The following is a 56,556-nucleotide window of genomic DNA, read 5'->3' as shown; positions in this document are numbered from 1 at the left end:
CGGCTCCGGCACTGCACGCCTGCAATGTTATAAACACCGTAATAGTCTCCCCTGCTGGCACGGCGTAGCCTGCATCGCATCGCAAAGGAGCTGTTGCCATGGGCCACGACCACGATCACCTGCCATCCCAGATCCGGCACGAGAAACCCTTGTGGTGGGCACTCGGCCTGACCACTACCTTCCTCGTCGTCGAGGTGGTGGGTGCGTTCTGGACCAACAGCCTGGCGCTGTTGTCCGACGCGGCGCACATGGCCACCGACGCGCTGGCGCTGATGATCGCGCTGGTGGCGGTGCGGCTGAGCCGGCGCCCGCCGGACGCGCGCCGCACGTACGGCTATGCACGCCTGGAAGCGCTGGGCGCGATGATCAACGGCGCAATGCTGTTCGTGGTGGCGGCCTACATCCTGTGGGAGGCAATCGGCCGCTTCCGCCATCCGCAGGAGATCGCTTCCACGGGCATGCTGGTGATTGCCGCGGCAGGCCTGGTCATCAACCTGATCGCGATGCGCCTGCTGCAGGCGGGAAGTGGCGAGAGCCTCAATGTGAAGGGCGCCTACCTGGAAGTGTGGGCCGACATGCTCGGCTCGGTGGCGGTGATCGTGGGCGCGTTGCTGATCCAATGGACCGGCTGGAAGCCGATCGACCCGATCCTGGCCGTGCTGATCGGCCTGTGGGTACTGCCGCGCACCTACGTGCTGATGCGCGAAGCGATCAACGTGCTGCTCGAGGGCGTGCCCAAGGGCATGGACGTGGCCAGGGTGCGCGACAGCCTTTCCGGCCATGCTGCAGTGCTGGACGTGCATGACCTGCACGTGTGGGCGCTGGCCTCCAGCACCCCGGCGCTGACTGCGCACATCGTGATGCGCGACGGGACCGATGCCGATGCGCTGCGCCGTGAACTGGGCGGGCGCCTGCACGATGCCTTCGGCATCGAGCACGTGACGCTGCAGATCGAAGCGGACCATTGCGGCGAAGCCTGCGGCCAGCCGGCCAAGGGGCACGAACACGATGACCATGTCGGGCACGACCACGGAGAGGACGCCCAGGGCCATCGCGGCCACGTGCATCGCTGATCGGAAACATCAGCCGCGCCGGGTGAGGCGCGCGGCGGTTATTGGTCCCGCCGCGAGGCCAGCCGGTCGGCCAGCCGGGTCGGCTCCGGCAGCCGGTAACCGCGCAGCGTGCGCTGCACCCAGCCCAGCGCGGTATCGGCACTGACCCGATGGCCGCCGGCCACGAACAGCGGCTTGCAGCGCACCTTGCTCCGCAGCACCCAGCCGAGCTGCTCGTCGCCGTCCAGCAGTGGCGTGTGCGCGCCGGCCTCGGCACCCGGTTCGACGAACCGGCCGACCAGTTTCGACTTGGCCACACCGACGCTCGGCAGGTCGGTAACCACACCGAGATGCGCGGCCACGCCCAAGCGCCGTGGGTGGCTGATTCCGTGGCCATCGACGAACACCAGGTCCGGCGTGCGTGGCAGCAGCGCCAGCGCGGCCAGCAACGCCGGCAGCTCGCGGAAGCTGAGCAGGCCGGGGATGTAGGGCATCACCGTCGGGATGCGCGCGACGTCCTGCGCCACGGGCTGCAGCGTGCGCGCATCCAGCAGCACCGCCGCGGCGCGGGTGGTGGCGCCGTTGTCCTCGAAGCCGACATCCAGCCCGGCCAGCCAGCGCACGCTGCGTGGCAGGCGGTCCTGGCGCTCCACGCGGGCGGCCAGTTGCAGCTGCTGCGCGCGGGCGGCGGCGACGCTGCCTTCCCAGCGTCCGGGGTCGATCACCGTATTCATCGCACACAGCATCGCATGCACGGCGCCACGGCACGGTGAGTACAATGGCGGCCTGCCTTTCCTCGCGTTGGAGACCCTGCAGTGACCCGTAAACTCGTACTGTTGCGCCATGGCCAGAGCCAGTGGAACCTGGACAACCGCTTCACCGGCTGGGTCGATGTCGACCTGACCGAGCAGGGGCGCCGGGAAGCGGCCGCCGCCGGCCGCCTGATGCGCGAGGAAGGCCTGCAGTTCGACGTCGCCCATACTTCCGTGCTCAAGCGCGCCATCCACACCCTGCAGGGTGCACTGGCCGAGCTGGAGCAGGACTGGCTGCCGGTGAACAAGTCCTGGCGCCTCAACGAGCGCCACTATGGTGGCCTGCAGGGCCTGGACAAGGCCGAAACCGCTGCCAAGCACGGCGAAGAGCAGGTCAAGGTGTGGCGTCGTTCGTACGACATCCCGCCGCCGCCGATGGACCTGGAAGATCCGGGCCACCCGATCCATGACCGTCGCTACGCCGGGCTGGACCGCAACGCGCTGCCGGGTACCGAATCGCTGGCGACCACGCTGGATCGCGTGCTGCCGTACTGGCACGATGCCATCGCGCCGCAGCTGAAGGACGGCAAGACCGTGCTGGTCACCGCCCACGGCAACTCGCTGCGTGCGCTGTACAAGTACCTCAACAATGTTTCGCGCGAGGAAATCCTCGAGCTGAACATCCCGACCGGCATCCCGCTGCTGTTCGAACTGAACGACGACCTGACCGTGCAGTCGTTCCGCTACCTGGGCGACCCGGAAGCGGCACGCAAGGCCGCCGAAGCCGTGGCCAACCAGGGCAAGGCGAAATAGAGCAGAAGGCCGGCGCAAGCCGGCCTTCCTTTTGTAGGGCCGAGCCGATGCTCGGCTGGCGCTGTCGCGACCCAGCAGAGCCACCCCATGGGTGGCTGCATCTGCAGCTACGAAGGAGCCATCAGGCGCACCTTCGGCGGCTGCAATGCAGCAACGTCGATGACGTGTTCCTGGCATATCACCTGATAGTGCGTGAATGGCCCCGGGTAACGGGAATCAGCGAAGGTGGCACGTTCCAGATAATCAAGGAACTTCGAACGGCGGTAACGGCGGAACAGGTTGCCGCTCCAGGCTTCGGCGTCGTCCCAGCTCTGGTAGGACTCGTTGTGAACGGCGTAGCTGATGTAGTGGTCCCAGACCAGTTCAAACCGCTGCGAGTGGGGCACCACCTCTATCGCACGCACACCATCGATTGACCGTCCATGACCGAGCTCCACACGGGAGAGCTTTCCGACCCCCTGGCCTTCTTCGACGACCAGGCGCAGACGATTCGCTTCCGGCTCGCCAATGCCAGTCAGGAACAGAAACTCACAGGCGTCGATGGCCAGCAGCAGTGCAGGTTCGTCCATGGTCACGAGGTCCAGCGATCGCGGAGGCCAGAGCATACCGGTACGCGGCGGGAGCGGCCCCGTGGCTCGTGACCTTTGGCCGGTCCCTACGCCGAGTTTCCCCGGCTACCCTGTGAAATTACCCGCAGGAGAGCCTCATGAACGTCCGCAACCTGGTCCCGCTGGGCCTGACCATCGCCATCGCCGCCTCGCTGGCGGCCTGTGGCAAGCATGAAACCGCACCGGCGGCCAGCGCCGACGCCAAGCCGGCCTTCGACCTGTCGCAGATCAAGACGCCGCTGATCTCGCTCAACAGCGCCGACCTGGACCCGTCCATCTCCGCCTGTACCGACCTCAATGGCTTCGTCAACAGCAAGTGGCTGAAGGCCAACCCGGTGCCGGGCGACCAGACGACCTGGGGCAGCTTCGAAATCCTGCGCGAGCGCTCGCTGGAAGTGCAGCACGCGCTGGTGCAGCAGGCTGCGGCCAGCCAGGCCAAGGCCGGTTCGGTGGAAGCCAAGATCGGCGACATCTGGAAGACGGGCAACGACGAAGCGAAGATTGAAGCCGCCGGCCTGGCGCCGCTGCAGCCACAGCTTGACAAGATCACCGCGCTGAACGACACCGCCGCCATCACCCAGTACCTGCGCGACAGCCAGGCTGAGGGCAAGGGGGTGCTGTTCTCGCTGTTCGCCAATGCCGACTACAAGGATTCAGCCAACGTCATCGCCTACGTCGGCCAGGGCGGCCTGGGCCTGCCGGAGAAGGGCTACTACTTCGACGACGCGCAGGCCAGCATCCGCGACGCGTACGTGGCCTACATCGCGCAGGTGCTGACCCTGTCCGGCGTGGACGCAGCGCAGGCAGCCGAGCAGGCCAAGGCCGTGATGGCCTTTGAAACCCGCCTGGCCAAGGCCTCGATGTCGCGCATCGAAATGCGTGACCCGGCCAAGCGCTACAACCCGCTCAGCGCCACCGAGGCCGACAGGCTGACCCCGAACTTCAGCTGGACCGCGCTGTTCGACACCCTGAAGGTGCCGGCCGCGCAGAAGTTCTCGCTGTCCCAGCCGGGTTTCTTCACTGAAATGGACAAGATGCTGGCCGACGTGCCGGCCAGCACCTGGCAGGCCTACCTGCGCTTCCACACCATCGACGATGCTTCGCCGTACCTGAGCAGCCAGTTCGAGAAGGCCAACTTCGACTTCTACGGCACCACCCTGCGTGGCCAGAAGGAAATGCAGCCGCGCTGGAAGCGCGTGCTGGAGTCGGTCAACGGTGGCATGGGCGAAGCCCTGGGCCAGCTGTACGTCGACGCCGTGTTCCCGGCCGAGTCGAAGGTGGCCATGCAGCACCTGGTGGAGAACCTGTCGCAGGCATTGAAGGCGCGCCTGGAGCAGCTGCCGTGGATGGGCGAGGAAACGAAGAAGAAGGCACTGGAAAAGTGGGCCAGCTTCACCCCGAAGATCGGCTACCCGGACAAGTGGCGTGACTGGTCGGGCCTGCAGACCAACGGCGACAGCTACCTGGGCAACATGCAGGCAGCACGCGCGTTCAACTACCGCTACATGCTGGACAAGATCGGCAAGCCGGTGGACAAGACCGAGTGGGGCATGACCCCGCAGACCGTCAATGCCTACTACAACGCCACCAAGAACGAGATCGTGTTCCCGGCGGCGATCCTGCAGGCGCCGTTCTTCGACGCAAAGGCCGATCCGGCGCTGAACTACGGCGGCATCGGCGCGGTCATCGGCCACGAGATGATGCATGGCTACGACGACTCCGGCAGCCAGTTCGCCGCCAACGGCAACTTCGACAACTGGTGGACCGACGCCGACCGCAAGGCCTTCACCGAGCGCACTGACCAGCTGGTCGCGCAGTTCGATGGCTATGAAGCGGTGCCGGGCGTGAACGTGAAGGGCAAGTTGACCCTGGGCGAGAACATCGGCGACCTGGGGGGGCTGACCGTGGCCTATGACGCGCTGCAGATGGCGCTGAAGGAAGACCCGAAGGCGAATGTCGACGTCGATGGCCACAGCCAGGACCAGCGCTTCTTCATGAACTGGGCCACCGTGTGGCGCCGCAACTTCACCGATGGTGAGCTGCGCGTGCGCCTGAACACCGACCCGCATGCGCCGGCCAACTTCCGTGCCAACGGTGCGCCGTCGAACATGCCGTCGTTCGCCGCCGCCTTCCAGTGCAAGGCCGGTGACGCGATGGTGCGTGCCGACGACAAGCGCGTGGTGATCTGGTAATCGATCGCACGTGATGCGTGATGCGAAAGGCCCGGTGGACGCCGGGCCTTTCGTTTGCGCGGCCGGTAGCGCCAGGCCATGCCCGGCCGATCTCAGGCCAGTTCCGGTTCCCGCTCCAGCATGCGATGGAAGCGCTGCAGCACGTACGGATCCACCAGCCCACCGGCCTGCTCGTCGATGATCCGCAGTGCGGCCTCATGCTCCATCGCGTCGCGATACGGGCGCGCGCTGGTCATCGCATCGTAGGCATCGGCGATGGTGACGATGCGCGCGCCCAGCGGGATGGATTCGCCGCGCAGCCCGTCGGGATAGCCGCTGCCATCGAAGGCTTCGTGATGGGCGCGGATCAGCCGTGCCACGGGTACGGCGTCGCTGCGGCCGGTGGCCAGGAAGATGTGTTCGCCGCGCACTGGATGCTCGCGCATGATCGCGCGCTCTTCATCGGTATGCCGGCGCGGGGCCAGCAGCACGTCGTCGGGAATGCCGATCTTGCCGATGTCGTGGAAGCGCGCGGCCAGGCCGACCTGCGCACAGGCCTCCTGGCCGAGATCGCAGCGTGCGGCCAGCCGTTGCGCGAGCAGGCCGACGCGGTCGCAGTGGTGGCGGGTGTAGGCGTCGCGCATCTGCAGCGACATCGAGAGGGCATCGATCAGGCAGGCCTGCGCGTGCAGCAGGTCGGGGGTGGGTACGGCGTCAGGAAACATGGTCATCCGCCCGCACCGGGTGGGGACCGGTGCGGGGTGTTCGAGGGGCGATCAACCCGGGGCGAGGGTGGTCAGAAGGGCGCGGGCCGCGTTGAAGCGGTCTTCCGGCAACGGCAGCGGGTGCTTGATGCGCAGCTTGTCGGGCCCTTCCATGGCATACAGGTTCGGTTGCTTCTGGATCAGCTGGATCACCGCCATCGGGTCGATGTCCGGCTTCGATTCGAACACGATGCGGCCGCCGTTCTCGCCCAGGTCGAGCTTGCGGATGCCCAGCGCGTTGGCCTTCAGCTTCAGCTCGGCGATGGCGAACAGGTACTTGGCTGCATCCGGCAGCAGGCCGAAGCGGTCGATCATCTCCACCTGCAGCTCGCGCAGCGCATCGTTGTCACGCGCGCTGGAAATGCGCTTGTACAGGGTCAGGCGGGTGTGCACGTCCGGCAGGTAGTCTTCCGGAATCAGCGCCGGCACGTGCAACTCGACCTCGGCACCACGCACTTCCTCGCCGGCATCCAGGTCGGGCAGCTTGCCCTGCTTGATGCTGCGGACCGCGCGCTCCAGCAGTTCGGTGTACAGGCTGAAGCCGACCTCGGCCATCTGCCCGCTCTGGTCCTCGCCGAGCAGTTCACCGGCACCGCGGATTTCCAGATCGTGCGTGGCCAGGGTGAAGCCGGCGCCCAGCTCGTCCATCGAGGCGATCGCTTCCAGGCGCTTCTCGGCGTCGGGGGTGATCGCGCGGCGGTCGGGGGTGATCAGGTAGGCGTAGGCACGGTGGTGCGAACGGCCCACGCGGCCACGCAGCTGGTGCAGCTGGGCCAGGCCGAAACGGTCGGCACGGTTGATGATGATGGTGTTGGCGTTGGGAATGTCGATGCCCGACTCGATGATCGTGGTCGACAGCAGCACGTTGAAGCGCTGCTTCTGGAAATCCAGCATCACCTTTTCCAGCTCGCGCTCGGGCATCTGCCCGTGGGCGATGCCGATGCGCGCCTCCGGCACCAGCTCGGACAGCTCGCGCTGCATGCGGCCGATGCTCTCCACGTCGTTGTGCAGGAAGTACAGCTGGCCACCGCGGGCGAGCTCGCGCTGGAACGCTTCGCGCAGCAGCGCGTTGTCCCACTGGGTGATGAAGGTCTGCACCGCCAGCCGGTTCGGCGGCGGGGTGGCGATGATCGACAGGTCACGCAGGCCGGCCATGGCCATGTTGAGCGTGCGCGGGATCGGCGTGGCGGTCAGGGTCAGCAGGTGCACGTTGGCGCGCAGCGCCTTCAGCGCTTCCTTCTGGCGTACGCCGAAACGCTGTTCCTCGTCGACGATGACCATGCCCAGGTCCTTGAACTTCACGTCCGGCTGCAGCAGGCGGTGGGTACCGACGATCACGTCGATGGTGCCGGCGGCGACCTTCTCCAGTTCGGCCTTGATCTCTTTCGTGGTCTTGAAGCGCGACAGCACTTCGACCTTCAGCGGGTAATCGGCAAAGCGGTCACGGAAGTTGCGGTAATGCTGTTCGGCCAGCAGTGTCGTCGGTACCAGCACGGCCACCTGCTTGCCGGCACTGGCCGCGGCGAAGGCGGCACGCACGGCGACCTCGGTCTTGCCGAACCCGACGTCGCCGCAGACCACGCGGTCCATCGGCTGGCTGCTGGCCAGGTCGCGCAGGGTCGCATCGATCGCGGCCAGCTGGTCCGGGGTCTCTTCGAACGGGAAACCCGCGGCGAACGGCTCGTACATCGCGCGGTCCACCTGCAGGGCCAGGCCGGCACGCGCCTGGCGACGGGCCTGGATTTCCAGCAGCTCGGCGGCGACGTCGCGCACCTTTTCCGCAGCCTTGCGCTTGGCCTTGCTCCACTGTTCGCCACCGAGCGAATGCAGCGGCGCGGTTTCCGCCGAAGCACCCGAGTAGCGGCTGATCAGGTGCAATTGGGCAACCGGCACATACAGGCGGTCGCCCTTGGCATATTCGATTTCGAGGAACTCGCCGGGCATGCCGCCGACGTCCATCGCGATCAGGCCACGATAGCGGCCGACGCCATGATCCTCGTGCACGATCGGCGCGCCCTCGGTCAGTTCACCGAGGTCGCGGATGATCGCTTCCGGCTCGCGGCCGGCACGGCGCGTGCGGCGGGTGCTGCCGGCGCGCTCGGGGAACAGCTGGCGCTCGGTCAGCACCGCGATGCGCGGATCGTCCAGCGCGAAACCATCCTCCAGCGGCGCCACCGCGATCGCGAAGCGCGCATCGCTGGCGAGGAAGCTGGGCAGGTCCGCCACCACCGGCGGCTTCAGTTCGGCGGCCTGCAGCACTTCCAGCAGCGCCTCGCGGCGGCCGGGCGAATCGGCGGCGATCAGCACCCGGCCCGGATAATGGCCGAGGAAGGATTTCAGCGCGTCCCCGGCCGGCGCTTCGCGTGCGGCCACCGGCAGTGGCGGCAGCGGCTGGTCGCCCAGTGCGTGCGCGTCGGAGATGCGCGCATGGTCGGCCGCCCATACTTCGATGCGCGGTGCATCGTTCAGGCGCTCGCGCAGCAGTTCCGGTGACAGGTACAGCGCCGACGGCGGCAGCAGCGGGCGCTCCACGTCGTGGCGGCGCTGCTCATAGCGGTCACCGGCCTGCGCCCAGAACGCTTCGGCGGCTTCGCCGGCGCCGGCGCAGACCACCGGCAGGCTGCCGCCGGGCAGGTAGTCGAACAGCGTCGCGGTGCGCTCGAAGAACAGCGGCAGGTAGTATTCGACGCCAGCCGGGGCCAATCCGGACTTCAGGTCCTGGTACAGCGCGCTGCGCCGGGTGTCGACGTCGAAGCGCTCGCGCAGCGCGGCCAGCACGCGGGCAATGCTGGCGTCGTCCATTGGAACTTCACGGCCCGGCAGCATGTGCACGGCCTCGACCCTGTCCAGCGAGCGCTGGCTTTCCGGATCGAAGGCGCGGATCGAGTCGATGTCCTCGTCCAGCAGCTCTACCCGCAGCGGCTCGTCGGCGCCCATCGGGAACACGTCGAGCAGGCCGCCGCGCACGGCGAAGTCACCCGGGTCCATCACCTGCGGCACGTTGCGGTAGCCCGCGCTTTCCAGACGACGCTTCTCGGCTTCCAGGTCCAGCCGCTGGCCGACCTTCAGGTCGAAGCTGCCACCGATCACATAGCTGCGCGGAGCCAGCTGCTGCAGCAGGGTCTGCACCGGCACGATGACCAGGCCGCGCTTCAGCGCGGGCAGGCGGTGCAGGGCGGCCAGGCGCTGCGAGATGATGTCCGGATGCGGGCTGAAGCGGTCGTAGGGCAGGGTTTCCCAGTCGGGGAAGGCGACCACCGGCAGCGCCGGGTCGCCGCCGAGCAGGGTCTGCAGGTCGGCTTCAAGCTGGTTGGCACCGTGGTTGTCACGCGCGATCACCAGCAGGGGCGCATCGTGCGTGCGCGCGGCCTGGGCCAGGTACCAGGCCAGGGCGGTCGGCGATGCGGGGGCGCGCCACCAGGCGCGGAGCTGGCCGGCGCGCGGCAGCGGCGGGGCGGGATATGAGGTACGCGACATGGACTGCGGATTTTAGCAGAAGCCCGCTCTACGCCCGTCAGGTAGTGCCGGCCGCTGGCCGGCAGCCTCATGCACCGTTGGGGTATCGGAATGCCGGCCAGCGGCCGGCACTACTGGAATGCGTCGCCGGGCAAGGCCCGGCACGACCGTCAGTTGTCCAGCTCCAGCACCATCCGCACCAGGCCTTCGGTCCCGGCAGGGTGGGGGACCGGCTTGAAGCCGAGCGAGGCGGCCAGCTGTTTCATCGGCTCGTTCTCGGCGGCAACGTCGCCATACAGGCGATCCAGGTACTTGCCGCGGCCCCACTTCACCAGCTTGCGCATCAGCTGCCGGCCCAGGCCCTGGCCGATCAGGAAGCGGCTGATCAGGATCGCGTACTCCGCTTCGCGGGTACCGGGGATGATCGAGGCCCGGGCGACCGCGCCGACCACCGCTTCGCCGGCAGGCAGTGATTCGGCTGCGACCAGGGTGATCTCGGTCTTGGGATTGGGGTGGGTCAGGCGTTGGGTGGTTTCCGTCGAGAGCTCGGTCACCGCCTGCAGGAAACGATCACGGATTTCTTCCGGCCCGAACAGGCTGAACGCCGCTTGCAGTGGCGCGCCATCTTCCGGGCGGATGGGGCGGATCAGCAGCTCGTGGCCGCTGGGAGCCTTGAAGATCTCATGCCAGGGCGGCATGCGGTTGCGAGTGGCCATACCGGGTGATTCCTTGGTGGTCCATCGATTGTGGCATCACCGGGGCTGCGTTCCGTGAACGAAAGGCTCACGGCCGTACAGCCTCGTGAAGGCCGTCATTCGGGAGCCTTGAGCCAATCCAGGCGGGTGCTGGCACCGGGCTCGCCCAGGTGCTGGCGCAGGGCCGGCAGGGCCGGGCCGACCACCCGGTCGAACTGCCAGGGCGGGTTGAGCAGCAGCATGCCGCTGCCGTTGAGGCGCAGCGGTGAGTCGTCCGGGCGCACCAGGAACTCGATCGTCATCGCCGACTTCACCGGCAAGGCGGTGGCCTTGCGCAGGAAGTGCAGGATGGTGCGGCGCTGCTTGATCGGGAACCAGACCGCGCAGGTCGCCTGCGGCCACCGCGCCAGGGTTTCGGCCAGCGCGGCCAGGATGCGCTGGTACTCGGCATCCTGGGCCTCGTACGGCGGGTCGATCAGCACCAGGCCGCGGCCGATCTTGCTGCCGTTGAACTTCGGTGGCAGCAGCGAGCGCAGCAGCGCGTAGCCGTCGCCCGGATGCACGCCGACGCGGCCATCATGCGCGAACAGCGCCTTCAGGGCAGCCGCCTCGCCTTCCTGCAGTTCGCACACCGCCATGCGGTCCTGCGCGCGCATCGCCTGCGCGCTCAGCAGCGGCGAGCCCGGGTAGTTGGTCAGTGCGCCGACCGGGTTATCGGCCTGCACTGCCTTCAGGTAACGCTCGACCACCTCCGGCAGCCTGGGCTGGGCCATCAGCCGCATGATTCCGGATTCGGCCTCCAGTGTCTTGCGGCTCTCTTCGCTGGCCAGCAGGTAGCGGCCGGCACCCCCGTGGGTGTCGAGCACGAAGAACGGGCTGTCCTTGCGCTTGAAGCTGTCGATCAGGGCCAGCTGCACGATGTGCTTGAGCACATCGGCGTGGTTGCCGGCATGGAAGGCGTGGCGATAGTTCATGGGCGGCAGTGTACGGGGCGGCGGCCGCAGCGGCTATGCTGCGCGCCATGACTGCTACCGTTGCCCATGTCCTGGTGGTCGAGGACGAAGCTGCCATCGCCGAAACCGTGCTCTATGCACTGCGCAGGGAAGGCTATGCCGCCAGCCACTGCCTGCTTGGCGGCGAGGCCCTGCTGCGGCTGCAGGCCGGGGATATCGACGTGGTGATCCTGGACGTGGGCCTGCCCGACCTGGGCGGATTCGAGGTCTGCCGCCGCCTCCGCGCGCAACCCGGGCCGGCAGCCCAGTTGCCGGTGATCTTCCTGACTGCTCGCAACGAGGAAGTGGACCGGGTGCTCGGGCTGGAACTGGGGGCCGATGACTACGTGACCAAGCCGTTCTCTCCCCGCGAGCTGGTGGCCCGGGTGCGGGCGCGCCTGCGCCGTGCGGCGCCGGTCGTGGCAGCGGCCGGCCCGGACGCCGGTTGGCAGCACCACGGCGCCTTCGCCATCGACCGCGATGGTCGTCGCATCCGCTTCCGTGGCCAGGCGCTGGACCTGACCCGCTACGAGTACGCGCTGCTGGAGGCCCTGCTGCAGCGGCCGGGGGCCATCCTCAGTCGTGCGCAGCTGATGGACCGGGGCTGGGACAGCAGTGCCGACAGTGCCGACCGCACCGTCGATACCCATGTAAAGACCCTGCGCGCCAAGCTGCGTGCGGCCGGGGCCAGCGACGACCCGATCCGTACCCACCGTGGCCTTGGCTACGCGCTGGAGGTCTAGCCGATGCGCCTGGTACTGAAGCTGTTCCTCGGCTTCTTCCTGATCACCGGCATCGCCGCGTTCTTCGTGATGCGCGTGTTCGTCAACGAGGTGAAGCCCGGTGTGCGCCAGGCGATGGAATCGACGCTGGTCGATGCCGCCAACGTGCTGGCCGAGATGGCGGCTGCTGACGTCAAGGACGGCACCATCGGCAGCGGCAGCTTCACCCGCAATCTGGCCAAGGCGCGGCAGCGCGACCTGAAGGCGATGGTCTGGCGTTTTCCCAAGCGCTCGCTCGACTACCGGGTGACCATCACCGATGCCAAGGGCATCGTCATCTACGACTCGCTGGGCCGCGACCTGGGGCGTGACAATTCGCGCTGGAACGATGTCTACCGCACGCTGCGCGGCGAGTATGGCGCCCGCTCCAGCCCGGAAGTGCCGGGTGAAGAAGGCGATACGGTGATGCATGTGGCAGCCCCGGTCTACGACCCGGCCGATGGCCGCACCCTGATCGGCGTGCTCAGCCTGGCCCAGCCCAACCGCAGCATCGATCCATTCATTGCCGCCAGCCAGCGCGCCATCATCGAGCGCGGCGCCTGGCTGATCGGACTGTCGGCGCTGGTCGGCGTGCTGGTGACGATGTGGCTGACCACCGGCCTCGGCCAGCTCAGCCGCTATGCACGCGCGGTGACTGCCGGCGAACCGGTGCCACCGCCCCGGCGGCGCCGCGATGAGATCGGCGACCTGGGCCAGGCACTGGAGACCATGCGCCGCAAGCTGGAAGGCAAGGCCTACGTCGAGCAGTACGTGCAGTCACTGACGCATGAGATGAAAAGCCCGCTGGCGGCGATCCGCGGTGCCGCCGAGCTGCTGCAGGAACCGCTCCCCGACGCCGATCGCATGCATTTCGCACGCAGCATCGTCGACCAGCAGGAGCGGCTGACCGAGACCATCGACAAGTTGCTGGCGCTGGCCGAAGTGGAACAGCACGGCTGGCTGCAGACCCGCGATCCGATCGCGCTGCCGGCGCTGCTGGCGGATGCGGCGGCGGCCGCGCAGGTGCGCGCGCAGGCGGCCGGCGTGCGGGTGCGGATGGGGGACGTGCCCGACCTGCGGGTGCAGGGGGATGCCTACCTGCTGCGGCAGGCGTTGCACAACCTGATCGACAACGCGATTGCGTTCTCGCCGGCCGGTGCGGACATCGCGCTGCAGGCCGAAGTGGACGGGCAGGGCGTGCGCCTGCAGGTGGCCGACCGGGGTGCCGGTGTTCCTGATTATGCGCGTGAACGGGTGTTCGAGCGTTTCTATTCGCTGGCCCGCCCCGGCAGTGGACGGCGCAGTTCAGGCCTGGGCCTGCCGTTCGTGCGGGAGGTCGCCCGGCTGCACGACGGCCGTGCCAGCGTTGACGCCCGCGACGGTGGCGGCACCGTCGCCAGCCTGTGGCTGCCCCTGGCGATGCCGGGCCAGCGCTCGCGTCGTTGACTTCACGCCCGCTTCAAATACAGCACAAACCCTGCTCACCACAGCGGTCCATCCTGCAGGCCTCTCCAATGAGGATGGACCATGAAATCCCTGAAGATGTTGTTGCGGTTCGCCATTGTTGGCGGGCTGATCCTGTTGCTGCTGGTGCCGCTGATGATGATCCGCGGAGTCATCACCGAGCGCAGCCAGTACCGCGACGAGGCCTTTGCCCGGGTGGCCGACAGCCGCGCCGGCACGCAGCAGCTGGTGGGCCCGGTACGGGTGGTACCGTGGGTGGAGCGCAAGCAGGTTGAACTGGTCGACCCGCAGGGCGTCAAGAAGACCGAGGTCCAGGTCACCGAGGGGCACTGGCTGCAGATGCCGGCATCGCTGGCGGTAAGCGGCGAGATGCTGCCGAGCCAGCGCGAGGTCGGCCTGTTCAAGGTGCCGGTGTACAGCTGGAACGGCCAGGTGAAGGCGACGTTCGCTGCCGACGACTATCCGGTGAAGGTGGGGCGGACGTACGGACAGCCGTACGTGGCGCTCGGGGTTTCCGATGTGCGTGGCCTGGTGGGAACGCCGAACCTGCGCGTGGACGGCAGGCAGCTGCGGCTGTTGCCGGGCGTCGGTGCGGCCAGCGAAATCGGACGTGGACTGCATGCGCCGGTAAGCGGTTTCGCCGCGGATCAGGGCGGCACTCTGCCTGCCAGCACCGTTGAACTGGAGTTGCGCCTGGATGGCAGCCGCATGCTGTCGGTGGTGCCGGTCGGCGACGACAACCACATCGCGTTGCGTTCGAGCTGGCCGCATCCCTCCTTCAGCGGTGCGTTCCTGCCCAACGAGCGGCGCGTCGATGCACAGGGCTTCGATGCACGCTGGGCAGTGTCCTCGCTGGCATCCGATGCACAGCGGCAGCTGCGCAACGACGGTGAGGTCGATTCGCAGGCGGTGACAGTGTCGCTGGTGGATCCGGTCGACACGTACACCCAGGCTGACCGTGCCTCCAAGTACGGGGTGCTGTTCGTGCTGCTGACCTTCGTCGGCTTCATCCTGTTCGAGCTGATCAAGTCGCTGCGCATCCATCCGCTGCAGTACCTGATGGTGGGCCTGGCACTGGCGATCTTCTTCCTACTGCTCATCAGCCTTTCCGAGCACATCGCATTCTGGAAGGCGTACCTGGTCTCGGCCGTGGCCTGCATCGGCCTGCAGGCAGTGTACCTGGCCAACGTGCTGGGCCACTGGAAGCGCGGCCTGGGCTTTGCGGCGCTGCTGACCGTGCTGTACGGCGCGCTGTATGGGCTGCTGGTGTCGGAGAACAATGCGTTGCTGATGGGGTCGCTGCTGCTGTTCGTGATCCTGGCGCTGGCGATGTGGGTAACCCGCCGGGTCGACTGGTACGCGCTCGGCGCGGAACTGAAGTAAGGAGCACGCCATGGGCTGGCGCCAGGGATTGCGGCAACGGGCACGGCAGGGGATTCCGGCCTTGCTGGAAGTGGACGCGCTGCTGCAGGCGCATGGGGTGCTGGCGGCCCTGCCGGGGGCACGGATCGCCCCCGGCCTGGTCCGCTTCCAGCTGGCGGCAGTGACCTGCAGAGGATTGCAGGGCAGGGGCCTGGCCTGGCTGCAGGACGCGCGGCAGGGACGCGGCGCAGTGGCCGGGCGGGTGCCGCGTTACCGGCCATGGAAGGCCGGGGCGGAAGCGCTGAGCGAGATCGGCATCGGTGGCCTGCCTGATGACTGGCCCGCGCATGCAGCGGTGTACGGCTGCAGCAGCATCGACCGGCGGCACTGGTTGCTGTTGCTGCCGGAGCGGGCGCAGCTATGGCTGGGGTGGAACGGATGATGGTCACCGCGCCGCCCATGACCGATGGGACGGTATCGGCGCACCCCTTGCTGGCTAGACTCGATGGGTTGATGAGCTGGCCGGAAGGCAGGGGTGCGATGTGCTGAAGTGGGGCGTGCTGGCCGTAGCGCTGGCGATGGGGGGCAATGCAGCGGCGCAGCAGCGCGAGGCGGTGGACCTGGACATGGTCAGCCGCATCCGCCAGGAGGCGTTCCACCGTTCGCAGGTGATGGACACCTTCACTTATCTCACCGAACGCATTGGCCCGCGCCTGACCAACTCGCCGGCCATGGGACGCGCCAACGCGTGGACCCGCGGCAAGTTCAACGAATGGAAGCTGGACAACGTCCACGATGAAGCGTTCGATGACTTCGGCCGTGGCTGGGAGTTCACTTCCGCCAGCGTGGAGATGCTGGGGGACCGTATCCAGCCGCTGCATGCACTGCCCAAGGCCTGGACCCCCGGCACGAAGGGGCCGGTCGAGGGCGAGCTGGTGCAGGTCGAGATCAAGAAGCCCGAAGACATCGACAAGTACCGCGGCAAGCTGCGCGGCAAGATCCTGCTGCTGGGCGAGGCCCGCGAATACAAGCGCGGCACCGAGCCCGATTCGCACCGGCATGACGCGACGTCACTGGAAGGCCTGCAGGAGTTCACCCTGCCGAAGGACCAGGATGCCACCGCTGAACGCGCCAAGCGGGTCAAGGAATACCAGGAGCGCCAGGCGCTGGCCGCGAAGGTCAACGCCTTCTTCGTGGAAGAAGGCGCACTGGCCGCGATCAGCATCAGCAGCTGGGACAACGGCATCATCCGGGTCGCCGGTGGTGGCTCGCGCAAGGCCGGTGAGTCGGTGGGCATCCCGGAACTGGCGATGATCAGCGAGCACTTCAATCCGCTGGTACGCGCACTGCAGGCCAAGCAGACCGTGCGCCTGCGCGTGGATGTGGCCGCGCGTTTCACCGACGAGGCCGACCAGCCCGGTTACAACACGCTGGCCGAGATCCGTGGCAGCAGCAAGCCGGATGAAGTGGTGATGATCGGCGCGCACCTGGATTCCTGGCACAGTGGCACCGGCGCGGCCGACAATGCCGCCGGCGTGGCCGTGATGATGGAGGCGATGCGCATCCTCAAGGCCACTGGCGCCAAGCCCAGGCGCACCATCCGCGTGGCACTGTGGAGCGGCGAGGAGCAGGGGCTGATCGGCTCGCAGGCCTATGTGGCCAGGCACTTCGGCAAGTTCCCGGAACCCACCGATCCGGCCCAGAAGGCGCTGCCGGCCTCGCTGCGCGAACCGACCGGGGCGCTGCAGAAGACCCGCGACTACGGCAAGTTCCAGGTGTACTTCAACATGGACAACGGCTCGGGCCGCTTCCGTGGCATCTACGCGCAGGAAAACCTGGCAGCGATGCCGATCTTCGAAGCCTGGCTGGCCCCGTTCCATGATGTGGGCGCGACCACCGTGGCCACCCGCAACACCGGCAGCACCGACCACATCAGCTTCGATCGCATTGGCCTGCCGGGCTTCCAGTTCATCCAGGACCGGCTGGACTACTTCACCAATGTCCACCACAGCCATCTGGACACCTGGGACCACGCCGAGCCGGAAGACCTGAAGCAGGCGGCGGCCATCGTCGCCGCGTTCGCCTACAACGCGGCAATGCGCGAGCAGCCCTTCCCGCGCAAGCAGGAACCGTAAAAGGGGACGGAGGGGATTAAGTCGTTTCTCCCCTCCGTTTCCCGGTCGCAACCCCACGGGCGCGGCAATCGCGACTTAATCCCCTCCGTCCCCTTTTTCCGTCGTGGGCGGTGGGCTGGTAAAATCGAGGGATTCCCGTTCCTCGAGCCCTCCATGACCTGCCGCACCCGCTTCGCCCCCAGTCCCACCGGCTATCTGCATATCGGTGGCGCCCGCACTGCGTTGTACTGCTGGCTGGAGGCCCGCCACCGTGGCGGCGAGTTCGTGCTGCGCATTGAAGATACCGACCGTGAACGCAGCACCCAGGCAGCGATCGACGCCATTCTGGAAGCAATGGACTGGCTGGGCCTGGACTATGACGAAGGCCCGATCTACCAGACCGACCGCGTCGCCCGTTACCGGGAGGTGGCCGAGCAGCTGATCGCCCAGGGCAAGGCCTACTACGCCTACGAGACCCGCGAAGAGCTGGACGCGATGCGCGAGGCCGCGATGGCCAGGCAGGAAAAGCCGCGCTACAACGGCGCTGCACGCGACCTGGGCCTGCCGTACCGGGACGACCCGAACCGTGTCATCCGCTTCAAGAATCCGCTGGAAGGCACGGTGGTGTTCGACGACCTGATCAAGGGCCGCATCGAGATCGCCAACAGCGAGCTGGATGACATGGTCATCTTCCGCCCGGATGGCTATCCCACCTACAACTTTGCCGTGGTGGTGGACGACTGGGACATGGGCATCACCGAGGTCATCCGCGGCGACGACCACATCAACAATACCCCGCGCCAGATCAACCTGTACGAAGGCATCGGTGCGCCCGTACCGAAGTTCGGCCACATGCCGATGATCCTGGACGAGCAGGGCGCCAAGCTGTCCAAGCGCACCGGCGCCGCCGACGTCATGCAGTACAAGGACGCTGGCTACCTGCCCGACGCGCTGCTGAGCTACCTGGCCCGGCTGGGCTGGTCGCATGGCGACCAGGAACTGTTCAGCCGCCAGGAACTGATCGACCTGTTCGACGTGAAGGACTGCAATTCCAAGGCCTCGCGCCTGGACATGGCCAAGCTGGGCTGGGTCAACCAGCACTTCCTGAAGAGCGAGGATCCGGCCGCCGTCGCTCCGCACCTGGTCTACCAGCTGCAGAAGCTGGGCCTGGACGTGGCTGCGGGCCCGGCACCGGAGGACGTGGTAATCGCCCTGCGTGAGCGCGTGCAGACCCTGAAGGAAATGGCCGAGAAGGCCGTGGTCTGGTACCAGCCGCTGACCGAGTACGACGACGCGGCGGTGGCCAAGCACTTCAAGGCTGGTGCCGAGGTGGCGCTGGGCAAGGCACGCGAGCTGCTGGCGGCGTTGCCGGAATGGACCGCCGAATCGGTGGGCGTGGCCCTGCACGACGCGGCCGCAGCGCTGGAGATCGGCATGGGCAAGGTCGCGCAGCCACTGCGCGTGGCCATCACCGGCACCCAGGTCAGTCCTGACATTTCGCATACCGTGTACCTGGCTGGCCGCGAGCAGGCCTTGAAACGCATTGATGTGGCCATCACCAAGGTAGCCACGGCCTGAGGCATCCTTGCCAGGCCCGAACCGGAGAACGCGCATGTCCGCAAAGACCGCCACTGCCTGTACCGCCCCGCACCACCACGTCCACGACGCATCGGATTTCGTGGCGGTGGTCGAGCGTGTCTCGCGCGAACGCGGGCTGCGCCTGACCCCGATCCGCGCCAATGTGCTGAAGCTGATTGCCGAGGCCGGCAAGCCGGTCAAGGCCTACGAGCTGCTGGAGTGGGTGCGCAACGGCAAGGGCGTGGGCGCCGATGCGCCGCCCACCGTATATCGGGCGCTGGACTTCCTGATGGCCAATGGCTTCGTGCACAAGCTGGAATCGGTGAATGCCTTCGTGGCCTGCCACCATCCCAGCAGCGCCGCGCATTCGGTGCCGTTCCTGATCTGCAACAGCTGCCACAGCGCGGTGGAACTGGAAGATCGCGAGATCGTGGGCCAGCTCGAGAAGCGCGCCAAGGAACTGGGCTTCCAACCGCAGGCACAGACCCTGGAAGTGCACGGCCTCTGCGCGCGCTGCGCGGGCTGAGGAAAGGTGGGATTGGGGTCAGATCCCTTTGCCTTGGGCAAAGGGATCTGACCTCATCGACCCTACCGGGCCAGCGCCGGCTTCGCCGCCGTATCCACCCGCACGATCACCGACATGCCGGGCCGCAGCTGCGCTGCGAGCTTCTGATCCGCGTCGATTGAAATCCGCACCGGCAGCCGCTGCACCACCTTGGTGAAGTTGCCGCTGGCATTGTCCGGGCGCAGCACGCTGAACTCCGACCCGGTGGCGGGCGCGATCTCTTCCACGCGGCCCCTCAGCACCTGGCCCTGGAATGCGTCCACCGAGAACGTTGCCGGCTGGCCGATCGCCATCCCCCAGGTCTGGCCTTCCTTGTAGTTGGCCACCACCCACAGCGTGTCGGGCACCAGGAACAGCAGTTGCGAACCGGCGGCGACGTACTGGCCCACGCGCACGCTGGCCTCGCTGATCTGGCCGTCGCGCGGCGCGTGGATCACCGTATTGGCCAGGTCGATGCGCGCCAGCTCCAGCTGCGCCTGCGCGCTCTCTACCTGCGCCTCCAGGCTCCTGCGCGCCACCTGGGTCGAGACCAGGGTTTCCTCGGCAATGCGGATCTGTGCCTGTGACTGCTGCACGCTGGCCTGCGCCGAGGCCTGGCTGGTGCGGAACTTGTCACGGTCGTTGATCGACACCAGCCGTTGCGCGGCCAGCTCCTCGTAGCGCTTCAGCTCGTTGCGCGAGCGCTGCAGTTCGGCCTGGCCGGCCGACAGCGTAGCCCGGGCAGAGGCGATCTGCGCGCGGTTCTGCGCCTGCGACTGGTCCGAGTTGGCCAACGCCGCGCGCGCGCTGTCCAGCGTCGCCTGCGCCTGGGCGACGCGCTGCGCATAGATGCGGTCATCGATGCGCAGCAGCGGCTCGCCCTTCTTCACGTGTTGGAAGTCCTTGACCAGCACCTTGGTCACGTAGCCGTTCACCTGCGGCGCCATCACCGTGATCTGCCCGCGCACGTAGGCGTTGTCGGTCACCATCACACTGCTGGTGAACGGCCAGAGGTGCCAGGCACGCAGGATCAGCGCGATGCCCAGCAGCGCCACCACCACCATCACCGCCACGCTGCGTGCGCTGGGCTTGAGGTATTTCGGCGCGGCGGCCGGTGCCGCCGGCGTGGGCGCGGGCGCCGCATCGGTCGGCGGCGGCGGGGTGACGTTGTCGGCGTCGTCGGGGCGGGGCGGGACGGGAGTCATGGCGTTGGACTCAGCGGGGCGCGGCCGGCGTGGCCGCAGCGACGGGCGTGGGGTGGCGCTTGCGCCATTGCTTGAGCACGGCGGTACGCAACGAAAGCAGCAGCAACCAGCACAGGAAGCCGATCGCCAACCAGCCACTCAGGGTGAAGACATCATTGAAGCCCCGCACGTTGGCTTCGCGGCGCGTGGTCTGCGCCAGTTGTGCGCTGCCCTGTGCGCTACGCAGCACAGGATCGGTGATCTGCGCGCCGTACAGCTGTTGCTGGAGGCGCAGGCGTTGCGCCACGACCGGATCGGCCGGGTCCAGCTGGCTGGTCAATGCGCTGGAATACAGTTGCTCACGATGCAGCTGGAAGGTGCCCAGCAGCGCCGAGCCGGCCAGGCCACCCAGCGTCTGCGTGATCGACAGCGTGACCAGGAAGGTGACGATGTGGTCCACCCCCTGCTTCAACGCCGCCGAAATGCCGAGCATGATCAGCGGGCCCATGAACATGCCGGCGCCGACCGAGGCAAGGAACTGGCTGAGGTAGAAGTCGTGCGGCCGGTCCATGCTGGTGCGGTGCTGGTCGAAGAAGGCCGCCGCGCCGAGCAGCAGGATCGCCATCAGCAGCTGCGGGATCAGCCGCTTCGGGCCGAACGTCAGCGCGGTACCGATGATGCCGGTGACCACGCCCGCCAGGATCACTCCGAACAGCGGCCGCAGCTGGTCCGGGCCCATGCCCAGCGTGCGCATCAGGTTGACCACGCCATAGGATTGCTCGGTGGTCAGGAAACGGATCAGGAACGCGCCGACAATGAAATGCAGCACCGGCAGGCTGGCCAGCCAGCGGGTTTGCAGCAGTGGGTTGCGCCGGTAGTGCTCGATGATGAAAGCGGTGGTGGACAGCGCGATCGAGGCGACCAGCGCCCAGCCAAGCCAGGGCGTGTTGAACCACCAGCGGGTGTAGCCCTGCGCCAGCACCACCACCAGCAGGGCGACGGCCGGCGCGAGCAGGGCGAAAGTAAGGAAGTCCAGTGGCTCGAACGCCTTGATCTGGATGCCGGGTGGCAGCTTCAGCACCACCACTGCGGCGAAGGCGCACAGGGCGAGCCCGGCTTCGAACGAATACAACTGATGCCACTGGCCGGTATCGACCAGGCCCGGCGAGACAATCCAGGCGATCGGCACCGCCAGTTGTGAAAGGCCCACGCCGACCACCAGCAGGTTGCCGGTGAAGCGCCGCGGCAATGCCTGCAGCATGTACAGCGTGCCCAGCGTGGAGCAGGCCGCCCCAGCAAAGCCGCTGGCGGCACGGGTCAGCATCGTGGTCTCGAAACTGCCGACGAACAGGTGCAGCACCGCCAGCGCCGCGTACAGGCCCAGCCCGATCTCGGCGAACAGGCGGATGCCGTATTGCTGGCGGAACTTGAAAGCCAGCAGGTTGGCAGTGACATTGACCATTGCGTAGGCCGCCACCAGCCAGCTGCCCTGGGTCGGGGTCAATCCCAGTTGGCCCTGCAGGAACGGCAGGTTGGCGGTGACCAGCGCATTGCCGAGGCCGCCGGTGATCGCCACCAGCAGCGATACCAAGGCGTAGGCCACGCGCCGGTACGGCGGATGCCAGGGCATCGATGCCGAGCCGGGCATGGTTGGCTTCTCATGCTCCTCCCAATCCGGAACCGGCTTCAGATACGGCTGGACCATCAACGGGCCTCGCTGGCAGCTCCCTGGAGACCCCCACGCAGCAGCTGCAGGGCGCGCCCGGCCAACTGGGCGCGCTCGTCGCGGGTCTTGCCGCGCAGGGCGGCCCCCAGCATGCCCGAGATCAGTGAAATATCCGTCTTTTCCAGGTCGGCGCGGCACAGGCCGGCGGCCTTCGCCCGGGCGATCGGCGCTTCCAGCAGGTCGCGCACGGTTTCGCGCGCGGCGCGCATGGACGGAACGTCCGAATCGACCGCGCGCCAGTAATCGGCCAGTGCCGGCGAGTCGATGATGCGCTGGGCCATGCCCTCGATCACCTCGAACAGGGCGTCGTCGCGGTCGCCGAGCTGTTCGACCTGGCGCCGGATGCGGTCGACCGTGCGCTGCAGCAGCGCCTGGATCAGCGCGGTGCGGTCGGGAAAGTTGCGGTACAGGGTGGCCCGGCCCACCTGGGCGCGTTCGACCACCAGATCCAGCGGGGCAGTGACCCCATGCTGGCCGAACACATGGTCGGCGGCGTCGAGGATGAGGGCACGGCGGGCAGCGGCATCGGCACGTTGGGCGGTCATGGTGTCATTTTCGGACAAAAGTGTCCGATTGGCGAGACATTGAGTGACGGGATTGTCCGGTTGTTGTCGTACGCACATCTTTGTGATGAATGTGTGAGCGAGGGTGCCGCGACCCGCCTCGCGCACAAGAGAAAGGGGGCCATATGGCCCCCCGGGAGAGAAAACGGTGTTGGTGCGGCCCCGCCATGCCTGGAGGGGCGAGGGATCAGAGCCCTTTCCTGCGGAAAGGTATCCGACCCCGCTACCCCCGATCAGAAGAACGCGCGGATGCCGAACGCGACGCCGCGGCCCGGCAGCGGCGAGTAGTCGCGCAGCAGCGAGGTGTGCGGACGCACTTCGCGGTTGGTCAGGTTGCTGCCATCCAGGAACAGCTCGTAGCTGTTGCTCGCGTTGCGGTCCCAGCGGTAGGCAAGGTGCGCATCGACCAGGGTGTAACCCTCGCTCGGTGCTTCGTTCTGGGCGACATCCTTCTGGCGGCTGTAGCGGACCGCACCGACCGAGGCACGCCAGCCATCCTTCGACCAGCGCAGGTCGGCGCCGACGCGTGCCGGGGCGATGCGCGGCAGGTAGCCGGTATTGGCCAGCTCCACCGTGTAGTTGTGGTTGTGGTCACCGTGCGGTACGGCGATATCGAGGTTGCGGCTGCCGCTGCCATCCAGCTTGGCCTTCACGTAGTCACCGAACAGGCGCAGGTCCCAGTCACCGGCGCCGCCTTCGAACAGGTGCACCAGCGCTTCGGCCTCGGCGCCGCGGAACACCGCGTCCTGCTGGGTCCACGCACGAACTGGCAGGCCCTCGGTAACGCCGGTGTCGGCCAGGTAGATGAAGTCCTTGAACTTGGTCTGGTAGACCGAGGCGGAGAAGTCCAGGCGGTCGCTGTGGGTATGGATGCCCAGTTCCAGGCGCTGGCCGCGCTCGGTCTTCAGGTCGGCATCGCCGATTTCCAGCGAGCGGGTGGCGATGTGCGCGCCGGCGGCGTACAGCTCTTCATTGGTCGGGGCACGCTCGGAGCTGTCCACGCCGATGCGCAGGTCGACCGCGTCGTTGAGCTTCCAGATGCCAGCGGCAGAGAGATTGGTGGCGCCGAAGGTGCGGCGACGGTAGTCACCGGTCGGGTCCAGCTTGACCTGGTCATGGCGGCCGCCGAGTTCCAGCTTGAACGGGCCGAACTGCTTTTCCTGCAGCACGAACAGGCCGATGTTCTTCGTCCCGGTGTCTGGAACGAACGCCTCTTCGCCCTTGGCACCGAAATCACTGTTGCCGAACTGCACGCCGAAGGCGCCATCCCAGCCGCCGATCTGCTGCTGCACCGCTTCCAAGCGTGCCTCCAGGCCCCGGTTGGTGAAGCGGGTGGACGGCGTGCCGGCTTCCAGTTCCACGTGTTCGTAGTCGGTGTAGGCTACACGCGCATTGACGTTCTTCAGGAACGACACCGGGTTGTAGATACCGGCCTTGGTCTCGAAGCGGTTCTGCACCATGTCGATGCGTACGTCATGCTCGTCGCCGCCTTCGTCTTCGTCGCCATGATCGTGATCATGGTCATGGTCATGGCCATGGTCGTCGCCGTCGGCATGCACGTGCGCGCCATTGGGGATGCCGTAGTTGGTGCGGTAGGTGCTGGCAGACACGCCGAAGTAGCCAGCGTCGCCCAGCCAGGTCGCGCCAACGCCACCGGCACGCGTGCGGATCGAACTGTTGTCCAGGCGGCCGCGACGCGGTTCCTCGCCTTCCTCGCCCGCAGGGTCATGGTCGTCGTGGTGGTCTTCCAGGCTGTCGATCACCGCATAGCCAGGGATGCGGTAATCGTCGCCATTGCGTACCAGGCCATCCACATGCAGCACCACGTTGCCGCTGACGCCATCCAGGCGGAACATGCCGCTGCGTTCATCGTTGACCGAATTTCCGCGCAGCTCGGCGCGGCCGCTGAGCGGGCGTTCCGGCAGATCGCGCGCGATGCGGCCGTCGACCACGTTGACTGCGCCACCAATGGCGCCGCTGCCGAACAGCAGCGTGGCCGGGCCCTTCAGTACCTCGATCTGGTCGGCCAGGAAGGGCTCGATGCTGGTGGCGTGGTCGGCGCTGACGGTGGACGCATCCATGTTGCCCATCCCGTTGGACAGCACCGCCACACGGGGGCCTTCCTGGCCGCGGATGATCGGGCGGCCGACACCGGGGCCGAAGAAGGTGCTCTGCACGCCGGGCAGCTTGGCCACGGTATCGCCGAGCGTGCCGGCCTTCTGCTCGTCGAGGCGCTCGCCCGCCAGGACATCGACCGGGCGGGCCAGCGATTCGGCATCACCCTGCAGCGGCGAAGCGGTGACCTGCACCGACGACAGTTCAGTCAGGTGGCGGTCCCGCTGGGCCGCATCGTCGCCGGCGGCATGCGCCAGCGAGGGCAGCAGGGCGGCAAGAGCCAGGGCCAGGGAATGCGGCTTGAGCCGCGGCGTGCAGGCAGGCATGGGTAGGTCCTTTGTTACATTGTATCAATGGTGGGGCGCACGCATCGCGTCAACGGGACAGGAGAGGCAAATCGTGCGGGTCGGTGATGGATGTTATATTATTCCATAACGATTCGCCGACCCTGCTGGAAGTCATGTCCCTGTCCTCACGCCTGCGCCACCTGCTCGACCGTTTCGGCGCCACCGGTTCGATGCTGTGCGCGGTGCATTGCGCGGTGATTCCCGTGTTGCTGGCGGCAGCACCGTCGCTGGGCCTGTCGTTCTGGCTGAGTGACGGTGTTGAGCAGGCCTTGGTCGTGTTCGTGACGCTGTTGGGGCTGTTCAGCCTGGTCTGGGGCTACCGGCGGCATGGAGCACTGCGCGCGCTGGCCTTCCTGATTCCCGGCCTGGTCGCGCTATGGGCCGGCGTGCTGTACGACCCGCTGCACCACAATGCAGTGCCGCACGCGGTGGTGATGACGATCGGCGGCCTGCTGGTCGGTGTTGCGCATCTGGTCAACCTGCGTCTCAACCACGGCCACGTGCACGACGCCAGCTGCGCGCACTAGGCGCTCCGTGATAGGATTTTTGATCGTGCGCGGGGGCGCCCAGCAAGGCGGCCCCGCCGAACCCGTGTCAGTACGGGGTAACCAGATTTCACACTTGAGGAGTTGAAGACATGGGTAAGGGTGACCGCAAGACCGCCAAGGGCAAGCGCTACAACGCCAGCTACGGCAATGCCCGTTCGCACACCGCGAGCAAGGCCGCCGTAGGCGCCGCCGCCCCGGTTGCCAAGAAGACCGTCGCCAAGGCTCCGGCGAAGAAGGCTGTGGCGAAGAAGACCGTCGCCAAGGCCTGATCCGGCCAATCGACCGGTTCACAGAAAACGCGGCGCCTGGCGCCGCGTTTTTTTATGCACGTTCTTGTAGCGCCGAGCCCATGCTCGGCTGGCCGGAAATGCAGCCGAGCGTGGGCTCGGCTCTACAACCGCATCAGCGCAGCGCCTTCTTCAACGTTTCCGGGTTGCCGTCGTTCGGTGCCGCCGGTACCTGCAGCAGATGTGCCAGCAGCGGGTAGACATCGACGTTGTCGAAGCCTTCGATCAGCAGGCCCTGGCGGAACGAGGGGCCGCTGGCCACGAATACCGCGCGCATCGAGGGCAGGGCGTTGTCGTAGCCATGCGAGCCGCGATCCTGGTGGTCGCGCTTGGCGATCTTCTGCGGGTGCAGTGCATCCCAACCTTCATCCATGGCGCAGACGATGGCAGGAATGCGTGGGTGCGTACCGTAGTGCCAGCGTGCCGGCAGGTTTTCCTTCTTCCAGCACTGGTAATGGGCGTGGCGGCCCAGCAGGGCGCGCTCGGCGTCCGCTTCCCGCCCCGCGACGGGTGCAAAACCCACCGATTGTCCCTGGCTGACGTTGCGCGCGATGGCCGGGTCGACCATGGATTCGGTGGAGATTACCTGGCCAGCCGGGACGCTGGCCATGCCGTGGTCAGACACGACGATCACATTGGTGGTCGCGGCCAGGCCGCGCTGCTGCAGGCCGTCGATCACCTGGCCGACGATGAGGTCGGCGCGTGCGATGGCGTCGGCGTACTGTTTCGATTCGGGCCCGTAGTTGTGGCCGGCCTTGTCCACGTGTTCCATGTACAGCGTGGTCAGCCGCGGTGCGTCGGCATCGGTCTGGGACAGCCAGTCGAGCACCACGCCGGCGCGTTGCTCCAGCGGCTCCTTGCCGTCGTAGATCCGCCACTGGCTGGGGCGGACGCCGCGGATTTCCGACTCACTCCCCGGCCATGCCGTAGTGGCGGTACGCACGCCGACGTTCTCTGCGCCGACCCAGATCGGTTCACCGCCCCACCAGTCACTCGTGGCGACCGCCTCGCGGTTGCTCAGCTCGAACCGGCCCAAGGCTTCATCGTCCATGCTGTTGTTGACGATGCCGTGGTGGTCCGGACGCAGGCCGGTGACGAGGGTGTAGTGGTTGGGGAAGGTCAGCGATGGATAGGACGGTGTCATCCAGCGTGCACGCACGCCGTTGTCGATCAGTCGTTGCAGGTTCGGGGTGAGCCCACGGTCCAGCGCATCGGCGCGCAGGCCGTCGATGGAGATCAGCAGCAACTTTGGCGGCGCCGCAGCAGCGAGGTGGGTGGGAACGGAGGCGGACGGGGCGGGCGCGGTGGTGCAGGCGGCCAAGGGCAGCAGCAACGCCAGTGCGCAGGTCAGGCGTACGGAAGTCATCCACCCATGATAAGCCGCTGCAATGACGTGCCAAAGACACGGCGCGCTATCGCGAGCCGTGTCCGCGCATTTTTCCTTATCCACGCGCCTGTCGGCGCGCCCCCTTCAACAAGAAGGGGGCCCTTCTCCAGACATGTCCCTGATGCCCCATCCACGCATGGCGTGGATCTACCGTGTCGACCCAGGTCGACACCTACCAGCAGCAGCGCAGTACGCCGTCACGGCAGGTCGCAGGAATCAGTCGAAGGTGGGGTGGGGCCGGTTGCAGGGGCGTGAGCGCCATGGATGGCGCGACCGAGCTTACAGGGATGTACTTGCAGCGTCCCCTGCAACCGGCCCCACCCCGCCTCCCCGCAAGCAGCACGCTGTTGCAGTTGCTGTTGCTCTAGCCTCTGCGGGTGCCGGGCGCAGCCCGGCCAGCCCTCTCAGGCGAACAGCGGGGCCTGTTGTTGTTCCAGGCGCAGCAGCGCGGCCTTGGTTTCCAGGCCGCCGCCGAAGCCGGTCAGCGCGCCATTGCTGCCGATCACGCGATGGCAGGGCAGGATGATGGGCAGCGGATTGCGGCCGTTGGCCGCGCCCACCGCGCGGGTCGCGCTCGGCTGGCCCAGGTGCCGTGCCAGTTGCAGGTAACTCCAGGTCTGGCCGAACGGGATCAGCGCCAATGCCTGCCACACGCGCAGCTGGAACGGCGTGCCGCGGGGCGCCAATGCCAGGTCGAAACGGGTGCGTTCGCCGTGCAGGTACTGCAGCAGCTGCGAGCGCGCTTCCGGCAGCGCATCCGGCGCGTACTGCCAGTCGTCGCGGCCGCGTGCAGGATGGCGGTTTTCCGGGAACAGCACATGGGACAGGCCGCGCTCGTCACCGGCGATGGTCAGCACGCCGATCGGGCTGTCGAAACGATCGAACAACAGGGTCATGTCGGTTCTCCAACGAAGGTGCCGGACAGGTGCCACAGGTGCAGGACGGCGTAGGCGCGCCACGGCCGCCAGGGTTGCGAGCGCGCTTCGGTGGCACGCTCGCTCAGGCGCTGGCCCTGCGCGTGGCCGAGTACCTGCTGCAGCACCAGGTCACCGGCGGGAAAGGCATCGGGCTGGCCAAGTCCTCGCAGCGCGATGTACTGCGCGGTCCAGGGGCCGATGCCCGGCAGTGCCACGCAGCGCGCAACGAATTCTTCCAGCGCCTGTCCCGGCGCGAAGTCGAGCTGGCCGCTGGCGCAGGCGGCGGCCAGCGCACGCACGGTGGCCGCACGGCTGCGCGGCAGGCCGATCGATTCCAGCGGTGCCTCGGCCAGCACGTCCGGTGCCGGGAACTGGCGATCGAAGTCCGAGGGCATGCCCGGCAGGTGCGCGCCATAGGCATCGACCAGGCGCCGCGCGAAGGTGGTCGCTGCGGCCACGCTGACCTGCTGCCCGAGCACGGCGCGCACACCTACCTCGAAGCCATCCCAGCCACCGGGCACGCGCAACCCGGGACGCTCGGCGATGCCACGCGCCAGCAGGGGTTCCTCGCCGAGCGCGGCGTGGACCTGCTGCAGGTCGGCGTCCAGATCGAACACGCGACGCACGCGGCGCACGATGTCCGGTATCAGGCGCGGATCGACCGCGCCCAACTGCAGGCGCAGCTCCGGGCGTTTTGGATCGGCGGTGACGCGCAGCAGGGTGGGGCGCTCCGGCGTGCCCAGCACGCGCTGGTAGCTGTCCTCGCCGATCAGTTCGATGCCGGGCAGGCTGCGCTTGCGCAGGAACGCCAGCATGCGCGGGAAGTCCAGCGGTGGACGGTAGCCCAGGCGCAGCACCAGGCCACCATCACCGGCAGCCAACGGTTGATGCTGGCGGCGCAGGGCGGTCGGTGCCATCCCGCAGCCCTGCAGGAACGCTGTATTGAAGCGGCGCAGGCTGTTGTAGCCGGCAGCCAGCGCGACGTCGGTCACCGGCAGTGTCGTCTCAGTGAGCAGCTGCTTGGCCAGCAACAGGCGGTGGGTGGCGTGGATCTGCCCGGGCGTCGCCCCCAGATGTTCAACGAACAGGCGCTGCAGCTGGCGCGCGCTGAGGCCGAGCCTGGTTGCAAGATCGGCCACTGGCTGCTCCTGCAGGAAGCCGTTCTGGATCAACGCCAGCGCACGCTGCACGGTCTGCCCGGCCAGTGCCTGCTGCGCCTGCGGTGCAAGCTCCGGCCGGCAGCGCAGGCACGGCCGGTAGCCGGCGGCGGCCGCGGCGGCGGCGGTCGGGTAGTAGGTGATGTTGCGCGGTTTCGGCGGCGGTGCCGGGCACACCGGGCGGCAATAGATACCGGTGCTGCGCACGGCGGTGAAGAACACGCCGTCGAAGCGTGCGTCGCGGGCCAGGCGGGCGCGGTCGCAGGCGGCGGTGTCGAGGGCGAGGGCGGTGTCCATGGCGCCAGTCTAGGCTCGTGCGGGGGGCGATACTCGCCGGATTCGGACATGGATGCTGAAGGGAGTCAGGCCGGGTCGCGCTACATCCCGCCAAGTCCACGCGGCTGTGGGTAGGTGTCGACCTTGGTCGACACGCTTTTCCCAGGGGGTCAGAAGGGGTTCATCACCACGCGCTGAATGCGCGCCCCGGACGGGTAGACTGTGGCTCTTGCTCCCATGAAGACCGGTTACCCGATGTCCGCCAAATACCGCTGGTTGCCCTTGTTGTGCCTGGCCCTGGCGGGCTGCAGCCAGCTGGAGAATCCGGGTAACGTGACCGCGGCCGACAAGGCTGCGCGGGCGCCGGCCAGCGATGGCGAGAACATGGTCTCGATCAATGCGGCCGATGCACCGCCGCCGCCGGCTCCGCCGCGCAGCCGTGCCGACCGGCCGTGGCCGCACGCGCAGCTGGAGAACGGCCGTGCCTGGGTCAGCTGCAGCACCGAGTATGCCGGCGATGCGGGCGATGGCATCGAGCTGGAAGGCCTGCAACGCGAGCAGATCAGCCAGGCGCTGGCACCGTGTGCGGAGCGCGGCCTGGTGCGCGTGCGCTACGCCGGCAAGATCAATCCGGGCTTTGCCGAGATGATGTGGCGATTGGCGGTGGTCGCCGACCAGCTGAAGATCCACAAGCGCATTCTCGACCTGGACTCCAGCGGCGGCCAGGTGGAATCGGCGATCGTGGCCGGCGACAGCATCGGCGAATCGGGGTGGACCATCTGGGTGCGCGAGGGCGCGATCTGCCACAGCGCCTGCGTGTTCGTGCTCGCCGCCGGCGACAACCGGCTGCTCTCGGGCAACGTTGGCATCCACCGGATGATGCGGATCAGTTCCAAGGCCACGTCGCGTGCCGAGCTCAACCGCGAGCTGCACGAGGTCTACGACAACGTGAAGGATTACCTGCAGCGCAACGGCGTGGCGGTGGGCGTGGCCGACCTGATGATGACCGTGCCCAATCGCAGCCTGCGCCTGCTGACCCCGGACGAACTTCGCCAGTACGGCCTGGACGGTACCAATGCGGTGCAGGACGATCTGGAACGGATCAAGCAGATGCGTGCCTGCGGCGACGATTTCGTGCAGCGCAAGGACGCGTTCCTTATCGCGTTCGACCAGCAGTGCAAGCGCGAAGGCGCCGATATGGAGTCGATCAACAGCTGTGGCCAGGCACTGAAGCAGCGCTTTGGATTCCCCGATGCGGTGTGCCCGGAAGAAAGCCCGCTGTCGGAGATCGATGTGGCGACGTTGCCACCGGTACCGTCGGATCCACCGCCGGTGGCGGAGCAGGCCGCCGCAGGCACCGGCGCGCCTGCCGATGCCGCCTCGCAGGAAGACAGCGCCAACGCGCGCTGACGAACGGCTCACCGCGCTGGCGTAGACTGCGGTTCTTTCCCGAGAACCGGCGGTGTCCATGAAGCGCGTGCTCCTGCTGCTGTCCCTGCTGCCCCTGACTGCGTTGGCGCAGGCACCTGCGCCGGCCACGCCTGCACCGGCTCCGGCACGCCCGGCCCCGGCATCGCCGGCGGCCGCGAAGCCTGCCACTGCCGGTACCCCGGCGTTGACCGCTGCACAGCAGGCCCAGGTGCAGAAACAGGACGCGGAAATGGGCGCGGCGGCCGTGAAGGCGGCGCAGCTGGTCGATGCCAACCGCGCCGGCGAATTGTGGGATGGCGCTTCGGCGGTCGCGCGCCGCGCGGTGCCGAAGGCGGCCTTCGTCAGCCAGCTGGCCGCCGAACGCACGCGCCTGGGGGCGCTGGCCGGGCGCGGCCAGCCGATCATCACCCGGGTCAAGTACGGCGCCGGTGCCGCAGTGCCGGAAGGGTTGTATATCAACGTCAGTTTCCCGACCCGCTTCGCCAACAGCACGCAGCCGGTGCGTGAACTGGTCTCGTTCCGGCTCGACGAGGACAAGGTGTGGCGCCTGGCCGGTTACAGCCTGCGTGCGTCGGCACCGTAAGGAGATGAGTGATGGCAACTGAACTGACGATGCTGGCCTGGTCGGTGCTGCTGGGCTTTGCCTACATCTTCGCCACCTCCACCGTGGTCACCCGCGAGCGCGGCCTGAAGTGGAATGCCTCGGCCCGGGATGGCGAGGCAAAGCCCCTCAGCGCACTGGCCGGCCGCCTGCAGCGGGCCCAGGGCAACTTCCTGGAGACCTTCCCGTTCTTCGCCGCCGCTACGATCGCGGTCGTGCTGTCCGGGCGCAGCAACGAGACCACGGCGTTGGCCACGCAGGCCTACTTCTGGGCGCGCGTGGTCTATCTGCCGCTGTATGCCGCGGGCGTGCCGTATGTGCGCAGCCTGGCCTGGCTGGTGTCGCTGCTGTCGATCCTGGCGCTGGTGTTCGCACTGCTGTGAGCCGTTCCTGATCCAGATCAAGGCCGCTCAGGCGCACGGCGCTATGCTGGCCCGGACTGGATCAACGGCAGGAGGCGCGCATGCGCAGGATGGACGTGGTGGTGGTCGGCGCCGGACCGGCGGGCCTGTGTTTCGCGCGTGCGTTGGCCGGCAGCGGCCTGCAGGCCGGGCTGGTGGACGTGCAGCCGCGCCAGGCCCTGGCCGATGCCGCCTTCGATGGCCGTGAGATCGCGCTGACCCACGCCTCGCGGCAGAGCATGGAGCAGTTGGGCCTGTGGCAGCGCCTGCCGCACGCAGAAATCGCCGAGCTGCGCGATGCCCGGGTGATGAACGGCGGTTCGCCGTTCGCGCTGACGTTCGCCAGCCGCCAGGCCGATGGCCAGCCGTTGGGCTGGCTGGTGCCCAACCATCTGATCCGCCGCGCCGCGTGGGAGGCCACGCAGGGCCAGGACGGGCTGGAGCTGTTCGATGGACGCAAGGTGCTGGGCGTGCAGGCCGACGCGCAGGGGAACGTCGTCACGCTGGATGACGGCACCAAGCTGCACGCGCGGCTGCTGGTGGCCGCAGACAGCCGCTTTTCCAGCACCCGCCGCATGCTCGGTATCGGTGCGCAGATGCGCGACTTTGGCAAGTCGATGCTGGTGTGCCGCATGCAGGTCGAGCGCGACCATCACCATACTGCCTGGGAATGGTTCGGCTACGGTCGCACGATGGCGCTGCTGCCGCTGAACGAGGGCCAGGCATCGGCGGTGATCACGCTACCGCCGCGACAGATCGAGGCGCTGCTGGAAATGGACGAGGTCGCCTTCGGTGAGACCATCAGCGCCTTTTTCGAGCACCGCCTCGGGCGGATGCAGGCGGTCGCCACGCCGCAGGCCTATCCGCTGGTGGGGGTGTACGCACATCGCTTCGCCGGCGAGCGCTCGGCGTTGATCGGCGATGCGGCCGTGGGCATGCATCCGGTCACCGCGCATGGTTTCAACCTGGGCCTGGCCAGCGCACAGCGGTTGGCGCAGGGCATCGTCGCGCAGCAGCGGCACGGTGCCGACATCGCGGCGGCCAGCACGCTGGCGGCCTACCAGCGCGGCCACCGGCTGGCATCGCGGCCGTTGTACGAAGCCACCAATGCGATCGCCAGCCTGTACACCGATGATCGGCGCCCTGCGCGCCTGCTGCGTGCGGCTGGCCTTCGCCTGGCGCAGGGCGTGGCACCGTTCAGGCAGTTGATCGCCTCGCACCTGACCCAGCGCGTGGCCTGAATGGATTCAGATCAGCTGGCGGCCAGTACCCGGATCTGGCTGTCGGCGAACTCGACGACCTGGCCCGCGCGGATCTTGCAGGCCTTGCGCAGTTCGACTTCCCCGTCGACGCGCACCTGGCCTTCGCTGATGACCATCTTGGCCTCGCCGCCGCTGCTGACCAGGTCGGCCAGCTTGAGCAGCTGCTTGAGCTCGACATAGTCACCGTCGAGGTCGAATTCGAGAATCTGCATGGAACGGAATCCTGGGAAAGGCGCGGCCAGCGGCCGGGGCGGGTATTGTGCGCCAGCATGGGGATGACGGCATGCCGGCGGCAGGCTGTACGCCTGATTCAGGATCAATGCGGTATCATTCCGCTCTGAGCGAGTGAAATCTCCTCCGACCGAGCAGCGCCAGGGCACGCGATAAGAAGGGCGCCCAAAGCGCGGACCATCCCCCCTTGTTATCGCACTGCCAGGACGACGGCAGTGCTTTCGGAGTTCCCCATGTCCCAAGAATCCCAAGCGCCGCTGCAGTTCGCGCAGCTCGGCCTGTCCGAGCCCGTGATGCAGGCAGTGGCCGCCATCGGCTACGAATCGCCGTCGCCGATCCAGGCAGCCACCATCCCGGCGATGCTGGAAGGCCGCGACGTGCTGGGCCAGGCCCAGACCGGCACCGGCAAGACCGCCGCATTCGCGCTGCCGGTACTGTCCAACATCGACCTGCAGCAGATCAAGCCCCAGGCCCTGGTGCTGGCCCCGACCCGCGAACTGGCCATCCAGGTGGCCGAGGCGTTCCAGTCCTATTCGTCGAAGATCCCGGGTTTCCGCGTGTTGCCGGTGTATGGCGGCCAGCCCTACGGCCAGCAGCTGTCGGCCCTGCGCCGTGGCGTGCACATCGTAGTGGGCACCCCCGGCCGCGTGATCGACCATCTGGACCGCAGCACCCTGGACCTGTCCGAACTGAAGACCCTGGTGCTGGACGAGGCCGATGAAATGCTGCGCATGGGCTTCATCGACGACGTCGAAGCCGTGCTGAAGAAGCTGCCGGAGCAGCGCCAGGTCGCGCTGTTCTCGGCCACCATGCCGCCGCAGATCCGCCGCATCGCGCAGACCTACCTGCAGGACCCGGTGGAAGTGACCATCGCGGCCAAGACCACCACCTCGGCCAACATCCGCCAGCGCTACTGGTGGGTAAGCGGCATGCACAAGCTGGATGCGTTGACCCGCATCCTGGAAGTGGAGCCGTTCGATGCGATGATCATCTTCGCGCGTACCAAGGCCGCCACCGAAGAACTGGCCGAGAAGCTGCAGGCACGCGGCCTGGCGGCTGCCGCGATCAACGGTGACATGCAGCAGGCACAGCGTGAACGCACCATCGGACAGCTGAAGGAAGGCAAGCTGGACATCCTGGTCGCCACTGACGTGGCGGCGCGTGGCCTGGACGTGGAGCGCATCAGCCATGTGCTGAACTACGACATTCCCTACGACACCGAAAGCTACGTGCACCGCATCGGCCGTACCGGCCGTGCCGGCCGCAGTGGCGAGGCGATCCTGTTCGTCACCCCGCGCGAGAAGGGCATGCTGCGCCAGATCGAGCGAGCCACGCGCCAGCCGATCGAGGAGATGCAGCTGCCGTCGGTGGACGCGGTCAACGACACCCGCGTGAGCAAGTTCCTGGGCCGGATCGCCGATGCGCTGGGCGAGGGTGGGGACATCGAGTTCTACCGCGAACTGCTGCAGCGTTTCGAAGGCGAAAACAACGTGCCGGCGATCGACATCGCGGCGGCGCTGGCCAAGCTGTTGCAGGGCGATACGCCGTTCCTGCTGAAGCCGCCCGTGCGCGCACCGCGCGAAGAGCGTGCGCCGCGTGAACGCTTCGATCGCGCCGACCGCGTGGAACGTGGCCCGCGCTTCGAGCGTGGCCCGCGTCGTGACGACGCCGAAGGCGGCTTCGAGCCGCGTGCGCGCCGCGAGGTACCGCCGCGGGGTGCCCCGGAGCAGGGCATGGAGACCTACCGCATTGCGGTTGGCCACCAGCACGGCGTGAAGCCGGCCAACATCGTCGGCGCCATCGCCAACGAAGCTGGCCTGGAAAGCCGCTTCATCGGCCGCATCGACATCCACGACGACTTCTCGCTGCTGGACCTGCCGGCGCAGATGCCGCCGGACGTGCTCTCGCACCTGCAGAAGGTGTGGGTGTCCGGCCAGCAACTGCAGATGCGTCCGCTGGGCGAGGGTGAGGACATCAATCCCGCGCCGCGTCCGTTCAAGCCGCGCTTCGACAAGCGTGGCCCGGGGGGGCCGCGTCGTGGCGGCCCGGGCGGCGGGCACGGCGGCGACCGCGATGGCCGTCCGCCGCGCCGTGATGGCTTCAAGCCACGCGGCCCGCGCAGCTACTGAGCCGGACCTGGAAAAGGGGACGGAGCGATCACGCCGTAGATGGCAGGCCACGCGCTTACGCCGGAAACGACCTGATCCGCTCCGTCCCTTTTTTCGCATGGCCCACACATTGCGGGCCCTAGGCTGATCCGGTTCCACGGGAGGTGATCACGCAGCACATTCGGGGGGATCCGGGATGGGTAGGAGTGGCACGGACCAACAGCGCCGCCGGGTACCGATGGCCCGTGGCCTGGGCGTACGGTTTGCGTTGCTGACGGGCATGGCGATCGGGCTGGTCGCACTGTCCGCCCTGATCCAGGAACTGCAGGCGGCCTCCACGGCCTGGATTGCCGGCCAGGGCTACTGGTCGCGGGGGCAGCAGCAGGCGACGGCCGCGCTGGGGCGTTTCCTGGCCCTGGGGGATGGCGGGGACCTCGACGACGCGCGCCAGGCGTTGCGGGCGCCAATGGGAGACCTGGATGCGCGCCTTGCGCTGGAGCAGGACGTTCCAGACATCGCGCGCGCACGGCGGGGGTTCGAGCAGGGTGGCAATGCCCCCGCCGACATCCCCCGGCTGATTTTCTCGTTCCGCTATGCGCGGAACCTTGGCGCATTCCGCGAAGCCACCACGCTGTGGCGCCAGACCGACGACGACCTGCTTTTGCTGCAGGGAATGATCGACGAACTGCAGGCGAGGCACGCGCTGGGGCCGTTGCCGGACAGCGTGCGCGATTCCCGCCTGCAGCGGCTGCGTGATCTTGACCGGCACCTGCAGATGCAGTCGCGCGCGTTCTCGCAGGCGCTGCTGCGGATGGCGGCCCTGGTGAGGGCCGCAACGCTGGTGGTCGGCGGCCTGTCGGTGCTGGCGATCAGCCTGATGGCAGTAGCCCTTGCACGCCGCGTGGGCAAGGATCTGACCGAACATGAGAGCCGCTTCCGCGCCGCGTTCTACCAGGCCAACGTCGGCATGCTCAAGCTCGACACGGATGGCAGGGTGATGGAAGCCAACCAGGCGATGGCCGACATCCTGGACCATCGCCGTGACGTGCTGCTGCAGATGTCGCTGGGTGAGCTGCTGATGGAGGGCGAACTGATCATCGATGGGGTCGGCCGCATCGATTGGGACCGGCAGCTGCGGCCGAGCGAACTGCGTTTCCGCCGTCGCGACGGCAGCCTGGTGTGGGGCCGTTGGAGCGGCACTGGCGTGCGTAGCGCCGGCGGTGGCCTGTCGGTGTTCGCGATCATCGAGGATGTCAGCCAGAACCACGCCCTTGCCCGGGAGATCGAGCATCACGCCAGCCACGATCCGCTGACCGGGCTGATCAACCGCCGCGAGATCGAGCGGCTGCTGGAAGGCGCGTTGCTGCAGGTGCGCAGCGACGGCGGGACGCATGCGCTGTGCTACATCAACCTGGACCACTTCAAGCTGGTCAACGACAGCTTCGGCCATGCCGCCGGTGACCAGATGCTGCGCCGTTTTGCCGACTATCTGGTGGCGGCGGTGCGCGATGGTGACTGGGTGGGACGGCTCGGTGCCGATGAGTTCGCGGTATTCCTGGCCCATGCCGGGCAGGACGAAGCCAAGCGGGTGCTGCAGCGGGTGATCCGCAATCTGGGACAGGCGGGTTTTGCGGTGGGCGAGGGCAGCCCGCAGCTGAGCTGCAGCATCGGCGTGGTCGAGGTCAGCGCCGACGCACCGGACGTGAACTGGCTGATGAGTGCGGCCGACAGCGCCTGCTACGCGGCCAAGCAGGCCGGCCGCAACCGCGTGCACTGCTTCAACGAAAATCGCATGGCGCTGGAAGAGCGGCGCCAGGAAGCGGAGCGCCTGCGGGGTGTGAGCCTGGCCATGGCCGAGAACCGCATGATGTTGTATGCGCAGCGTATTGCGCGCGTGGGTGATCCCACCTACCTGCACTATGAAGTGCTGGTGCGCATGCGCGATGCCGACGGTGGCCTGCACCTGCCCGGACAGTTCATGCCGGCCGTGGAGCGCTACGGCATGGCGGCGGCGCTGGACCGCCACGTGCTTGGGCTGCTGTTCCGCCACCTGCAGGTCTGCCCGGCGCACGTGCGCCAACTCGGGCTGTGCAACGTCAATGTATCGGCGCAGTCGATCGCCGAGCCGGGCTTCCTTGCCTTTGTCTGCGACCTGCTTGAGCGCAACCGCGCGCTGGCCTCCAAGCTGTGCTTCGAGATCACCGAGACCGCAGCGATCAGCAATCTCAGCCAGGCCCGTGCCTTCATCGATGCCGTGAAGGCACGCGGGTGCCGGATGGCGCTGGACGACTTCGGTTCGGGCCTGTCCTCCTTCGGCTACCTGCGCCAGCTCCCGGCCGACATCCTGAAGATCGATGGCACGTTCGTGCGCGACATGGACACCGACCCCGTCAGCCACGCCACCGTGCGCGCGATCAGCGAGCTCGGGCGTGAACTGCAGATGGAAGTAGTGGCTGAATGGGTGGAGACGGCCGAGGTCGCTGCCGCTCTGACCCGGCTCGGGGTGCACGGCCTGCAGGGCTACGCGATCGAACGCCCGCAGCCGCTCGAGCGGATGACGCTGAGTGACCTGCGGCCGGCGCGGCTGGTGGCGGTGAAGGGACTGCCGCCCGCCGGTTGAACCGCAAGCGGCGACTTTGGTCTACACGTGCGGCGCACGCGTGGCTGCGATAATGCGTGCCAGGGGCGACGTGCAGTGGGCGCGGGCGTAAGCAGGAACAGGAAGTGGCGTGGGCGGCAGGCTGTGGCAGTACGGGATGTGGGCGGTGATGATCGTGCTGCTGGCGGGGTGGGCAGCGCCGTGGCCGCTGCAGGCCGCACCGGCTACCGCAGGGCGGGACTACCTGCTGGTCGGAGGCGCCACGGATGAACCCACCCCGCATCGTGCCTGCACGCGGCAGCTGTTGGCAGGGCGGCGCCAGCAGGTGGAGGTTCCGGCGCCCCCCGGGGGCTGGTCGGGCCAACCCCAGGCACTGGATGTGTTCAACATATTCGGTGGTGAAGTCCGCGTCAGGCAGGGCGACCGCGAGATCTGCGGCAACATGCACGACGCGCGGACCCGTGATTCGCGTTTCCGCGCCGGGGTCGGCCTGGTGGCAGTGCCACCGGCAGGCAGCCGCGCGCCGTTCCTGGTGTCCTGGCAGGAACCGCTGAAGGCACGCTGGGTACCGACCCTGCGGCTGGGCGCGCCCAGCCCCGTGCAGCAGAACGATACCGCCCGCCTGCTGGTTCGCGCCGCCTGCATCGCCGTGGCGATCGCGCTGGCGCTGTCGGCGTTGATGGCCTACCTGACCACCCGTGACCGCAGCTTCCTGGTCTACATCGCCGGCACCGCCGTGATGGTGGTGTGGCAGGCCGTTCTGGGCGGGCTCAGTGGCTATCCCGAACCGTGGTTGCCCGTGGGCGAGCACGGAGCGTGGTGGCTGCTGGCATTGACTGCGGCGACCCAGGCACTGGTGCTGCCCGCATTGTGGCGGCTCAATGGTGGCGATCGCATGCTGCCGCGTTCGCGCCCGGTGCAGCTGCTGGTGCTGTGGGCCCTGCTGGGGCTGGCCGCGCTGGTGCCATGGCTGCGCTGGGACAGCCTGGCCTGGGTCGCGCAGGCGCTGCAGGTGTCCTACCTGCTGGGCTGCGGCCTGGCCTTGATGGTCGGGGTATGGGCCCGGCTGCGGGGTGATCGTTGGGCACAGGCGGGCCTGGCGGCGCTGGCACCGATGGTGGTCCTGATCATCGCCGACGCCTGCAGCGCCGGATGGCTGCTGGAGTACCGGGTGGAAGCATTGCAGCTGGCGGTGACGTGGCTGCTGATGATGGCCGCCTACGCCCTGAACCAGCGGCTTGGGCGCCTGCGCCAGCAACGCGATGAACTGCGCCAGCTCGCCGAGACCGATGGCTTGACCGGGCTGCCCAATCGCCGTGCCGGCCTGCAGCAGCTGGCGCGGCACCTGGAGCAGGTTGACCGCAGGCCCGGATCGCTGGTGATCGGCTTCCTCGACATCGATCTGTTCAAGGACATCAATGATCGCCACGGCCACGCGGTCGGGGACCAGGTGCTGGTGGCGGTGGCGCGCGCGTTGCAGGCGTCGCTGCGCAGCCAGGACCAGGTCGTGCGGATGGGGGGCGAGGAGTTCCTGTTGCTGATGCCCGGCATGCCACGCGAGGTGGCTTCGGCACGGCTGGATCGCCTCCGCGAGCGCATCACCGCGGCCGGCCAGGCGCTGCAGGTGCCTGGCCTCGAGGTCACCGCCAGCATTGGCCTGGCGCAATGGCGGCCGGGGCAGGACGATCTGGCGGCATTGCTGCGGCGCGCCGACCATGCGATGTACGTGGCCAAGCGCGGTGGGCGCAACCGGGTGTTCGATGGCGAAACGCTCGATCCGCCGGCACCGGCAGGAAGCGCGGCGGGCGGCGATGTCGGATAATGCGCCGATGACCACCCGACTCAACAAACACATCGCCGATACCGGCTTCTGCTCCCGTCGAGAGGCCGATCGCCTGATCGCTGCACGCCGGGTCACCGTCAACGGCCACCCGGCCGGTACCGGCGCAGTGGTGGGGGAAGAAGACCAGGTACTGGTTGACGGCCAGCCACTGCGCGCGCGCGTTGCGCGCAAGCCCGGCACCCGCCGTCACGTCTACATCGCGTTGAACAAGCCGGTGGGCGTCACCTGCACCACCGAGAGCGCGGTGAAGGGCAATATCGTCGACTTCGTCGGCCACGAGCAGCGCATCTTCCCGATCGGCCGCCTGGACAAGGACTCGGAGGGCCTTATCCTGATGACCAGCAATGGCGATATCGTCAACCAGATCCTGCGCGCCGAGAACGGCCACGAGAAGGAGTATCTGGTGGCGGTGAACAAGCCGGTCACCGATGAGTTCCTGCGCGGCATGGCCCGCGGTGTCCGCATCCACGACCAGATGACCCTGCCCTGCCGGACCTCGCGCATCGCCAAGTTCGGATTCCGCATCACCCTGCAGCAGGGCTTGAACCGGCAGATCCGCCTGATGGCCGCCGCCTTTGGCTATCGCGTCACCCAGCTGCGCCGCGTGCGCATCGACAACATCAAGCTGGGCGCGCTGAAGCCTGGCCAGTGGCGCAACCTGACCGGGCAGGAGCTGCAGGGCCTGCTGCCGAAGCAGTTGGACTGGTAAGCGGTGCAGGCAGCGCCAGGCCGAGGCCGGCTGCCGCTGCACCGATGCACCTGCCGCGGATCGCACCCGGTGTGATTCCTGCGCGGCAATCTGCCCGGCCCGGTCCCGCACCCAGCACCGGGGCGTACGGATCCACGCCGCGCGCGGTGCACTCAATCGGCGATGTTGCGGGCTTCGGCTGTAACGAGAATTTCCGGATGCTGTACCGGCTTGCGTCGGCTCAGCAGCGGGTGCAGGAAGACGGCGCCGACGATGATCGCGACGCCCAGATAGAACCATGGGGTGACTTCATGCTGCTCGCGCAGCAGCACCACCGCCAACAGTACTGCGTAGACCGGCTCCAGGTTGGTCACCAGTTGCACGGTGTAGGCACTCAGGTGCCGCAGCGCGACCAGGGCCAGGGCGAAGGGCAGCAGCGTGCAGAACCCGGCCAGTACCAGCAGCAGGATGCCGTCGTGCAGATCCGGCACCACCCACAGGGGGCTGGCCAGCGCGGGCAGCAGATAGGGCATCAGCGGTGCGAGCAGGGTCAGGGTCAGGGCGCCGGCCCCCAGCTCCAGCGCGGTGACCGTGAGCGGGTCGGCGTCGCCCACCATGCGCTTGTTGAATGAGCCGAACACTGCCACCAGCAGCGCCGAGATCGCGCCGACCAGCACGCCCAGGCGCATTCCGTCCGGCACGCCGCCGACCACCAGCGCCACGCCGGGCAGCACGGCCAGGCCGAAGGCCAGCTCACGCAGCTGGAACGGCCGTTTCGCCACCCAGGGTTCGATGATCGAGGTGAACACCGGGGCCAGCGCGATGCAGGTGGCGGCGACCGAGGCATTGGCCAGCTTCACCGCCCCATAGAAGGTCAGCCAGTGCAGGGCGACCAGTGCGCCGATACCGGCGTAACCGGCCACCAGCCGCAGCGGCAGCGTGCGCAGCCCACGCCAGACCCGTGGCAGCAGGGCCAGCATCGCCGTCACCAGCAGCATGCGCCACCACACCAGGGGCAACGCGGGCAGGGTGATCAGCTTGCCGAGAATGGCGGTGACGCCCCACAGCAGGACACAGAAATGGATCTGCCACAGTGCTTTGCGGGTGCCGGGTGTGCTCATCGCCCTATTGTGCGGCAAGAGCAGGGTGCCCGGCGATGGCTGTGGCATGCTCGTCGCACCACCCGAGGGAGAGCCCCGCATGCCCGCCAACGCTTCCGTCCTGCGTGGATGGGCCCTGCTGACGGCGCTGTTGGCTGCGACATCGCTGCTGCTGCAGTACCTGCTGCTGGTGCGCGGGCCCGGGGCCGCCGCGGGGATCGGCGTGGCGACCCTGCGCTTCTTCGGCTACTTCACCATTCTCAGCAACCTGGGCGTGTGCCTCGGATGCATCGGGCTTGCCCGTGGCAGGGCACTGGGTGTGACGAGCGCGGCCGTGCTCGCGTTGTGCATCGGCGTGACCGCCTGCATCTATATCCTGGCGCTGCAGGGCCTGTGGCAACCGGCCGGACTGCAATGGTGGGTGGATGCCGGCCTGCACTATGGCGTGCCCGCGCTTTACCTGTCGGGATGGCTGCTGCTGTTGCCACACGGGTCCCTGCGCTGGCGTGCACTGGGCGTGGTACTGGCGGTGCCGCTGCTCTACCTGGGCTGGGCGATGCTGGTTGCCGCAGTGACCGGCCAGGCACCGTACCCCTTCCTGGAACTGCAACGCCTGGGCGCGGCACCGTTCCTGCTCAACGTGCTGCGCGTGGCCGGCGTGTTCGTGATGGGTTGGACCCTGCTGTGGGCGCTGGATCGCTGGCGTCGTCGATGAGGCGCTGCAATGCCATCGCGGCCGCCGGATTGCGTGCCTTGCCGGCGCCGATGCACAGCAGGTAGACCTCGCGCGGCGCTGCCGGGGCCGGCCCGGCCAGGCAGGGCAGGGCAGGTCGTCCACCGGCTCGCCGCGCGACCAGCGGCGGGCACGCGCGGCCCAACGCTGTTGCAATGGAAGCGGCAGCCCCTCGTTCAAGCGGGCCTGGCTGCGCTTGATCCGCGCGTAGACGAAGCTGGCGCTGACATCACCGTGCAGGGGCGCCTCGTCGCTGTCCTCGATCACCAGCGCCACGCCGTGGCGGCGTGCGGCGCTGACCAGCGCCTGCCCATGCACCGCGGCATTGCGTACTTCCAGCGCATGCTGCAGGGACACCCCCTCCAGCTGCCTGGGCAACTGGGCCATCAGCGTTTCGAGCGCCTGCGTATCGGCCGGATGGCGCGGATCGAACTGCCATAACAGCGGGCCGAGCCGGTCACCGAGCGCGAGCGCCGCCTGCAGGAAGGGGGCGGCCGCTTCCACGGTGCCGGACAGGTCGCGGCGCTGCACCAGGTAGCGTGGGGCCTTCATTGAAAACCGGAAACCCTCCGGGGTCTGCGCGGCCCATTGCGCGCACTGGGCCGCAGTGGGCGTGCGGTAGAAGGTGCCGTTGATCTCGATGCAGCGCAGGGCACGGCTGGCGTGCGCCAGTTCCTCGCGCTGCGGCAGGCCCTGCGGATAGAACATGCCGCCGCGCCACTCGGGAAACACCCAGCCGCCAATACCACAGCGGACGGCAGCGGCCTTCACTGGCCGTGGCCCGTTCGCCATGGATCATAGCTGCCGAACCACCACAGGTAGCCCTCGGGGTCGGTGCAGGCGTAGCCGCGCCCGCCATACTCCTGGTCGGCGATATCGATCACGATGCGTGCTCCTGCCGCCTTGGCCCGTGCGTAGTGTGCATCGGCGTCGGTGACGACCACGCAGGCGCTCTGGGTCTGGCGCCCACCGACCTCGCCGGGCAGGACCGCATGTTCGCTCCATGCACTCTGGTTGCTGGCCGAGCCGAGCATGATCATGCCGTGGCCAAAGGTCAGCTGCGCGTGGAGCACGGTATCGCCGTCGGCGTACACGGCCTGGGCATGGAAGCCGAAGGCCCGTTGCAGCCAGTCGATTGCGGCCAGTGCATCGCGATAGCGCAGGCAGGGAATGATGGTGGATCCGCCGCCGGGTTCGCCGTTTTCGCCCATGACACCCCTCCTATGGCACGGGGCAGCGTGCCCCAGCAGCCGTTACCATCCCGCGAAACCCCGGTGACGGCCTGCACATGGCCGCCACCCCTGTTCGGAGATCGTGCTGGATGAAACCCTGGATTGGAGGAGCCGTGCTGCTGGCATGCACGACCGTGGCGAGCGCCGCCACCCCGGCGCAGCTGCAGAACCTGGATGCGACCGTCGAGCGCGTGCGCGCGCAGTTCGATGTACCCGGGATCGCCGTGGCCGTGGTCAAGGACGGCCAGGTGGTGCTGGAGCGTGGCTGGGGCGTGCGCGAGCAGGGCAAACCGGAGCCGGTGGACGCGGATACCCTGTTCGCGATCGCCTCGAACACCAAGGCGTTCACCGCCACCTCGCTGAACCTGCTGGCCGAGGACGGCAAGCTGAAGATGGATGACAAGGTGATCGATCACCTGCCGTCATTCCGCATGTCCGATCCGTTCGTGACCGGGCAGATGACGATCCGTGACCTGCTGTCGCACCGCAGCGGCCTGAGCCTGGGCGCCGGTGACCTGCTGTTCTGGCCGGCCACCTCCTACAGCAATGCCGAGGTGGTGCAGCGGCTGGGCCAGGTGCCGCTGAAAGGAGGCTTCCGCGAGAGCTATGCCTACGACAACATCCTGTACGCCGTTGCCCAGCAGGTCATCGAGCATGTCTCCGGCATGAGCTACCTGCAGTTCCTGCAGACCCGCATCTTCGACAAGGTGGGCATGGCCGGCACGCGCTACAACGCCGACCACCTGAAGCCGGGCGACAAGGCGGCGGTCGGCCACGCCAAATACGATTTCAAGGACCTGCGCACCGTTGCGCCGCTGACCTGGTCGAACAATGCCGGCGCCGGCGGCATCTATTCCAGCGCGCACGACATGGCTCGCTGGATGCAGGTGCAGCTGGCCGAAGGCAAGCTGGCCGACGGCACCGCGTTGTTCACCGGAAAGACCCAGCAGCAGATGTGGCGGATGATCACCCCGCAGTCGATCCCGGCGCCGAGCGTGCCGGAGCTGGCCCCGGCGCGGCCCAACTTTGCGGGCTACGGCGAAGGCTGGAGCCTGAGCGACTACCGCGGGCAGAAGCTGGTCTGGCATACCGGTGGCTGGCCGGGCATGGTCTCGCGGTTGACCCTGGTGCCCGGGGAGAAGCTGGGCGTGGTAGTGCTCACCAACCAGGAAGTGGGGGCAGCGTTCAACGCGATCACCCTGAGCGTGCTCGATGCCTACCTGGGCGGCGGGACCCACGACTGGGTGGACGCCTACGCCAAGGCGGTGGCCAAGGGCCAGGACAAGGCCGACGAGGCCTGGGCCAAGCACCAGAGCGCACGCGACAAGGGCAGCAAGCCATCACTGGCGCTGGCCGGCTACACCGGCACGTTCCGCGACCGCTGGTATGGCGACATGCAGATCAGTACCGAGGGCAAGGGCCTGCGCCTGCGCTTCATGAAGACCGCCCAGCTGAGCGGGCGCCTTGAGCACTGGCAGCACGACACCTTCATCGTGCGCTGGGACGACCGTTCGCTCAACGCCGATGCGTTCGTGAACTTCAGCCTGGACCCGGACGGCAAGGTGAGCGAGGTGCGCATGCAGGCGATCTCCGACCTGACCGATTTCAGCTTCGATTTCCAGGACCTGCTGTTCACCCCGGCTGACCGGTAGCTGCCGACCTCGGTCGGCCTGCGGTGGGGCGCCCACCAAGGTGGGCCACTACCAGGGGAACGGGCGATCATCGGCTGGCGTACACGTCCGGCGTGGGATACTCCGCCGGTTGCAAGTGGCGAGGGAATGCGATGTTCCGTTGGTTTGAATCCCTGATTCCGGTGTTCCCGCCCGTGGATGGGCGCATGCCACCGCGCAGGGTGTTGCCGTTCTACCTGCATTACCTGCGCCCGGTGTGGCCGGTGCTGCTGGCCACCCTCATCGCCGGCCTGCTGCTGGCGCTGGTGGAAGTGGCGATGTTCGACTACCTGGGCCGCATCGTCGACATGGTCGCCGAGCAGCCCGGTGCCGGTTTCTTCAAGCGCCACGCCACTGAACTGGGCTGGATGCTGTTCATCACGGTCATCGCACGGCCGATCCTGGTCGGCCTGCACAACCTGCTGGTCAACCAGGCCATCGTGCCCGGGCTGAGCAATCGTTCGCGCTGGCTGATGCACAACTACGTGGTGCGGCAGAGCCTGAGCTTCTTCCAGAACGACTTCGCCGGCAGCGTTGCCAACCGGGTGATGCAGACCGGTACCTCGCTGCGCGAATCAGCCGTGCAGATGGTCGATTCGCTCTGGTACATCGTGGTCTATACAGGCACCGCGCTGTACCTGTTCGCGCAGGCCGACTGGCGGCTGATGGTGCCGTTGGTCCTGTGGTTGCTGGCCTACGTGGTGATCATGGTGTACTTCGTGCCGCGCGCGAAGGAGCGTGCATGGATCGCTTCCGAGGCGCGCTCCAAGGCGATGGGTCGCATCGTCGACGGCTATACCAACATTCCCACGCTGAAGCTGTTCGCCCACGGCGGCCGCGAGCAGGCCTATGTGGCCGAGTCGATCCAGGAACTGGCGGTCAAGCACCGCGCGCAGACGCGGGTGACCACCGGCATGGACCTGGCCATCGCCATCGTCAACGGTTTCCTGATCGCCGGCACTTGCGGGCTGGCGCTGTGGCTGTGGAATGGCGGCCACATCACCGTCGGAGCAATCACCCTGGCGACCGGCCTGGTGATCCGCATCCACAACATGTCCGGCTGGATCATGTGGACCATCAACGGCATCTTCGAGGACATCGGCACGGTGCAGGATGGCATCACCACCATCGCCCAGCCGCTGACCGTGCAGGACCGCGAGGACGCCGTGCCGTTGCGGGTGACCCGCGGCGGCGTGGATTTCCAGGATATCCATTTCCACTACGGCAAGAAGGGCGGGGTGATCGCCGGGCTGGACCTGGTGGTGAAGCCGGGCGAGAAGATCGGCCTGGTCGGCCCCTCCGGTGCCGGCAAGTCGACCCTGGTCAACGTGCTGCTGCGCCTGTACGACCTGGAACGCGGCCGCATCCTGATCGACGACCAGGACATTGCGTTCGTCACGCAGGAAAGCCTGCGCCAGCAGATAGGCGTGGTCACCCAGGATACGTCGCTGCTGCACCGCTCGATTCGCGACAACCTGCTGTATGGCCGTCCTGAGGCGACCGAAGAACAGCTGCGCGCTGCAGTGGCCAAGGCGCGTGCCGCCAGCTTCATCGACACGCTGGTGGACGGGCAGGGACGGCGCGGCTACGACGCGCATGTCGGCGAGCGCGGCGTGAAGCTGTCCGGTGGCCAGCGCCAGCGTATCGCCATTGCCCGCGTGCTGTTGAAGGACGCACCGATCCTGGTGCTGGACGAGGCGACCTCGGCACTGGATTCGGAAGTGGAGGCGGCGATCCAGGACAGCCTGGACGAGCTGATGGGGGGCAAGACAGTGATCGCGATCGCGCACCGCCTGTCGACCATCGCGCGCATGGACCGGCTGGTGGTGATGGACCAAGGGCGGATTGTCGAGACCGGCACACATGCCGAGCTGATCGCTGCCGGCGGCCTGTACGCCCGGTTGTGGGCGCGGCAGACCGGGGGATTTGTCGCCGCCGACCAATGACTGCTGAGGAGGCAGATCACCAGCGCCCCGCGCGCTGCAACAGCAGACGGCCCGGGTTTTCCCCGGGCCGTCTGGTTTCCATTCACACCCGTTCGATCACTCGATCGGCTGGTCCAGCATCAGCTGGCGCGCGAAGCGCACCGGCGGCGCGCCGTAGGACAGCATCTGGTCGTGGTACGCCTTGAGATTGAACGAGTCGCCGAGCTTTTCCTGCACTGCCTTGCGGGTGTCGAAGTGTTCCTGCGCTCCGACGAAGTAGGTCGGCAGCTGCGCCGAGGTCAGCTGCGCGCGCACCCACTTGCCGGCCGCTTCGCTTTCCTGCTGGAACGCGTCGTGGGTCATCAGGTGCATCGCCTTCTCGCGATCCCAGTTGTCCACGTGCACGCCCTGGTCGAGGATCGCGTTGGAGATCGTGCGCAGGTAGAACTTCAGCTGCACCAGGTGGAACAGCGGGTCGTTGTCGAGGTAACCCTGCTCCTGCATCATGCGCTCGGTGTAGACCGCCCAGCCTTCGGCGAACAGCCCCGAACGCAGCACCGCACGCAGGGTGGAGGGGAACTTGGCCGAGTGCCAGCCTTCCAGGTAGTGGCCCGGGGTGCCCTCGTGGATGCTCAGCAGGTGGATCATGCGTGAGTTGTACTCACGCAGGAACGAATCGACCTGCTTCTCGTTCCAGTCGTCCGGAATCGGCGACACGGCGTAGAACGTCTTCAGGTTCTTGTCCAGCGGACCCGGCGAATCACAGTAGGCTACGGCCACGCCACGCTGGAATTCCGGCATCAGGATGATGTCCACCGGCGCGTCGGGCAGCGTCATCAGGTCATGCTGGCGCACGAACGCGGTGGACTGCTCCAGCGCGGCCTTGGCATCGTCGACCACCTTGTCGCGTGCCGGCTTGTCGGCGTAGGCCAGTTCCAGTGCGGCCTCGATCGCCTTCTGCTGCTGCTCGTCGGTCGGCTGTGCCGGCATCTCCGGCGCACCCGGCTTGTCCTTCAGCACGGTCTGAGCAATGCGGTACATGTCCTCGCGCACACGCTTGAGTTCGGCGCGTGCACGCTCACCGATCTCCTGCCGCGACAGCGAGGAGTTCAGCGCGAACTTCAGCTTCTGGTCGTATTTTTCCGCACCGATGCGGAAATCGCCCTTGGCATTCGGCACCAGGGTCTTGTCCAGCCAGGCCTGCTGCTCGTCCACGGCCTTCTTCAGGCCGTCGATGGCGGCCTGCAGCCGCTGCTGGTCGGCCTGCGGCAGTTCACCGATATGCGGGGTGATGAAGGTGTCGACGATGCTGAGGATGCCCTTGTTCTGCTTGGCCACCGTCTCGGCATGGATCTTCGGCACGCGGGCCGGATCCAGGTTCTCGCGCGCCTGGGCGAAGATCGCCGGCAGTTTTTCCATGCGCGCGGTGGCCGACTTCAGGCGCTCCGGCAGCGGCGCGAATTCACGCGCCATCAGGCCGTAGATCGCGCTGCCGGCGACGCCGTTGTACAGCTGCGGGTCCCACTTGCCGGACTGCAGCACTTCGGCGTTCCAGATTTCCGACTGCAGCTGGTTGCGCAGGATCGCCGCGTCCACCTGGTTCTCGCGGCCCAGCTTGGCCACGTCGATCTTGTCCAGCTCGCCCAGCAGCGCCTTGTAGGCGGCGACGGTCTTCTGCTGGCCGGCGGCACTCAGGTCGTCCAGCTCGCTGTCGTAGCGGTGGTCACCGATCTGGGTCGCGCTGACCGGCGACAGCTGCATCCAGGTATCCAGGGCGCGCTTGGACAGATCGGCAAAGGCGGCATCGACTGCCGCATCACCGGCCTGCTGGGCGGTGGCCGGAGTGGAAGCGTGGGGCGGGGCGTCGGCCTGCTGGCAACCGGCCAGGGCGGCGACCAGGGCGAGGGCAAGAAGATGCGGGCGCATCGGCGTTCCTGTGCAGGGTCAAACCACGAGCATAGTGCCCCCGGGCTGCCTTGTCCCCGTGCCATAGGATTACCATGGGTGCAGCCAAGGACTCTCCAGCGGAGCGCAGGACATGCAATACCAGGGAAGCTGCCACTGCGGCAGGATCGCATTCACCGTACAGGCCGCGGCGCCGATCAGCGACGTCGTGGACTGCAACTGCTCGATGTGCCGTCGTCGCGGCAGCCTGTTGTGGTTCGCCCCGCGCGAGGCGTTCCAGCTGGCCACCGATCCGGCCGACGTGGCCACCTATCATTTCAACAAGGGCCACATCGATCATCACCACTGCCGCGAGTGTGGCATCGCGCCGTACAGCGAAGCGACGGACCCGCGCACGGGTGCACCGATGGTGGCCGTGAACGTGCGCTGCGTGCCGGCAGTGGACCTGGGGGCCGTGTCGGTCACTTCCTATGACGGGGCGTCGCTGTGAGGCCGGTGCGCGCATGGGCACGAGTGGCACTGCCGGTGCTGCTGCTGGCGCTGGCCGCCTGCGCCAAGCAGGGCGAGAGCGCGGCGGACGCGGGTGGCGGCGGCACCGCTGAGGCAGCTGTCGCCTCGCCGGAGGGGGCATTCCTGGCCTATGAGCACGACGTGCAGGTCCAGCTGGAGGCCGCGCAGATCGCACCGCGCATCCAGCAGGTCGCACAGGCCTGCCAGAGCGCGAAGTTCGGTGACTGCGCGGTGTTGCAGGTCGATCAACGCAGTGATGAGCAACCCAGCGGCGAAGTGAGGGTGCGCATTGCACCGAAGGGCGCCGAGCCATTGATCGCGATGGCCGGTGAAGGAGGCCGCCTCCAGTCGCGCACCACGCGCGCCGAGGACCTCGCGCAGCAGGTGGCCGACACCGCGCTGACCCGGGCACGGCTGGAAAAGGAGCATGCGCGCCTGCTGTCCTACCAGGATCGCAAGGACCTGAAGATCGAGGACCTGCTGGCGATCACCACGCGCCTGTCGGAGATCGAAGCAGGCGTCGAGCAGGCCAACAAGGACGCCGCGCAGCAGCGCCGGCGCATCGATACGCAGCTGGTGACGATCCACTTCGACACCACCTCCGGCCAGCGCAGCCGCAGCGAGATCGGCCAGGCGCTGAGCGAGTCGGGCAGCATCCTCAGCACCAGCGTGGCATTCCTGATCCGTGCCGCGGCCGCGTTGCTGCCGGTGGCCGTGCTGGCGCTGATCGTGGCCTGGGGCGTCCGCGCAGTGCTGCGTCGCCGTCGCCGCAAGGCCTGATCGAAACCACGCACTGCGCTCGCCGGTCGTGGACCGGCGCTACCGGGGGCCCTCGGTAGCGCTGGGCCACCACCGGCGGCAACTCATCCCTCGTCGGTCTCGTATTCGACGAACACGTCCAGCTCCAGCGCCAGCTCCTGCACGGCATCGCGCACCTTCTGCGCGGTGCTTTCGTTGCCGACTTCCACCTCCAGTTCGTGGATGCCGGGCCCAATGTCGTCTGACAGCCCAGCCGAGCTGGAATCGTCGTCGTCCATGTGCGGCATCAGGTCGTCGGTTTCCTCGACATGTTCGATGCCATCCAGGCCGAGCAGCAGGTCGCTGATGGCACGGGCGTCGTCTTCGGTTCCGGTGATGCGCAGTCGCAGCATGGCCATGGCGTGGATGCGTTGTGGAGTTGCCTGCAGCCTAGCCAGCGCCGGGCAAAGAACCGGTGAGGGCGCAGTCAGGGAGGCGTGGCCGGGCGCCCCAGCAGGCTGTCCGGCAGCGCCGGAATCGGCGTGCGTTCGTCCTGGGCCTGTTCCAGCACCCAATCGATGAACAGGCGCGCGGCCGGGCTGGGTGGTTGCCCTTCGGCGTGCACCACGTAGTAGGCATAGCGCGCCTTCAACGCCGGCCCGGGCAGGCGTACCACCTCGTAACGTTGCAGGTAAGGCTGGGCGATGTGGGTGCGTGCCAGCACCGCGCCCATGCCATACACCGCTGCGCGCATCGCATCGGTACTGTCGGCGAAGGTGTGCATCGGCGGCAGCGGCGAGGGCGGATGCACGCCGGCATGGCGGAACCAGTCGCGCCAGCCCTGCGGTGACAGATCGGCCAGCAGCGGCAGCTCGGCGATGCGCGCTGGATCGGCCAGCGTTTCCACCCCGGCCAGTGCCGGGGAGGCCACCGGGAACAGGTAATCATCCATCAGGTGTTGCGCACGCAGGCCCGGCCACTGGCCCATCCCATAGCGGATACCGACTTCCGGTCCGTTGTCGTCGTAACGATCCAGCCCGCTGCCGGTATGCAACTCGATGCGGATATGCGGATGCGCCTGGGTGAAGCGCGGCAGCCGCGGCAGCAGCCAGCAGTAGGAGAGCGAGCGCAGCGTTGTGATCCGCAGCGGCACGCTGTCCGCGTCCGGGTGCAGGTGGTGGGCGACCGCCGCGACATCGCTGAAGGCGGCGCTGGCGGCGTCGGCCAGCTGCCGGCCCTCGGCGGTCAGGCGCACGCCGCGCGCGTGGCGGAGGAACAGCCGGGTCGCCAGCACTTCCTCCAGGCGGCGCACGTGATGGCTGACCGCACTGGCAGTCAGGTGCAGCTCCTGTGCGGCCTGGGCGAAATTCTGGTGGCGTGCGGCGACCGCGAACACGGCCAGTGCGGGGAGCAGGGAAGGGCGTAGCTGCATGTCCAGCCTCAAACCATATTTGTGGCTGGCAGCGATACTACGCGCTTGTGCGGCAGCCGTCTGCGCCGGATCCTGTCTGCCCTGACGAGGAACTGACGATGGACGGAGGCACGGTATGAATGCGGTCCCACAGGCGGTCGAGCGCGACTGGCGCACGCCGTTGGAACTGACACTGCTGGGCGCCATCTGGGGCTGTTCGTTCCTGTTCATGCGGGTGGCCGTTCCCTCGTTCGGCCCGTTCGCGCTGGTCGAGGTGCGGCTGGTACTGGGCGCGCTGGTGCTGCTGCCGTTCCTGTGGCGCGCCCGCGCGCAGTTCCCGCCGCGGCGCTGGCTGTGGCTGGCACCGATCGGCCTGGTCAACTCGGCACTGCCGTTCGTGCTGTTTGCCTATTCGGCCGAACGGGCGCCTGCCGCGATCGGTGCGATCTGCAATGCGATGACCGTGTTGTTCGCCGCGCTGATCGCCTTCCTGTTCTTCGGCGAGAAGATCGGCCTGCGCCGCGCGGGCGCGCTGCTGGTCGGCTTTGCCGGCGTGGTGGTGCTGGCCACGGCCAAGGTGTCGGGCCTGAGCATCGGCGCCGCGGTGCTGGCCGGTGCGGCGGCCTCGCTGCTGTACGGCCTGGGCGTGAACCTGGTGAAGCGGCACATGACCGGGCTGCCGTCGGCGGCCGCGGCGGCTGCGACGCTGTCGTGTGCCTCGCTGTGGATGCTGCCGATGGCGGTCAGCCACTGGCCGCAGGCAGTGATTCCATTGAAGGCGTGGGGCGCGGCGATCGCGCTGGGCGTGGCCTGCACCGGCCTGGCGTTCCTGATGTTCTACCGCCTGATCGGCCGTATCGGACCCTCGCGCGCGTCGACGGTGACCTACCTGATCCCGCTGTTCGGCGCGGCCTTCGCGTGGTTGTTCCTGGGCGAGCCGGTGACAGTGCAGATGCTGATTGCCGGTGCGTTGATTCTGGGAAGTGTGGCGGTGAGTCAGAAGGGCTGAGGCGTTGGCGTTTTGCGCGTGGCATGTGCTGAAGGTGCTTCACTGTTCATGGGCGTTACTTTTCTTTGTACGCAAAGAAAAGTAACCAAAAGAAACGTTCCGCCGACCGCGAGCCGGTGCTGCGCACCGGTGCCCTGCGCTCCTCGGCCCGTCGAGGGACGGCGCGGGAACTCGCTGCGCTCAGACACCCGCGCCTCTTCGCCCTCGCCGGACCTGCGGTGCTCGGCTCGCTCAAGGCGGACTGGGAGGTCAAGATCAACAGCAAAAGCATCCACGCATTGCGTGGATCTTCTGGGTGCAGCTGTGGCCTTTGAACTGGGTCCGCCTTGAGCGAGCCGAGCATCGCAGGGGAATCAGGGGCGCAGAGGCGCCGATGTCTGAGCGCAGCGAGTTCGGCGCCGTCCCCTGATTCACCGAGAAGCGCAGGGGCCGACGTGCGCAGCACGGCGGCTCGCGACCTGGCGGCGCGTTTCTTTTGGTTACTTTTCTTTTCGCGCGAAAAGAAAAGTAACGCCCATGAACAGTGCAGCGCCTTCAGCACGTGCCACGCGCAGGAAGCCAGGCTCCTACCGCACTGGCACCGGAATATTGCACAGGTCGATATGCCCCGCCGGACGCTTGTAGAAATCGTCCACGCGATTGCGCCGCGCCTCCACCGTGTCGGCGAAGGTCTTCGAATCGGTGCGCAGCACCTGGATCGGCGTCCGCTCCGCCGCCGGCACATCGCTGGCACGGCGGATCGACACGATTGGTGTACGCAGCTTCGGGTCGGTATAGAAACCCATCGGTGCCGGCCCACGCGGGACCGCGCTGAGCAGTTCCATGCCCTTCAGCACGCGACCGACCAGGGTGATGTTGCGGTCCAGCTGGCGCGGCGACTGCCCGGTCACCACGTACAGTTCGGCGCCGATGCTGCTGTCTTCCTCGTTGCTGCGGCCGGCGCCGAGCATGCCGTAGCAATGCGCCAGCCAGGCCTTGCCGGCCTGCGGGTCCTGCCCGACCGGGAAGCCGTCGACGAAACCGGTCTGCGCCGCCCAGCCGTCACGATCCGGCAGCACGCTCACCTTCAGGCCGGCGCTGGGGCGCTCGAACTCGGCCGGCAGCTTGCGCGCGGCACTGCCGAACGGCTTGGCCCTGGCCGCGTCATCGGCGTCGGCATCGCCGAACTGCACCACGAAATTGTCCTGCGAGCGGTAGATGCTGGTGCCGTCCCAGAAGTGCTCGTGGGCGAAGGTCTGGATGTTGGCGACATGGCGCGGGGCGAACTGTGGCGCCAGCTCGATGATCACCCGCCCGGCCGGCAGGTCCATGTACAGCAGGTTGGCCGGGTCCGGCGTGCGCCAGTCGCTGGCCGCCGACGCTTCGAGGATCTGCTGCGGGCTGCGGTAGGGCGAGGCGGCGCTGGCCATGGCGGGCAGCAGGCTGGCGAGGGCGATCAGGGCAAGGCGACGACGGTGCGGCATGGGAACCCCGGAACATGAACGAGGCCCCGATTCTGCGCGAGCAGCCCCGCCACGCCAACCGGAATGACTAACGACACATTCGCTATACCGAACTTCATACTACTGTTGAGTTCAACGTAGTGGAGGGCCGGGCATGTCCGAGGACGACGTCCACCTGAAGAAGTTCCAGAAGGAGCTGAGCGCCGGGACCGTGTCGCTGGCCCTGCTGGCGGTGCTGGCCCGGGCCGGCGAGCCGCTGTACGGCTACCTGATCGCCAAGGAGCTGGAGCGGGTGGGCGAGGGCGTACTGAGCGGCAAGCAGAGCGCGCTGTACCCGGTGCTGCGCAACCTGGAAGCTGCCGGCCTGCTGGAGAGCCATGTCGAGCCCTCCAGCAGCGGACCGCCGCGGCGCTACTACCGCATCAACGAACGTGGCCGCGAGGTGCTGGCGCAGTGGCGCCAGGCGTGGCGGGCCACCCGAGATTCCGTCGATTCCGTGTTGGAGGGGGTACCGCAATGAACGACCCGAACCTGGCAGGCAGCGCCCTGCCGACCACCATTCCGCAGTACCTGGCGCAGCTGCGCGCGGCGCTGGAGGGTGCCGATGCGGCGATGGTGCAGGACGCGCTGTACGACGCCGAGGAATACCTGCGCTCGGAGCTGGCGGCGCAGCCTGGCCGCAGCGAAGCCGAGGTGATCGCCGACGTCGCCGGTAGCTACGGTGCGCCTGATGAAGTGGCCGAGATCTACCGCGAGACCGAAGTGACGGTGAACCGCGCGCTGCGCACGCCGCGTGCGGATACCGCGCCGGTGCTGCGTGCGGCGGCCGAAGCCAGTGGCGTGGAGCCGGCCGCACCACCGCCGGCGCCGGTGCCGCGCTCGCTGCTGGCCCGCTTCTTCGGCGTGGTGGCCGATCCGCATACCTACGGCGCGCTGTTCTACATGCTGCTGTCGCTGGCCACCGGCATCTTCTTCTTCACCTGGGTGGTGACCGGCCTGTCGCTGTCGTTGGGCCTGCTGGTCCTGATCGTCGGCATCCCGCTGACCGTGCTGTTCTTCGGCTCGGTGCGCGGGCTGGCGCTGCTGGAAGGGCGGCTGGTGGAGGCGCTGCTCGGCGAACGCATGCCGCGCCGTCCGCGCTATACCGACCGCAGCCGCACCTGGCTGCAGCGCATCGGCGACATGTTCACCGACGGCCGGACCTGGCTGACGCTGCTGTACTTCGTGCTGATGCTGCCGCTCGGCGTGGCCTACTTCAGCATCGCAGTGACCCTGCTGTCGCTGTCGCTGGGCCTGGTCTGGGCGCCTGTGGCGGCGCTGTTCAGCGGTGACCTGCCGGGGGTGTATGTCGACGGCGTGAACATGCTGCCGATGGCCGCCTCGCCGTTGCTGGGCATCGCCACTGCCGCCGCAGGCGTGCTGCTGCTGGTGCTGACGATGCACCTGGCGCGTGCCATCGGCAAGCTGCACGGGCTGATCGCCAAGAACCTGCTGGTGCGGTTGTAACAGGCCAGGGGTCGGATCCCTGTTCGCAGAACAGGGCTCTGACCCCGGATCCCATCATGCTGGGGTCAGAGCCCTTTCCGTTGGAAAGGGATCCGACCCCTGCCGGGAATCAGCCCGCCTTGCGCCGCAGCGGGGTGACGTTGTTCTTCTTCTTCGAAGCCTTCGCCGCAGGCGCTTCGGCATGCGCGGCGAAGAAGTCGCGCACCTTCGGATACACCACTTCGCGCCAGCGACGGCCACTGAAAATGCCATAGTGGCCGGCGCCTTCGACGATGAAATGCTCGCGCTGGTCAGCGCTGATGCCGGTGCACAGCGCCTGCGCCGCTTCGGTCTGGCCGAGCCCGGCAATGTCGTCCAGCTCGCCTTCAATGCTCAGCAGCGCGGTATCGCGGATCGCCGACGGATCGACCTTTTCGCCGTTGACCACCCATTCGCCACGCGGCAGCAGGAAATCCTGGAACACCACGCGGATGGTATCCAGGTAGTACTTGGCCGGCATGTCGAGTACTGCGTTGTACTCGTCGTAGAAGCGACGGTGCGCGTCGGCGTCTTCCAGGTCGCCCTTGACCAGGTCGGTG

Annotated in this window: 49 protein-coding genes and 1 pseudogene (1 of these 50 running past the window's edge); 28 read left to right on the top strand and 22 right to left on the bottom strand. The window is 67.7% G+C overall.

The features are described from left to right. The first annotated feature begins 98 nt into the window (after positions 1-98). On the top strand, positions 99-1,073 hold the full coding sequence (locus A9K58_RS03095) for a cation diffusion facilitator family transporter (protein ID WP_065196514.1): 975 nt from the start codon (positions 99-101) through the stop codon (positions 1,071-1,073). Positions 1,074-1,111: 38 nt separating this feature from the next. Here the strand turns inward: A9K58_RS03095 and nfi are convergent, their stop codons facing one another. Then, the gene (gene nfi / locus A9K58_RS03090) at positions 1,112-1,786 is read right to left on the bottom strand and encodes a deoxyribonuclease V (protein ID WP_065198136.1); all 675 of its coding nucleotides are present in this window, start codon (positions 1,784-1,786) and stop codon (positions 1,112-1,114) included. An 81-nt stretch (positions 1,787-1,867) separates the two neighbouring features. Between nfi and gpmA the strand changes: the two genes are divergently transcribed. Further along, positions 1,868-2,617, top strand: a complete 750-nt coding sequence (gene gpmA / locus A9K58_RS03085; protein WP_014036448.1) for a 2,3-diphosphoglycerate-dependent phosphoglycerate mutase — start codon at positions 1,868-1,870, stop codon at positions 2,615-2,617. 107 nt (positions 2,618-2,724) lie between these two features. Here the strand turns inward: gpmA and A9K58_RS03080 are convergent, their stop codons facing one another. After that, a complete protein-coding gene (locus tag A9K58_RS03080; RefSeq protein ID WP_065197940.1) occupies positions 2,725-3,186 on the bottom strand; it encodes a hypothetical protein in 462 nt (153 codons plus the stop codon). 137 nt (positions 3,187-3,323) lie between these two features. On the opposite strand from A9K58_RS03080, the gene A9K58_RS03075 reads away from it, so the two are divergent. Then, entirely contained in the window at positions 3,324-5,417 is a 2,094-nt protein-coding gene (locus A9K58_RS03075) for a M13 family metallopeptidase (protein WP_065197939.1), read from the top strand. 92 nt (positions 5,418-5,509) lie between these two features. Here A9K58_RS03075 and A9K58_RS03070 read toward each other — a convergent pair whose 3' ends face one another. From A9K58_RS03070 to A9K58_RS03055, 4 genes are all read right to left on the bottom strand, one after another. Next, positions 5,510-6,127, bottom strand: a complete 618-nt coding sequence (locus A9K58_RS03070) for an HD-GYP domain-containing protein (protein WP_065197938.1) — start codon at positions 6,125-6,127, stop codon at positions 5,510-5,512. A 45-nt stretch (positions 6,128-6,172) separates the two neighbouring features. Beyond that, positions 6,173-9,637 (bottom strand): transcription-repair coupling factor, encoded by a 3,465-nt coding sequence (gene mfd / locus A9K58_RS03065; protein ID WP_065197937.1) that lies wholly within the window; start codon positions 9,635-9,637, stop codon positions 6,173-6,175. Positions 9,638-9,786: 149 nt separating this feature from the next. Continuing rightward, on the bottom strand, positions 9,787-10,332 hold the full coding sequence (locus A9K58_RS03060) for a GNAT family N-acetyltransferase (protein ID WP_065197936.1): 546 nt from the start codon (positions 10,330-10,332) through the stop codon (positions 9,787-9,789). A gap of 95 nt (positions 10,333-10,427) precedes the next feature. Continuing rightward, the gene (locus A9K58_RS03055; protein ID WP_065197935.1) at positions 10,428-11,285 is read right to left on the bottom strand and encodes a 23S rRNA (adenine(2030)-N(6))-methyltransferase RlmJ; all 858 of its coding nucleotides are present in this window, start codon (positions 11,283-11,285) and stop codon (positions 10,428-10,430) included. A 35-nt stretch (positions 11,286-11,320) separates the two neighbouring features. On the opposite strand from A9K58_RS03055, the gene creB reads away from it, so the two are divergent. The 7 genes from creB to A9K58_RS03020 all read left to right on the top strand — a co-directional run bounded on the left by creB (position 11,321) and on the right by A9K58_RS03020 (position 19,108). Beyond that, on the top strand, positions 11,321-12,046 hold the full coding sequence (gene creB, locus A9K58_RS03050; protein WP_081283958.1) for a two-component system response regulator CreB: 726 nt from the start codon (positions 11,321-11,323) through the stop codon (positions 12,044-12,046). A 3-nt stretch (positions 12,047-12,049) separates the two neighbouring features. Further along, the gene (gene creC / locus A9K58_RS03045; protein WP_065197934.1) at positions 12,050-13,510 is read left to right on the top strand and encodes a two-component system sensor histidine kinase CreC; all 1,461 of its coding nucleotides are present in this window, start codon (positions 12,050-12,052) and stop codon (positions 13,508-13,510) included. Positions 13,511-13,591: 81 nt separating this feature from the next. Beyond that, a complete protein-coding gene (creD, locus tag A9K58_RS03040; protein WP_065197933.1) occupies positions 13,592-14,911 on the top strand; it encodes a cell envelope integrity protein CreD in 1,320 nt (439 codons plus the stop codon). Positions 14,912-14,921: 10 nt separating this feature from the next. Further along, positions 14,922-15,332, top strand: a complete 411-nt coding sequence (locus tag A9K58_RS03035) for a hypothetical protein (RefSeq protein WP_065197932.1) — start codon at positions 14,922-14,924, stop codon at positions 15,330-15,332. 100 nt (positions 15,333-15,432) lie between these two features. After that, positions 15,433-17,025: a M20/M25/M40 family metallo-hydrolase gene (locus A9K58_RS03030; protein ID WP_065197931.1), complete on the top strand. Its 1,593-nt coding sequence runs from the start codon at positions 15,433-15,435 to the stop codon at positions 17,023-17,025. 153 nt (positions 17,026-17,178) lie between these two features. Continuing rightward, positions 17,179-18,582 carry a glutamate--tRNA ligase gene (gene gltX, locus A9K58_RS03025; protein WP_065197930.1) on the top strand — a complete coding sequence of 468 codons (1,404 nt, stop codon included), beginning with the start codon at positions 17,179-17,181 and terminating at the stop codon, positions 18,580-18,582. Positions 18,583-18,616: 34 nt separating this feature from the next. Beyond that, a complete protein-coding gene (locus A9K58_RS03020; RefSeq protein WP_065197929.1) occupies positions 18,617-19,108 on the top strand; it encodes a Fur family transcriptional regulator in 492 nt (163 codons plus the stop codon). Positions 19,109-19,170: 62 nt separating this feature from the next. Here the strand turns inward: A9K58_RS03020 and A9K58_RS03015 are convergent, their stop codons facing one another. From A9K58_RS03015 to A9K58_RS03000, 4 genes are all read right to left on the bottom strand, one after another. After that, complete coding sequence (locus A9K58_RS03015; RefSeq protein WP_065197928.1) at positions 19,171-20,331, bottom strand: HlyD family secretion protein; 1,161 nt, start codon at positions 20,329-20,331, stop codon at positions 19,171-19,173. A gap of 10 nt (positions 20,332-20,341) precedes the next feature. Continuing rightward, the gene (locus A9K58_RS03010) at positions 20,342-22,015 is read right to left on the bottom strand and encodes an MFS transporter (protein WP_065197927.1); all 1,674 of its coding nucleotides are present in this window, start codon (positions 22,013-22,015) and stop codon (positions 20,342-20,344) included. Beyond that, positions 22,015-22,581 (bottom strand): TetR/AcrR family transcriptional regulator, encoded by a 567-nt coding sequence (locus A9K58_RS03005; protein WP_065197926.1) that lies wholly within the window; start codon positions 22,579-22,581, stop codon positions 22,015-22,017. Before A9K58_RS03005 ends, A9K58_RS03010 begins: the two co-directional genes overlap by 1 nt. Positions 22,582-22,832: 251 nt before the next feature. Next, positions 22,833-25,040 carry a TonB-dependent receptor gene (locus A9K58_RS03000; RefSeq protein WP_065197925.1) on the bottom strand — a complete coding sequence of 736 codons (2,208 nt, stop codon included), beginning with the start codon at positions 25,038-25,040 and terminating at the stop codon, positions 22,833-22,835. Between the two features lie 134 nt (positions 25,041-25,174). Between A9K58_RS03000 and A9K58_RS02995 the strand changes: the two genes are divergently transcribed. Both A9K58_RS02995 and A9K58_RS02990 read left to right on the top strand, forming a co-directional pair. Then, the gene (locus tag A9K58_RS02995; RefSeq protein WP_065197924.1) at positions 25,175-25,588 is read left to right on the top strand and encodes a MerC domain-containing protein; all 414 of its coding nucleotides are present in this window, start codon (positions 25,175-25,177) and stop codon (positions 25,586-25,588) included. Between the two features lie 110 nt (positions 25,589-25,698). Continuing rightward, a complete protein-coding gene (locus A9K58_RS02990) occupies positions 25,699-25,878 on the top strand; it encodes a 30S ribosomal protein THX (RefSeq protein WP_065197923.1) in 180 nt (59 codons plus the stop codon). 133 nt (positions 25,879-26,011) lie between these two features. Here A9K58_RS02990 and A9K58_RS02985 read toward each other — a convergent pair whose 3' ends face one another. The 3 genes from A9K58_RS02985 to A9K58_RS02975 all read right to left on the bottom strand — a co-directional run bounded on the left by A9K58_RS02985 (position 26,012) and on the right by A9K58_RS02975 (position 29,654). Beyond that, positions 26,012-27,262, bottom strand: coding sequence for an alkaline phosphatase family protein (locus A9K58_RS02985; RefSeq protein ID WP_065197922.1), 1,251 nt, complete (start codon positions 27,260-27,262; stop codon positions 26,012-26,014). Positions 27,263-27,687: 425 nt separating this feature from the next. Beyond that, a complete protein-coding gene (locus tag A9K58_RS02980) occupies positions 27,688-28,179 on the bottom strand; it encodes a methylated-DNA--[protein]-cysteine S-methyltransferase (protein WP_065197921.1) in 492 nt (163 codons plus the stop codon). Next, entirely contained in the window at positions 28,176-29,654 is a 1,479-nt protein-coding gene (locus tag A9K58_RS02975) for a DNA-3-methyladenine glycosylase 2 family protein (RefSeq protein WP_065197920.1), read from the bottom strand. The genes A9K58_RS02980 and A9K58_RS02975 overlap by 4 nt, the downstream gene beginning before the upstream one ends. A 234-nt stretch (positions 29,655-29,888) precedes the next feature. Between A9K58_RS02975 and A9K58_RS02970 the strand changes: the two genes are divergently transcribed. The 4 genes from A9K58_RS02970 (at position 29,889) to ubiM (ending at position 33,307) form a co-directional block, all read left to right on the top strand. Beyond that, positions 29,889-31,043: a COG3904 family protein gene (locus A9K58_RS02970; RefSeq protein WP_065198134.1), complete on the top strand. Its 1,155-nt coding sequence runs from the start codon at positions 29,889-29,891 to the stop codon at positions 31,041-31,043. A gap of 58 nt (positions 31,044-31,101) precedes the next feature. Then, positions 31,102-31,647 (top strand): DUF4019 domain-containing protein, encoded by a 546-nt coding sequence (locus tag A9K58_RS02965; protein WP_065197919.1) that lies wholly within the window; start codon positions 31,102-31,104, stop codon positions 31,645-31,647. A gap of 11 nt (positions 31,648-31,658) precedes the next feature. Beyond that, the gene (locus tag A9K58_RS02960) at positions 31,659-32,048 is read left to right on the top strand and encodes an MAPEG family protein (protein ID WP_065197918.1); all 390 of its coding nucleotides are present in this window, start codon (positions 31,659-31,661) and stop codon (positions 32,046-32,048) included. An 80-nt stretch (positions 32,049-32,128) separates the two neighbouring features. Next, complete coding sequence (ubiM, locus tag A9K58_RS02955) at positions 32,129-33,307, top strand: 5-demethoxyubiquinol-8 5-hydroxylase UbiM (RefSeq protein WP_065197917.1); 1,179 nt, start codon at positions 32,129-32,131, stop codon at positions 33,305-33,307. A gap of 11 nt (positions 33,308-33,318) precedes the next feature. On the opposite strand, the gene A9K58_RS02950 is transcribed toward ubiM, so the two are convergent. After that, positions 33,319-33,540 carry an RNA-binding S4 domain-containing protein gene (locus tag A9K58_RS02950; RefSeq protein ID WP_065197916.1) on the bottom strand — a complete coding sequence of 74 codons (222 nt, stop codon included), beginning with the start codon at positions 33,538-33,540 and terminating at the stop codon, positions 33,319-33,321. 252 nt (positions 33,541-33,792) lie between these two features. Between A9K58_RS02950 and A9K58_RS02945 the strand changes: the two genes are divergently transcribed. The 4 genes from A9K58_RS02945 to A9K58_RS02930 all read left to right on the top strand — a co-directional run bounded on the left by A9K58_RS02945 (position 33,793) and on the right by A9K58_RS02930 (position 40,818). Continuing rightward, entirely contained in the window at positions 33,793-35,688 is a 1,896-nt protein-coding gene (locus A9K58_RS02945) for a DEAD/DEAH box helicase (RefSeq protein WP_065197915.1), read from the top strand. A gap of 175 nt (positions 35,689-35,863) precedes the next feature. Next, on the top strand, positions 35,864-38,287 hold the full coding sequence (locus A9K58_RS02940; protein WP_065197914.1) for a putative bifunctional diguanylate cyclase/phosphodiesterase: 2,424 nt from the start codon (positions 35,864-35,866) through the stop codon (positions 38,285-38,287). Between the two features lie 109 nt (positions 38,288-38,396). Then, positions 38,397-40,088, top strand: a complete 1,692-nt coding sequence (locus A9K58_RS02935; RefSeq protein WP_065197913.1) for a sensor domain-containing diguanylate cyclase — start codon at positions 38,397-38,399, stop codon at positions 40,086-40,088. A gap of 7 nt (positions 40,089-40,095) precedes the next feature. Beyond that, entirely contained in the window at positions 40,096-40,818 is a 723-nt protein-coding gene (locus tag A9K58_RS02930; protein ID WP_065197912.1) for a pseudouridine synthase, read from the top strand. 152 nt (positions 40,819-40,970) lie between these two features. Here the strand turns inward: A9K58_RS02930 and A9K58_RS02925 are convergent, their stop codons facing one another. After that, positions 40,971-41,918 (bottom strand): DMT family transporter, encoded by a 948-nt coding sequence (locus tag A9K58_RS02925; protein WP_065197911.1) that lies wholly within the window; start codon positions 41,916-41,918, stop codon positions 40,971-40,973. Between the two features lie 79 nt (positions 41,919-41,997). Here A9K58_RS02925 and A9K58_RS02920 point away from each other — a divergent pair, with 79 nt between their 5' ends. Continuing rightward, entirely contained in the window at positions 41,998-42,612 is a 615-nt protein-coding gene (locus A9K58_RS02920; protein ID WP_065197910.1) for a Pr6Pr family membrane protein, read from the top strand. On the opposite strand, the pseudogene A9K58_RS18905 reads toward A9K58_RS02920, so the two are convergent. Then, positions 42,533-43,422: pseudogene (locus A9K58_RS18905) on the bottom strand (DUF72 domain-containing protein). The gene A9K58_RS02920 and the pseudogene A9K58_RS18905 overlap by 80 nt on opposite strands. Next, complete coding sequence (locus tag A9K58_RS02910; RefSeq protein ID WP_065197908.1) at positions 43,398-43,841, bottom strand: VOC family protein; 444 nt, start codon at positions 43,839-43,841, stop codon at positions 43,398-43,400. The pseudogene A9K58_RS18905 and the gene A9K58_RS02910 overlap by 25 nt, the downstream one beginning before the upstream one ends. A 110-nt stretch (positions 43,842-43,951) precedes the next feature. Here A9K58_RS02910 and A9K58_RS02905 point away from each other — a divergent pair, with 110 nt between their 5' ends. Next, entirely contained in the window at positions 43,952-45,514 is a 1,563-nt protein-coding gene (locus A9K58_RS02905) for a serine hydrolase (protein WP_065197907.1), read from the top strand. Between the two features lie 131 nt (positions 45,515-45,645). Further along, positions 45,646-47,478, top strand: a complete 1,833-nt coding sequence (gene smrA / locus A9K58_RS02900) for a multidrug efflux ABC transporter SmrA (protein ID WP_065197906.1) — start codon at positions 45,646-45,648, stop codon at positions 47,476-47,478. Between the two features lie 96 nt (positions 47,479-47,574). Here smrA and A9K58_RS02895 read toward each other — a convergent pair whose 3' ends face one another. Then, positions 47,575-49,383, bottom strand: a complete 1,809-nt coding sequence (locus tag A9K58_RS02895) for a DUF885 domain-containing protein (protein ID WP_065197905.1) — start codon at positions 49,381-49,383, stop codon at positions 47,575-47,577. A 112-nt stretch (positions 49,384-49,495) separates the two neighbouring features. Between A9K58_RS02895 and A9K58_RS02890 the strand changes: the two genes are divergently transcribed. Both A9K58_RS02890 and A9K58_RS02885 read left to right on the top strand, forming a co-directional pair. Further along, on the top strand, positions 49,496-49,852 hold the full coding sequence (locus A9K58_RS02890) for a GFA family protein (RefSeq protein WP_065197904.1): 357 nt from the start codon (positions 49,496-49,498) through the stop codon (positions 49,850-49,852). After that, on the top strand, positions 49,849-50,652 hold the full coding sequence (locus tag A9K58_RS02885; RefSeq protein WP_065197903.1) for a DUF4349 domain-containing protein: 804 nt from the start codon (positions 49,849-49,851) through the stop codon (positions 50,650-50,652). The genes A9K58_RS02890 and A9K58_RS02885 overlap by 4 nt, the downstream gene beginning before the upstream one ends. Before the next feature lie 83 nt (positions 50,653-50,735). Here the strand turns inward: A9K58_RS02885 and A9K58_RS02880 are convergent, their stop codons facing one another. Both A9K58_RS02880 and A9K58_RS02875 read right to left on the bottom strand, forming a co-directional pair. Next, positions 50,736-51,029, bottom strand: a complete 294-nt coding sequence (locus tag A9K58_RS02880) for a hypothetical protein (RefSeq protein WP_005415831.1) — start codon at positions 51,027-51,029, stop codon at positions 50,736-50,738. A 68-nt stretch (positions 51,030-51,097) separates the two neighbouring features. Further along, positions 51,098-52,042, bottom strand: coding sequence for a LysR substrate-binding domain-containing protein (locus A9K58_RS02875; RefSeq protein ID WP_065197902.1), 945 nt, complete (start codon positions 52,040-52,042; stop codon positions 51,098-51,100). A 115-nt stretch (positions 52,043-52,157) separates the two neighbouring features. On the opposite strand from A9K58_RS02875, the gene A9K58_RS02870 reads away from it, so the two are divergent. Next, positions 52,158-53,030: a DMT family transporter gene (locus A9K58_RS02870; RefSeq protein ID WP_065197901.1), complete on the top strand. Its 873-nt coding sequence runs from the start codon at positions 52,158-52,160 to the stop codon at positions 53,028-53,030. Between the two features lie 566 nt (positions 53,031-53,596). Here the strand turns inward: A9K58_RS02870 and A9K58_RS02865 are convergent. Next, positions 53,597-54,493, bottom strand: coding sequence for a peptidylprolyl isomerase (locus A9K58_RS02865; protein WP_065197900.1), 897 nt, complete (start codon positions 54,491-54,493; stop codon positions 53,597-53,599). 133 nt (positions 54,494-54,626) lie between these two features. Between A9K58_RS02865 and A9K58_RS02860 the strand changes: the two genes are divergently transcribed. After that, on the top strand, positions 54,627-54,992 hold the full coding sequence (locus A9K58_RS02860) for a PadR family transcriptional regulator (protein ID WP_065197899.1): 366 nt from the start codon (positions 54,627-54,629) through the stop codon (positions 54,990-54,992). Continuing rightward, positions 54,989-55,978, top strand: a complete 990-nt coding sequence (locus A9K58_RS02855; protein WP_065197898.1) for a sensor domain-containing protein — start codon at positions 54,989-54,991, stop codon at positions 55,976-55,978. Before A9K58_RS02860 ends, A9K58_RS02855 begins: the two co-directional genes overlap by 4 nt. Positions 55,979-56,087: 109 nt before the next feature. Here A9K58_RS02855 and A9K58_RS02850 read toward each other — a convergent pair whose 3' ends face one another. Further along, a protein-coding gene (locus A9K58_RS02850; RefSeq protein ID WP_065197897.1) for a polyhydroxyalkanoate depolymerase crosses the window boundary here: on the bottom strand, positions 56,088-56,556 show its final stretch. It continues 839 nt past the right edge of the window; the window shows 469 of its 1,308 coding nt (coding positions 840-1,308); its start codon lies off the right edge, out of view; its stop codon occupies positions 56,088-56,090.

Source organism: Stenotrophomonas maltophilia, from assembly GCF_001676385.1.
GTDB classification, from domain to species: domain Bacteria; phylum Pseudomonadota; class Gammaproteobacteria; order Xanthomonadales; family Xanthomonadaceae; genus Stenotrophomonas; species Stenotrophomonas maltophilia_J.
The sequence above is the reverse complement of the archived record's forward strand: the minus strand, read 5'-3'. Positions and strand labels throughout refer to the sequence as shown.

Bases quoted from the DNA above. Each gene is read 5' to 3' on its own strand.
- A9K58_RS03095 (WP_065196514.1), top strand. From the start codon at position 99: ATGGGCCACGACCACGATCACCTGCCATCCCAGATCCGGCACGAGAAA.
- nfi (WP_065198136.1), bottom strand. From the start codon at position 1,786: ATGAATACGGTGATCGACCCCGGACGCTGGGAAGGCAGCGTCGCCGCC.
- A9K58_RS03080 (WP_065197940.1), bottom strand. From the start codon at position 3,186: ATGGACGAACCTGCACTGCTGCTGGCCATCGACGCCTGTGAGTTTCTG.
- A9K58_RS03075 (WP_065197939.1), top strand. From the start codon at position 3,324: ATGAACGTCCGCAACCTGGTCCCGCTGGGCCTGACCATCGCCATCGCC.
- A9K58_RS03070 (WP_065197938.1), bottom strand. From the start codon at position 6,127: ATGACCATGTTTCCTGACGCCGTACCCACCCCCGACCTGCTGCACGCG.
- mfd (WP_065197937.1), bottom strand. From the start codon at position 9,637: ATGTCGCGTACCTCATATCCCGCCCCGCCGCTGCCGCGCGCCGGCCAG.
- A9K58_RS03060 (WP_065197936.1), bottom strand. From the start codon at position 10,332: ATGGCCACTCGCAACCGCATGCCGCCCTGGCATGAGATCTTCAAGGCT.
- A9K58_RS03055 (WP_065197935.1), bottom strand. From the start codon at position 11,285: ATGAACTATCGCCACGCCTTCCATGCCGGCAACCACGCCGATGTGCTC.
- creB (WP_081283958.1), top strand. From the start codon at position 11,321: ATGCTGCGCGCCATGACTGCTACCGTTGCCCATGTCCTGGTGGTCGAG.
- creC (WP_065197934.1), top strand. From the start codon at position 12,050: ATGCGCCTGGTACTGAAGCTGTTCCTCGGCTTCTTCCTGATCACCGGC.
- creD (WP_065197933.1), top strand. From the start codon at position 13,592: ATGAAATCCCTGAAGATGTTGTTGCGGTTCGCCATTGTTGGCGGGCTG.
- A9K58_RS03035 (WP_065197932.1), top strand. From the start codon at position 14,922: ATGGGCTGGCGCCAGGGATTGCGGCAACGGGCACGGCAGGGGATTCCG.
- gltX (WP_065197930.1), top strand. From the start codon at position 17,179: ATGACCTGCCGCACCCGCTTCGCCCCCAGTCCCACCGGCTATCTGCAT.
- A9K58_RS03020 (WP_065197929.1), top strand. From the start codon at position 18,617: ATGTCCGCAAAGACCGCCACTGCCTGTACCGCCCCGCACCACCACGTC.
- A9K58_RS03015 (WP_065197928.1), bottom strand. From the start codon at position 20,331: ATGACTCCCGTCCCGCCCCGCCCCGACGACGCCGACAACGTCACCCCG.
- A9K58_RS03010 (WP_065197927.1), bottom strand. From the start codon at position 22,015: ATGGTCCAGCCGTATCTGAAGCCGGTTCCGGATTGGGAGGAGCATGAG.
- A9K58_RS03005 (WP_065197926.1), bottom strand. From the start codon at position 22,581: ATGACCGCCCAACGTGCCGATGCCGCTGCCCGCCGTGCCCTCATCCTC.
- A9K58_RS03000 (WP_065197925.1), bottom strand. From the start codon at position 25,040: ATGCCTGCCTGCACGCCGCGGCTCAAGCCGCATTCCCTGGCCCTGGCT.
- A9K58_RS02995 (WP_065197924.1), top strand. From the start codon at position 25,175: ATGTCCCTGTCCTCACGCCTGCGCCACCTGCTCGACCGTTTCGGCGCC.
- A9K58_RS02990 (WP_065197923.1), top strand. From the start codon at position 25,699: ATGGGTAAGGGTGACCGCAAGACCGCCAAGGGCAAGCGCTACAACGCC.
- A9K58_RS02985 (WP_065197922.1), bottom strand. From the start codon at position 27,262: ATGACTTCCGTACGCCTGACCTGCGCACTGGCGTTGCTGCTGCCCTTG.
- A9K58_RS02980 (WP_065197921.1), bottom strand. From the start codon at position 28,179: ATGACCCTGTTGTTCGATCGTTTCGACAGCCCGATCGGCGTGCTGACC.
- A9K58_RS02975 (WP_065197920.1), bottom strand. From the start codon at position 29,654: ATGGACACCGCCCTCGCCCTCGACACCGCCGCCTGCGACCGCGCCCGC.
- A9K58_RS02970 (WP_065198134.1), top strand. From the start codon at position 29,889: ATGTCCGCCAAATACCGCTGGTTGCCCTTGTTGTGCCTGGCCCTGGCG.
- A9K58_RS02965 (WP_065197919.1), top strand. From the start codon at position 31,102: ATGAAGCGCGTGCTCCTGCTGCTGTCCCTGCTGCCCCTGACTGCGTTG.
- A9K58_RS02960 (WP_065197918.1), top strand. From the start codon at position 31,659: ATGGCAACTGAACTGACGATGCTGGCCTGGTCGGTGCTGCTGGGCTTT.
- ubiM (WP_065197917.1), top strand. From the start codon at position 32,129: ATGCGCAGGATGGACGTGGTGGTGGTCGGCGCCGGACCGGCGGGCCTG.
- A9K58_RS02950 (WP_065197916.1), bottom strand. From the start codon at position 33,540: ATGCAGATTCTCGAATTCGACCTCGACGGTGACTATGTCGAGCTCAAG.
- A9K58_RS02945 (WP_065197915.1), top strand. From the start codon at position 33,793: ATGTCCCAAGAATCCCAAGCGCCGCTGCAGTTCGCGCAGCTCGGCCTG.
- A9K58_RS02940 (WP_065197914.1), top strand. From the start codon at position 35,864: ATGGGTAGGAGTGGCACGGACCAACAGCGCCGCCGGGTACCGATGGCC.
- A9K58_RS02930 (WP_065197912.1), top strand. From the start codon at position 40,096: ATGACCACCCGACTCAACAAACACATCGCCGATACCGGCTTCTGCTCC.
- A9K58_RS02925 (WP_065197911.1), bottom strand. From the start codon at position 41,918: ATGAGCACACCCGGCACCCGCAAAGCACTGTGGCAGATCCATTTCTGT.
- A9K58_RS02920 (WP_065197910.1), top strand. From the start codon at position 41,998: ATGCCCGCCAACGCTTCCGTCCTGCGTGGATGGGCCCTGCTGACGGCG.
- A9K58_RS02910 (WP_065197908.1), bottom strand. From the start codon at position 43,841: ATGGGCGAAAACGGCGAACCCGGCGGCGGATCCACCATCATTCCCTGC.
- A9K58_RS02905 (WP_065197907.1), top strand. From the start codon at position 43,952: ATGAAACCCTGGATTGGAGGAGCCGTGCTGCTGGCATGCACGACCGTG.
- smrA (WP_065197906.1), top strand. From the start codon at position 45,646: ATGTTCCGTTGGTTTGAATCCCTGATTCCGGTGTTCCCGCCCGTGGAT.
- A9K58_RS02895 (WP_065197905.1), bottom strand. From the start codon at position 49,383: ATGCGCCCGCATCTTCTTGCCCTCGCCCTGGTCGCCGCCCTGGCCGGT.
- A9K58_RS02890 (WP_065197904.1), top strand. From the start codon at position 49,496: ATGCAATACCAGGGAAGCTGCCACTGCGGCAGGATCGCATTCACCGTA.
- A9K58_RS02880 (WP_005415831.1), bottom strand. From the start codon at position 51,029: ATGGCCATGCTGCGACTGCGCATCACCGGAACCGAAGACGACGCCCGT.
- A9K58_RS02875 (WP_065197902.1), bottom strand. From the start codon at position 52,042: ATGCAGCTACGCCCTTCCCTGCTCCCCGCACTGGCCGTGTTCGCGGTC.
- A9K58_RS02870 (WP_065197901.1), top strand. From the start codon at position 52,158: ATGAATGCGGTCCCACAGGCGGTCGAGCGCGACTGGCGCACGCCGTTG.
- A9K58_RS02865 (WP_065197900.1), bottom strand. From the start codon at position 54,493: ATGCCGCACCGTCGTCGCCTTGCCCTGATCGCCCTCGCCAGCCTGCTG.
- A9K58_RS02860 (WP_065197899.1), top strand. From the start codon at position 54,627: ATGTCCGAGGACGACGTCCACCTGAAGAAGTTCCAGAAGGAGCTGAGC.
- A9K58_RS02855 (WP_065197898.1), top strand. From the start codon at position 54,989: ATGAACGACCCGAACCTGGCAGGCAGCGCCCTGCCGACCACCATTCCG.